This is a genomic window from Shewanella sp. CG12_big_fil_rev_8_21_14_0_65_47_15, from assembly GCF_002783505.1.
GTDB lineage: Bacteria > Pseudomonadota > Gammaproteobacteria > Enterobacterales > Shewanellaceae > Shewanella.
This window is the reverse complement of sequence record NZ_PFGL01000028.1, coordinates 1-56,082: the sequence shown is the minus strand read 5'-3', so window position 1 is coordinate 56,082 and position 56,082 is coordinate 1. Positions and strand designations below refer to the sequence as shown.

At 47.6% G+C, this 56,082-nt stretch carries 56 protein-coding genes and 1 pseudogene; 28 read left to right on the top strand and 29 right to left on the bottom strand.

The genetic code is table 11. From position 1 onward, the window contains the following. The 5 genes from COW15_RS08315 to COW15_RS08295 all read left to right on the top strand — a co-directional run. The coding region (locus COW15_RS08315) for a 4-hydroxythreonine-4-phosphate dehydrogenase PdxA (RefSeq protein WP_293631722.1) at positions 1–181 on the top strand (181 nt) is incomplete at its 5' end. Between the two features lie 15 nt (positions 182–196). Beyond that, entirely contained in the window at positions 197–1,003 is an 807-nt protein-coding gene (gene rsmA / locus COW15_RS08310; RefSeq protein WP_198782526.1) for a 16S rRNA (adenine(1518)-N(6)/adenine(1519)-N(6))-dimethyltransferase RsmA, read from the top strand. A 55-nt stretch (positions 1,004–1,058) separates the two neighbouring features. Continuing rightward, the gene (gene apaG / locus COW15_RS08305) at positions 1,059–1,439 is read left to right on the top strand and encodes a Co2+/Mg2+ efflux protein ApaG (RefSeq protein ID WP_293631721.1); all 381 of its coding nucleotides are present in this window, start codon (positions 1,059–1,061) and stop codon (positions 1,437–1,439) included. 21 nt (positions 1,440–1,460) lie between these two features. Further along, entirely contained in the window at positions 1,461–2,285 is an 825-nt protein-coding gene (locus tag COW15_RS08300) for a symmetrical bis(5'-nucleosyl)-tetraphosphatase (protein WP_293631720.1), read from the top strand. Between the two features lie 96 nt (positions 2,286–2,381). Beyond that, the gene (locus COW15_RS08295) at positions 2,382–4,403 is read left to right on the top strand and encodes a methyl-accepting chemotaxis protein (RefSeq protein WP_293631719.1); all 2,022 of its coding nucleotides are present in this window, start codon (positions 2,382–2,384) and stop codon (positions 4,401–4,403) included. A gap of 199 nt (positions 4,404–4,602) precedes the next feature. Here COW15_RS08295 and COW15_RS08290 read toward each other — a convergent pair whose 3' ends face one another. The 7 genes from COW15_RS08290 to rplU all read right to left on the bottom strand — a co-directional run bounded on the left by COW15_RS08290 (position 4,603) and on the right by rplU (position 8,977). Next, entirely contained in the window at positions 4,603–5,019 is a 417-nt protein-coding gene (locus COW15_RS08290) for a DUF3718 domain-containing protein (RefSeq protein WP_007650329.1), read from the bottom strand. A gap of 223 nt (positions 5,020–5,242) precedes the next feature. Beyond that, positions 5,243–5,725, bottom strand: a complete 483-nt coding sequence (gene folA / locus COW15_RS08285) for a type 3 dihydrofolate reductase (protein WP_293631718.1) — start codon at positions 5,723–5,725, stop codon at positions 5,243–5,245. 30 nt (positions 5,726–5,755) lie between these two features. Beyond that, positions 5,756–6,229, bottom strand: coding sequence for a threonine/serine exporter family protein (locus COW15_RS08280; RefSeq protein WP_293631717.1), 474 nt, complete (start codon positions 6,227–6,229; stop codon positions 5,756–5,758). Next, positions 6,226–6,987, bottom strand: a complete 762-nt coding sequence (locus COW15_RS08275; protein WP_293631716.1) for a threonine/serine exporter family protein — start codon at positions 6,985–6,987, stop codon at positions 6,226–6,228. The genes COW15_RS08280 and COW15_RS08275 overlap by 4 nt, the downstream gene beginning before the upstream one ends. A gap of 27 nt (positions 6,988–7,014) precedes the next feature. Next, the gene (gene cgtA / locus COW15_RS08270) at positions 7,015–8,181 is read right to left on the bottom strand and encodes an Obg family GTPase CgtA (protein ID WP_293631715.1); all 1,167 of its coding nucleotides are present in this window, start codon (positions 8,179–8,181) and stop codon (positions 7,015–7,017) included. 215 nt (positions 8,182–8,396) lie between these two features. Continuing rightward, positions 8,397–8,651, bottom strand: a complete 255-nt coding sequence (gene rpmA, locus COW15_RS08265; protein WP_007650346.1) for a 50S ribosomal protein L27 — start codon at positions 8,649–8,651, stop codon at positions 8,397–8,399. 14 nt (positions 8,652–8,665) lie between these two features. Beyond that, entirely contained in the window at positions 8,666–8,977 is a 312-nt protein-coding gene (gene rplU / locus COW15_RS08260; RefSeq protein ID WP_007650348.1) for a 50S ribosomal protein L21, read from the bottom strand. A 274-nt stretch (positions 8,978–9,251) separates the two neighbouring features. Between rplU and ispB the strand changes: the two genes are divergently transcribed. Then, entirely contained in the window at positions 9,252–10,223 is a 972-nt protein-coding gene (gene ispB, locus COW15_RS08255) for an octaprenyl diphosphate synthase (protein ID WP_293631738.1), read from the top strand. A gap of 75 nt (positions 10,224–10,298) precedes the next feature. On the opposite strand, the gene ung is transcribed toward ispB, so the two are convergent. Beyond that, positions 10,299–10,964, bottom strand: coding sequence for a uracil-DNA glycosylase (ung, locus tag COW15_RS08250; protein WP_293631698.1), 666 nt, complete (start codon positions 10,962–10,964; stop codon positions 10,299–10,301). Positions 10,965–11,134: 170 nt separating this feature from the next. Here ung and COW15_RS08245 point away from each other — a divergent pair, with 170 nt between their 5' ends. After that, positions 11,135–11,689, top strand: a complete 555-nt coding sequence (locus COW15_RS08245; protein ID WP_293631697.1) for a prepilin-type N-terminal cleavage/methylation domain-containing protein — start codon at positions 11,135–11,137, stop codon at positions 11,687–11,689. Positions 11,690–11,764: 75 nt separating this feature from the next. Further along, complete coding sequence (locus COW15_RS08240) at positions 11,765–12,085, top strand: DUF3144 domain-containing protein (protein ID WP_293631696.1); 321 nt, start codon at positions 11,765–11,767, stop codon at positions 12,083–12,085. Between the two features lie 84 nt (positions 12,086–12,169). Here the strand turns inward: COW15_RS08240 and COW15_RS08235 are convergent, their stop codons facing one another. From COW15_RS08235 to COW15_RS08225, 3 genes are all read right to left on the bottom strand, one after another. Next, the gene (locus COW15_RS08235; protein ID WP_293631695.1) at positions 12,170–12,784 is read right to left on the bottom strand and encodes a LysE family translocator; all 615 of its coding nucleotides are present in this window, start codon (positions 12,782–12,784) and stop codon (positions 12,170–12,172) included. A 114-nt stretch (positions 12,785–12,898) separates the two neighbouring features. Beyond that, entirely contained in the window at positions 12,899–14,440 is a 1,542-nt protein-coding gene (locus COW15_RS08230) for a peptidase S10 (RefSeq protein WP_293631693.1), read from the bottom strand. Between the two features lie 309 nt (positions 14,441–14,749). Continuing rightward, complete coding sequence (locus COW15_RS08225; protein WP_293631691.1) at positions 14,750–17,335, bottom strand: TonB-dependent receptor; 2,586 nt, start codon at positions 17,333–17,335, stop codon at positions 14,750–14,752. 367 nt (positions 17,336–17,702) lie between these two features. Here COW15_RS08225 and COW15_RS08220 point away from each other — a divergent pair, with 367 nt between their 5' ends. From COW15_RS08220 to COW15_RS08210, 3 genes are all read left to right on the top strand, one after another. Next, the gene (locus COW15_RS08220) at positions 17,703–19,166 is read left to right on the top strand and encodes a sigma 54-interacting transcriptional regulator (protein ID WP_293631689.1); all 1,464 of its coding nucleotides are present in this window, start codon (positions 17,703–17,705) and stop codon (positions 19,164–19,166) included. A 173-nt stretch (positions 19,167–19,339) separates the two neighbouring features. Then, entirely contained in the window at positions 19,340–20,788 is a 1,449-nt protein-coding gene (gene ccoG, locus COW15_RS08215; protein ID WP_293631687.1) for a cytochrome c oxidase accessory protein CcoG, read from the top strand. 320 nt (positions 20,789–21,108) lie between these two features. Next, positions 21,109–22,710 carry an AMP-binding protein gene (locus tag COW15_RS08210; protein ID WP_293631685.1) on the top strand — a complete coding sequence of 534 codons (1,602 nt, stop codon included), beginning with the start codon at positions 21,109–21,111 and terminating at the stop codon, positions 22,708–22,710. Positions 22,711–22,769: 59 nt separating this feature from the next. On the opposite strand, the gene COW15_RS08205 is transcribed toward COW15_RS08210, so the two are convergent. The 4 genes from COW15_RS08205 to COW15_RS08190 all read right to left on the bottom strand — a co-directional run bounded on the left by COW15_RS08205 (position 22,770) and on the right by COW15_RS08190 (position 28,148). Next, complete coding sequence (locus COW15_RS08205) at positions 22,770–24,626, bottom strand: ABC transporter transmembrane domain-containing protein (RefSeq protein WP_293631737.1); 1,857 nt, start codon at positions 24,624–24,626, stop codon at positions 22,770–22,772. 211 nt (positions 24,627–24,837) lie between these two features. Beyond that, complete coding sequence (gene hutZ, locus COW15_RS08200) at positions 24,838–25,395, bottom strand: heme utilization protein HutZ (protein WP_293631683.1); 558 nt, start codon at positions 25,393–25,395, stop codon at positions 24,838–24,840. A gap of 39 nt (positions 25,396–25,434) precedes the next feature. Continuing rightward, the gene (gene hutX / locus COW15_RS08195) at positions 25,435–26,025 is read right to left on the bottom strand and encodes a heme utilization cystosolic carrier protein HutX (protein WP_293631681.1); all 591 of its coding nucleotides are present in this window, start codon (positions 26,023–26,025) and stop codon (positions 25,435–25,437) included. A gap of 23 nt (positions 26,026–26,048) precedes the next feature. Then, a complete protein-coding gene (locus COW15_RS08190; RefSeq protein ID WP_293631680.1) occupies positions 26,049–28,148 on the bottom strand; it encodes a TonB-dependent hemoglobin/transferrin/lactoferrin family receptor in 2,100 nt (699 codons plus the stop codon). Positions 28,149–28,417: 269 nt separating this feature from the next. Here COW15_RS08190 and COW15_RS08185 point away from each other — a divergent pair, with 269 nt between their 5' ends. The 7 genes from COW15_RS08185 (at position 28,418) to COW15_RS08155 (ending at position 33,812) form a co-directional block, all read left to right on the top strand. Then, entirely contained in the window at positions 28,418–29,248 is an 831-nt protein-coding gene (locus COW15_RS08185; protein WP_293631679.1) for an energy transducer TonB, read from the top strand. A 73-nt stretch (positions 29,249–29,321) separates the two neighbouring features. Continuing rightward, the gene (locus tag COW15_RS08180) at positions 29,322–30,071 is read left to right on the top strand and encodes a MotA/TolQ/ExbB proton channel family protein (protein WP_293631677.1); all 750 of its coding nucleotides are present in this window, start codon (positions 29,322–29,324) and stop codon (positions 30,069–30,071) included. Continuing rightward, positions 30,068–30,505 carry a biopolymer transporter ExbD gene (locus tag COW15_RS08175; protein WP_293631675.1) on the top strand — a complete coding sequence of 146 codons (438 nt, stop codon included), beginning with the start codon at positions 30,068–30,070 and terminating at the stop codon, positions 30,503–30,505. The genes COW15_RS08180 and COW15_RS08175 overlap by 4 nt, the downstream gene beginning before the upstream one ends. A 10-nt stretch (positions 30,506–30,515) precedes the next feature. Further along, positions 30,516–31,475 (top strand): ABC transporter substrate-binding protein, encoded by a 960-nt coding sequence (locus COW15_RS08170; RefSeq protein ID WP_293631674.1) that lies wholly within the window; start codon positions 30,516–30,518, stop codon positions 31,473–31,475. 55 nt (positions 31,476–31,530) lie between these two features. Then, positions 31,531–32,547 (top strand): iron ABC transporter permease, encoded by a 1,017-nt coding sequence (locus COW15_RS08165; RefSeq protein ID WP_293631673.1) that lies wholly within the window; start codon positions 31,531–31,533, stop codon positions 32,545–32,547. A 10-nt stretch (positions 32,548–32,557) separates the two neighbouring features. Continuing rightward, positions 32,558–33,379: a heme ABC transporter ATP-binding protein gene (locus tag COW15_RS08160; RefSeq protein ID WP_293631672.1), complete on the top strand. Its 822-nt coding sequence runs from the start codon at positions 32,558–32,560 to the stop codon at positions 33,377–33,379. Positions 33,380–33,473: 94 nt separating this feature from the next. Further along, positions 33,474–33,812, top strand: a complete 339-nt coding sequence (locus COW15_RS08155; protein WP_293631671.1) for a DUF2956 domain-containing protein — start codon at positions 33,474–33,476, stop codon at positions 33,810–33,812. Positions 33,813–33,853: 41 nt separating this feature from the next. Here the strand turns inward: COW15_RS08155 and COW15_RS08150 are convergent, their stop codons facing one another. Next, on the bottom strand, positions 33,854–34,177 hold the full coding sequence (locus COW15_RS08150) for a winged helix-turn-helix domain-containing protein (RefSeq protein WP_293631670.1): 324 nt from the start codon (positions 34,175–34,177) through the stop codon (positions 33,854–33,856). Between the two features lie 311 nt (positions 34,178–34,488). On the opposite strand from COW15_RS08150, the gene COW15_RS08145 reads away from it, so the two are divergent. Beyond that, positions 34,489–35,040 carry a DUF924 family protein gene (locus COW15_RS08145; protein ID WP_293631669.1) on the top strand — a complete coding sequence of 184 codons (552 nt, stop codon included), beginning with the start codon at positions 34,489–34,491 and terminating at the stop codon, positions 35,038–35,040. A 129-nt stretch (positions 35,041–35,169) separates the two neighbouring features. After that, entirely contained in the window at positions 35,170–36,021 is an 852-nt protein-coding gene (locus COW15_RS08140) for a transporter substrate-binding domain-containing protein (RefSeq protein WP_293631668.1), read from the top strand. 16 nt (positions 36,022–36,037) lie between these two features. On the opposite strand, the gene COW15_RS08135 is transcribed toward COW15_RS08140, so the two are convergent. The 3 genes from COW15_RS08135 to COW15_RS08125 all read right to left on the bottom strand — a co-directional run bounded on the left by COW15_RS08135 (position 36,038) and on the right by COW15_RS08125 (position 37,558). Next, positions 36,038–36,475, bottom strand: coding sequence for a universal stress protein (locus COW15_RS08135; RefSeq protein ID WP_293631667.1), 438 nt, complete (start codon positions 36,473–36,475; stop codon positions 36,038–36,040). Positions 36,476–36,667: 192 nt separating this feature from the next. Then, complete coding sequence (locus tag COW15_RS08130; RefSeq protein ID WP_007645251.1) at positions 36,668–37,099, bottom strand: universal stress protein; 432 nt, start codon at positions 37,097–37,099, stop codon at positions 36,668–36,670. A gap of 75 nt (positions 37,100–37,174) precedes the next feature. Then, complete coding sequence (locus COW15_RS08125; protein WP_007645249.1) at positions 37,175–37,558, bottom strand: STAS/SEC14 domain-containing protein; 384 nt, start codon at positions 37,556–37,558, stop codon at positions 37,175–37,177. A gap of 216 nt (positions 37,559–37,774) precedes the next feature. Here COW15_RS08125 and COW15_RS08120 point away from each other — a divergent pair, with 216 nt between their 5' ends. Continuing rightward, positions 37,775–39,199, top strand: a complete 1,425-nt coding sequence (locus COW15_RS08120) for a coniferyl aldehyde dehydrogenase (protein WP_293631660.1) — start codon at positions 37,775–37,777, stop codon at positions 39,197–39,199. A 200-nt stretch (positions 39,200–39,399) separates the two neighbouring features. Beyond that, entirely contained in the window at positions 39,400–40,008 is a 609-nt protein-coding gene (locus tag COW15_RS08115; RefSeq protein ID WP_293631658.1) for a TetR/AcrR family transcriptional regulator, read from the top strand. Between the two features lie 158 nt (positions 40,009–40,166). Here COW15_RS08115 and COW15_RS08110 read toward each other — a convergent pair whose 3' ends face one another. The 10 genes from COW15_RS08110 to COW15_RS08065 form a co-directional block, all read right to left on the bottom strand. Next, positions 40,167–40,973: a CsgG/HfaB family protein gene (locus COW15_RS08110; RefSeq protein ID WP_293631656.1), complete on the bottom strand. Its 807-nt coding sequence runs from the start codon at positions 40,971–40,973 to the stop codon at positions 40,167–40,169. Beyond that, the gene (locus tag COW15_RS08105; protein WP_293631654.1) at positions 40,973–41,368 is read right to left on the bottom strand and encodes a curli assembly protein CsgF; all 396 of its coding nucleotides are present in this window, start codon (positions 41,366–41,368) and stop codon (positions 40,973–40,975) included. Before COW15_RS08105 ends, COW15_RS08110 begins: the two co-directional genes overlap by 1 nt. A gap of 10 nt (positions 41,369–41,378) precedes the next feature. After that, a complete protein-coding gene (locus COW15_RS08100; RefSeq protein ID WP_293631652.1) occupies positions 41,379–41,789 on the bottom strand; it encodes a curli production assembly/transport protein CsgE in 411 nt (136 codons plus the stop codon). Between the two features lie 258 nt (positions 41,790–42,047). Continuing rightward, the gene (locus COW15_RS08095; RefSeq protein WP_293631650.1) at positions 42,048–43,736 is read right to left on the bottom strand and encodes an ATP-binding protein; all 1,689 of its coding nucleotides are present in this window, start codon (positions 43,734–43,736) and stop codon (positions 42,048–42,050) included. 51 nt (positions 43,737–43,787) lie between these two features. Further along, a complete protein-coding gene (locus COW15_RS08090; RefSeq protein WP_293631649.1) occupies positions 43,788–45,269 on the bottom strand; it encodes a sigma-54 dependent transcriptional regulator in 1,482 nt (493 codons plus the stop codon). A 124-nt stretch (positions 45,270–45,393) separates the two neighbouring features. Beyond that, positions 45,394–46,593: an FtsX-like permease family protein gene (locus COW15_RS08085; RefSeq protein ID WP_293631648.1), complete on the bottom strand. Its 1,200-nt coding sequence runs from the start codon at positions 46,591–46,593 to the stop codon at positions 45,394–45,396. Between the two features lie 10 nt (positions 46,594–46,603). Further along, positions 46,604–47,914, bottom strand: coding sequence for an ABC transporter permease (locus tag COW15_RS08080; RefSeq protein ID WP_293631647.1), 1,311 nt, complete (start codon positions 47,912–47,914; stop codon positions 46,604–46,606). 11 nt (positions 47,915–47,925) lie between these two features. Then, on the bottom strand, positions 47,926–48,666 hold the full coding sequence (locus COW15_RS08075; protein WP_293631646.1) for an ABC transporter ATP-binding protein: 741 nt from the start codon (positions 48,664–48,666) through the stop codon (positions 47,926–47,928). Positions 48,667–48,743: 77 nt separating this feature from the next. Continuing rightward, positions 48,744–49,007 carry a hypothetical protein gene (locus COW15_RS08070; RefSeq protein WP_293631645.1) on the bottom strand — a complete coding sequence of 88 codons (264 nt, stop codon included), beginning with the start codon at positions 49,005–49,007 and terminating at the stop codon, positions 48,744–48,746. Between the two features lie 82 nt (positions 49,008–49,089). Further along, the gene (locus tag COW15_RS08065; RefSeq protein ID WP_293631643.1) at positions 49,090–50,352 is read right to left on the bottom strand and encodes an HlyD family efflux transporter periplasmic adaptor subunit; all 1,263 of its coding nucleotides are present in this window, start codon (positions 50,350–50,352) and stop codon (positions 49,090–49,092) included. A 334-nt stretch (positions 50,353–50,686) separates the two neighbouring features. On the opposite strand from COW15_RS08065, the gene pyrC reads away from it, so the two are divergent. The 6 genes and pseudogenes from pyrC to COW15_RS08035 all read left to right on the top strand — a co-directional run. Further along, positions 50,687–51,718: a dihydroorotase gene (pyrC, locus tag COW15_RS08060; protein WP_293631641.1), complete on the top strand. Its 1,032-nt coding sequence runs from the start codon at positions 50,687–50,689 to the stop codon at positions 51,716–51,718. Between the two features lie 139 nt (positions 51,719–51,857). Then, positions 51,858–52,904 carry a hypothetical protein gene (locus tag COW15_RS08055; protein ID WP_293631639.1) on the top strand — a complete coding sequence of 349 codons (1,047 nt, stop codon included), beginning with the start codon at positions 51,858–51,860 and terminating at the stop codon, positions 52,902–52,904. A 136-nt stretch (positions 52,905–53,040) separates the two neighbouring features. After that, a complete protein-coding gene (locus tag COW15_RS08050; protein WP_293631637.1) occupies positions 53,041–53,409 on the top strand; it encodes a nuclear transport factor 2 family protein in 369 nt (122 codons plus the stop codon). 360 nt (positions 53,410–53,769) lie between these two features. Further along, the gene (locus COW15_RS08045) at positions 53,770–54,945 is read left to right on the top strand and encodes a hypothetical protein (protein WP_293631635.1); all 1,176 of its coding nucleotides are present in this window, start codon (positions 53,770–53,772) and stop codon (positions 54,943–54,945) included. Positions 54,946–55,010: 65 nt separating this feature from the next. Continuing rightward, on the top strand, positions 55,011–55,829 hold the full coding sequence (locus COW15_RS08040) for a hypothetical protein (RefSeq protein ID WP_293631633.1): 819 nt from the start codon (positions 55,011–55,013) through the stop codon (positions 55,827–55,829). Between the two features lie 5 nt (positions 55,830–55,834). Next, positions 55,835–56,082 (top strand): annotated as a pseudogene (locus tag COW15_RS08035) (hypothetical protein); the annotation flags it as partial.

Genomic DNA, 56,082 nt, shown 5'->3' with positions numbered 1-56,082 from the left:
GCTTCCCGTTCTCAAGTCACAGGGATTTGGCAAATCGGTAAACATCACCTTAGGTTTACCCTATATCCGTACCTCGGTTGACCATGGTACGGCGCTCGATCTCGCGGGTACAGGCAAGGCCGATATCGGTAGTTTTGTCTGTGCTCTGAATAAAGCCATTGAGTTATCCTCAACAAACTAAACGATTACATTATTAATGAGCAACAAAGTACATTTAGGCCACACGGCCAGAAAGCGTTTTGGACAAAACTTCTTAACCGACGGCAATGTGATTAACCGTATTGTGGGCGCTATTGCCCCCGATAATGACCATGTGATGGTGGAAATCGGCCCAGGCCTTGGCGCCTTAACTGAGCCCGTCGCACTCGCAGTCGATAATTTAACCGTAGTGGAATTAGACCGCGATCTGGTTGAACGCTTGCACCAACATCCGGTTCTTAAGGATAAGCTGACCATTCACCAAGGCGATGCCCTGCAGTTTGATTTTAGTCAGCTCAGCGTTCCAGGTAAAAAACTCAAAGTTTTTGGTAACTTACCCTATAATATCTCAACACCACTGATGTTCCATCTGTTCGAATTTGCCGAGCAAATCGAAACCATGCACTTTATGTTGCAAAAGGAAGTCGTCCTACGCTTATCGGCAAGCCCTGGTTGTAAAGCCTATGGCCGTTTAACTGTTATGGCACAGTACTTCTGCCAAGTCGTGCCCGTACTGGAAGTCCCCCCCCACAGCTTTACACCGGCCCCTAAGGTGGACTCTGCGGTTGTACGTCTTTTACCCTATGCAGAAAAGCCTTTCCCGTGTAAAGATGTCAACGTGCTGCGCCAGCTGTGCACTACTGCATTTAACATGCGCCGCAAGACATTGCGCAATAACCTCAAACATATGCTGAGCGATGCAGAATTTGAGCAACTAGGCATAGATCAAAGCCAGCGACCAGAGCAGATCAGCGTCGAGCAATATGTGGCGATGGCGAACATGGTATGTGATAAAAGAGCGTAATTAGGCTAAGAATGTTGGGCATGACTGAGTGCCCAACCTCATTGCAGGAATGAAAATGAGCGCATTGGACACCTCGATTAGGGTCGAAGTCAAGACTGAGTATATTGAGCAGCAATCCTCCCCCGAGGATGAAAAATACCTCTTCAGTTACACCATCACCATTATCAACCTCGGCGATCAAGCGGCAAAACTTGAAACCCGCCATTGGATCATCACCGATGCCAATGGCAATACCAGTGAAGTTCAAGGCGCAGGCGTTGTGGGTGAAACCCCGACAATCCCACCGAATACTGCCTATCAATATACCAGTGGCACTGTACTCGATACGCCCCTTGGCATCATGCACGGCACTTATGGTATGGTCAGCGAGTCGGGGGAGCATTTTCAAGCGATCATTAAACCCTTCCGTTTAGCAACGCCTGGTCTGTTACATTGATTTAGCTGTAGAAAGGATATTGTGGCCCATTATTTTGTTGGTGATATTCAAGGCTGTTTTGTCGAATTACAGAGATTACTCGCAAAAGTCGACTTTAATCCATCCCGAGATGAACTCTGGGCTGTGGGAGATCTGGTTGCGCGGGGCCCTGATTCCTTAGCCACATTGCGCTATTTTCAATCCCTCAGCGACTCGGCCAAAACCGTATTGGGCAACCATGATCTGCACCTGCTCGCCCTCCATGGCAAATTAAAACGGGATAAACCCGGCGATAACCTCACACCACTGCTCAATGCACCCGATATCGATGGCCTAGTAGACTGGCTGAGGCATCAACCCCTAATGCGGGAATTACCCGAACAGCGAGTCATTATGACCCATGCAGGTGTCCCACCCCAGTGGTCGCTAGACATCCTAAGACAAGAGTCGGCACTGGTCAGCCATGCCCTCAAACAAGCTGACTATCTTGAGGCTTTAATAGGTCAAATGTATTCAGATATGAGCGTCCGCTGGGATCCCACATCATTAGGCCTCAACCGATTATGCTTTTGTATTAACGCGCTCACCCGCATGCGCTACCTCTATGTTGATGGACACTTGGATTTTGCCTGTAAACAGCCCCCTGAAGATTGCACTAATCCACAGTTACGCCCTTGGTTTGAATTTACATCGCCGCTACGCCAAAGCCACACATTAGTCTTTGGCCATTGGGCAGCCCTAATGGGGAAAGTCAACGATCCCCAATTAAAAGCGTTAGATACGGGATGTTGCTGGGGTGAACACCTTACCCTATGGCATCTTGAAAAAGACCAAAAAATTACCCAAAAAAGGTTAAAAAAGAGTTAAACTAAAGTCAGCTATGGTCGATAAACGACTGTGCGCCTAAGTCCTGAATTTTATAATCTTTTCGTTTGGAAAATATAATAATAACCGGAGTATCCTATGAAAGTTAATGTAGCCACCAGAGTCATTGGCGGGTTTAGCATTGTTACGCTTTTACTTGTGTTGTTAGGATTTACCTCCTATCTAACGAATATAAGTCTCAAAGATAGTTCGGCAATGATGCAAGAATTAAGCTTGCCAGCACTTAAGGCCACTAACCATCTCACCGAGAGTTTAAGTGAGCAACAGCGTCAGGTTCTTATCGCCTATCACGCCCCAAAAGCGGCTAATATTCCCGATATTCGTCGGGTATTCGATGAACATAGCAGCCAATTCAAGAGCGAGATCGTTAATCTCACTCAATTAGTCAAAAGCCAAACAAATTTACCTTCTCTAATCTCGCAACTGAGTGGCAGCTTCTCCACCTTCGAACGCGATAGCCTAGCGATGTTTACTGAACGCGAAGCGGCCCTGAGCAAGCAAGAACAGTTAGTTGGCTTGAAGAAAAAACTCGAGAATGCCGCAGATGATGCCTCCTCGGTTCTGCTAGATGTGATCGATCTTGAAACTAGCCAAAATCCGGATGCCCAGAGCCTTGCTGCATCGGCAAGCGCGATAGACACTAGCCTTGGCAATCTCATTACCACAATTGCCGATTTAGTCAGCAACGAAGAAATGAGTAAACATGAGCTGATCTCAAAAGAACTCGATTACATCCTAGGCGAAACTAAAAATAGACTCGAATATGTCAATCGCCATGCCCAGGGCATTGTTGATAACGACACCTTAGAATCCATTAATCAGGATATAGGTAAAGTGCTAGCCCTCTTTGAAGGGCCAAACTCGATGTTGTTACTGAAATCGAGCCAATTGAAACACACTCAAACATCGAACAATCAATTAACTGTTATTGAAAAAGATGCAAAAACCATCAATCGCAATATGGAAGATGTCAGCAATAACATCGAGTCAGTTGCGGCCAATATGAGCCAAGAAACCATAGCTAAAATTGATACGGCAAGTTTTAGAACCATCATAGTCGTACTGATTGCGATAGTGGCAGCCATTATCATCAGTATCGCCGTCGTCAATCCATTAAAACGCTCACTCAATCAAGTGAATAACGCCCTTAATGTCTTAGCCTCCGGTAATTTAACCCATAAGCTAGATGACTCTGGTCACGATGAATTTGCAGAGCTCGCTAAAAACTGTAACCGCCTGGTGGATAGCCTACGTGGATTGATTATTGGCATTCTAGATCGGTCAAACCAACTGGCCGCCGCCGCAGAGCAAACCTCAGCCATCACGGCGCAAACCACCTCTGGCATCCAGGAACAAAAGAGCCAAGTAGATCAAGTCGCTACGGCAACCACAGAACTAAGCTCGAGTGCACAACAGGTTTCACTGAGTGCCGATCAAGCGCTGGAACAGATCAAGCAAGCCGATCAAGAAACCCAGCATATGCGCGCCATTGCCGAAGAGAACAAACGCACTATCTTGGCCCTAGCCGACGAAGTAGCAAAAGCGGGCCTAGTGATCAACAAAGTACAATCCGACAGTGCCTCCATAGGCTCGATTCTCGATGTGATCCGCGGGATCGCCGAGCAGACTAACCTACTAGCACTGAATGCGGCGATTGAAGCGGCACGTGCCGGCGAGCAAGGACGCGGCTTTGCCGTGGTGGCAGATGAAGTACGCAGTCTTGCCTCTCGTACCCAAGTATCTACCCGTGAAATCCAGCAAATGATTGAAGTGCTGCAACAGGGGGCAGAGCAAGCCGTAGCCGCCATGGATATGGGACGCGCCCAAGCAAATGCCTGTGTGGAAAAAACCGAGCAGGCCAACTTAGCCCTAGAAACCATCAGCCAATCAGTGCATAAGGCCTATGATTCGGGAACCCATATTGCCCATGCCGCGCAGGAACAAAATTTAGTGAGTCAGCAAGTCTCCGAGAAACTGGAGCATATAGCAGCCATCTCCGAAGAAACCGCCATAGGTGCCGATCAAACGGCTCAGTCGAGTCATCAGGTAGCCAAATTAGCCGAAGAGCTGCAAGCCTCAGTCGGTGAGTTTAGGGTCTAGATCCAACCACTGGAGTCAAATAAGGGCCGCAATGCGGCCCTTATTTTTTATCTCACTAGATCGCAGAGCACGAGATCCGCAGAGTATTTTTCAGACATAAAAATGCCGAATAAAGATTCGGCATTTAATTGCGATAGGTTTTAACAGGCCAATAAACAGGTAAGTATATCGATGGCTTGTTTATACACTAAGATCGCGATTATTCTTCTTCGCCACCCGCAGCTGCACCTAAACGTTCTTTAATTGCTGCTGTGATTGGGCTAGCACCATGGCCATTACCCTCTGCCCAAGCTTGAATCGTCATACCGTCCGCTTCGGGAACACTCAGTTCAGTGACAGACAAACGCTTTGCCACAAACTCACCGGCATCGTTTGCATTCGCGCCATAGGCTGTACGCAACAGGCTTTGACCATCACAACTGATACCGCTATAAATCTGACGTAATTTCACGCGGCTTTCTTTTAACTTTTTACGTAAACGGTTTTTATCGTTCGCTTTTACATAGTCGCAGATACTGGCGACTAAGGGATCTGCTTCGGCGGCTTCTGCCGTTGCTGGAACAGAAACATAGCTAAAACCGATGAGTGCAGCCAAGGCTACAGGCATAAGACGCATCCGATACTCCTTAAATACTTTCTTATAATTTTGTTATCAATTCTGTATGGTCTACATAGATATCTAACGGATATTAGCCTCTTTGGTGTTAGCAATTGGCGATTAACCTCGATAACCCACAATTAGTTATTTCAGTTTTACCGACACTCAATGCCCAACAACATCTAATACCATAGACATATTGACAATCCATACGCACAGGGTACACAACAGAGTAGGTAATTTAACATTTTTTTGCCAAATTGATAAAGCGATATTCCAGCCCATCGGCATTTATACTAGACAAGGATTCCGTTTCCTGCCAATTATCTCCATCCCATTCAGGGAAATAGGTATCGCCTTCAACCTCTAAGTCAATTTGGGTTAAGTAGAGAATATCCGCCTGGGGCAAAACTTCAGCATAGAGCTGTCCACCGCCGATCACCACCAACTCTTCACATTCACCCGCGGCTTGCTTTGCCGCATCGAAGGACGCCACACAGGTGACACCCTCAATCATGAGGCTGACTTGACGCGAAATCACGATATTATGTCGTCCAGGAAGGGGTCTACCGATGGATTCAAAGGTTTTGCGTCCCATCACCACGGGTTTGCCTAAGGTCATCGCTTTAAAGTGACGCAAGTCCTCTGGAAGATGCCATGGCATTTTATTGTTTTTTCCAATGACTCGATTGTTTGCCATCGCGGCTATCATAGCAATGCGCATGCTCACTCCTGTGTTGTGGGGATATTAAAACTATTGAATAACGGGACGGGTTCTAAAATACAGCAAACTCGGTAATGCGAGCCCAACCGATAGAGCCCCCAAGATAAAGACAGTTTTTAAACCATTACTGATCACTTGCCCCGTCAGCTCTTGACTCACCTGCGACTGGGCCGTCAGCTGCACTAAGGCAATCACAGTATTAAAGGCATAGGTCCCAGGGATCATTGGAATAATGGCCGCCACAGCGTACATTAAAGGTGGCGCTAAATGGCGCTTTGCAAATCCGATAGTGATAGTACCTACGATCGCCGCAGCCGCAAACGTTGCCCACTCGATAGGAAGACCAAATTGTAGCATTAAGGTACGCGAGCTGTGGCCTATCGCTCCGGCTAAGGCGCAGTAGGGTAAAAAACGCTTGGGCACATTAAAAACCATAGCAAAACCCACGGCCGGAATGGCCGAAAAGAAAGCGTCATGGAGCAATATAGTCAACAATTCCATCATAGAAAAATACCGCCAAGTTGCATCGCAATGGTGATGCCAATCACAGATGAAACCGTCAGCAAGGTCGCGTGCCCCCAGCGGGAGATGCCTACGTTCATATGTCCTTTCACCATATCCGAAATCGCATTAATCATCGGAAAACCCGGCACTAGCATTAACACACTGGCAGCCATGGCGGACTGCGGAGTTTCGCTTAGGGAAAACAGATACCCAGTTTGGGCAATTAAGCTGATAACAAAAGCAGTGACCGCAAAATTGACCAGTAAATTAAAGTGGCGTTTAGCGATCGCGAGACGAACTGACATCCCAACTGCCGAGGCAAAAAACGTAATCACACTTGCTGCTATATCACCGCCGAATAAGTGACAAAAACTGGCACAGGATAAACCTATCATAGGTATGACTAGCGATGGAGGATAGGTTTTAGGCTCAATACGTGCGAGACGCTTACGGACTTCATTCGGTCCATATAGGCCCTTTTCGGCCAATAAGCAGATACGTTGTAATTCACAGACTATGGTCATATTAATGCCATGCTCACGAATACGACGGGTTGTCGTGATGCAACGACCGTGAACCAAACTGGTCAACACAAGGGAATTTGAAGAAATAGAAAGCTCAACGCTGGCAAGGCCCAAAGCCTGACCTAGGCGCTGACTGATTTCTTCAACTAAATCAGATTCTGCACCGTAGGCCAGTAACAGTTGTGCTACGCGCACAACCTGCCGAGTAATATCATTTTGAGTATCAGCGTACACAGCGTTCTCAAAACTAAGACATGAGTATTATCTTTGGTAGATCACTTCTACATCGTAGTCGTCATCATCAAAGTCGTCATCGAAATCATCATCATAATCTTCATTAATGGAATCCAGATTGGCTTGATGATAATTATCCCACTTGAACTCGACTTCATCGTCAGGATTAACTTCATTGTCTTCTGGTGGAAGACTCATAATATAATCCAGCAACTTCAAGGCTAGCTCTTTGGTGCCTTCGCGGTTATAGGCGGAGATAGTATAGACATCCCCCTCCCACTCTAGTTCTTTAACGATGCGCTCAACCTTCTCTTGCAGCTCTTCTTCGAGCAGCAGATCGGTTTTGTTAAAGACTAACCAACGCGGTTTACCCGCCAATTTAGGGGAGTACTTTTCAAGTTCACCCACAATGGCACGCGCCGATTCAACCGGATCGGTTCCATCGATAGGTTCGATATCGATGATATGCAGTAAAATACGGCAACGCTCAAGGTGCTTTAAGAAGCGAATACCTAAACCCGCACCTTCGGCTGCTCCTTCGATGAGACCTGGAATATCGGCAATCACAAAACTTTGGCCAGGACGCGGATTGACCACTCCTAAGTTGGGGACCAAAGTCGTGAAGGGATAGTCGGCAACTTTAGGCGTAGCACGGGACACGGCGCGAATAAAAGTCGATTTTCCCGCATTGGGCATACCGAGCAAGCCCACGTCGGCAAGCAGTAATAGCTCAAGCTTTAGGCTACGGACTTCACCGGGTGTTCCTAAGGTCTTTTGCCGCGGAGCACGGTTAGTACTGCTCTTAAAACGAGTGTTACCTAAACCATGGAAGCCCCCCTTAGCGACTAAGAGTTTTTGACCATGGGTGGTCAAATCACCGAGCACTTCCTCAGTCTCATGGTCAATGGCACGGGTTCCCACGGGGACTTTTAAGATCAGATCTTTACCGCTATGGCCGGTACAGTCTCGACCACGACCATTTTCACCGCGCTCAGCCATGTGAAAACGCTCGAAACGGAATTCGATTAAGGTGTTGAAGTTTTCATCGGCCTGCAGATAGACACTGCCGCCGTCACCACCATCACCACCATCAGGACCACCATCAGGTACATATTTTTCGCGTCGAAAACTTACGCAACCGCTACCGCCGTCGCCCGCTTCGACCCTAATTACTGCCTCATCGACAAACTTCATACTTACTCCTGGCATCGCTGAATGAAGGAATTATACCGTCTAACTTCATCGGCCGCCAAAAAACTCGAGATACTTTGCTCCCAATCTTACCTGCCAACACCCTCAATCCGGTAATGATTTACCAAATTCACCATTGATGCAGTGTAAATAGAAGCATAAAAAACAGAAAGCCCCACCAATGGCGGGGCTTTAACAGTATAAGCTAGGTTCGAAAATTAAGCTTCGATGCTAATAAACTTACGGTTATTAGGACCTTTAACTTCGAATTTCACTTTACCGTCGGTCAGAGCAAACAGAGTGTGGTCACGACCAATACCCACGTTTACACCAGCGTGGAATTTAGTACCACGTTGACGAACGATAATGTTACCAGCTAGAACTGATTCACCGCCAAAGCGCTTAACACCTAGACGTTTACTTTCTGAATCGCGGCCGTTACGAGTAGAACCGCCAGCTTTTTTATGTGCCATGAGTTAGACTCCTATTATGCGTTGATAGCAGTAATTTTAACTTCAGTGAACCACTGACGGTGGCCCATCTTCTTGTCGTGGTGCTTACGACGACGGAACTTAACGATAGTTACTTTCTCGCCACGACCATGACTGACTACTTCAGCAACGACTTTACCGCCGGCTACTAAAGGAGCACCAACGTGCACAGTTTCACCGTCAGCGATCAATAAAACTTGATCAAATTCAACAGTTGAACCAGTTGCAACTTCTAATTTTTCTAAACGAACTGTGTGGCCAGGGGCTACACGGTGTTGTTTACCACCACTTTGAAAAACAGCGTACATAGCTATTTTACTCCGATATTCCTAACACGCTGGCTCGCACTTTTGGGAGGCAGGGCGCTACAAAAACTTTATTGACAATGGGCGCGGAGTTTACGCGAAGAATCTATTTCTGGCAAGCCCTAATTAGGAAAGAATAAAAAAAGGCCGGAATAACTCGCACATTAGTAGTGCTAGTGCTGTCATATGTCAGAATTTTAGGTAAAATTCATTCTATATAACACGTGAGCCTAAAATAGAGGCCGGGTACGTAATGGCCCCACAACCAGAGTCTATTATGGATTTAAACGCTATTCGTCAACTGGCTGACACTGATATGCAAGCAGTCAATCAGCTGATATATAAACAGCTTGAGTCAGATGTTGCCCTGATTAACCAGCTAGGTTTTTACATTATCAATGGTGGTGGTAAGCGTCTTCGTCCTTTACTGTCGGTACTCGCAGCTCGCACAGTAAATTATGAAGGCGAAGCACATTTAAAACTCGCAGCCATTATTGAGTTTATTCACACGGCATCTTTATTACATGATGATGTGGTGGATGAATCAACCCTAAGGCGTGGCCGTGAAACCGCCAACGCTCTATTTGGCAATAGCGCCAGTGTACTGGTTGGCGACTTCCTATATACCCGTTCATTCCAGATGATGACCGAACTCGATAGTATGCGAGTACTGCGGGTATTGGCCGATACGACTAACGTACTGGCGGAAGGTGAGGTGTTGCAATTAATGAACTGCAATGATCCTGACACCACTGAAGCAAGCTATATGCGGGTGATTTACTGCAAAACGGCTAAATTATTCGAAGCGGCCACTCTACTTGCGGGTGTGCTAGCGGGTGCGACGCCAGAGCAAGAAATCGCCTTAGGCGACTACGGTAAATATTTAGGGACCGCATTTCAGTTGACCGATGATTTACTCGACTACACAGCCAATAGTGAAGAGTTAGGTAAGAATATTGGTGATGACCTTGCCGAAGGTAAGCCCACGTTGCCGCTTATTTATGCCATTACCCATGGTACTGAGGAAGAGAAGCAACTGATCCGTCACGCTATTGAACAGGGTGATGGAACCCAAGCGATAGATAAAATTGTGGCCGCATTACATCACTGTGGTGCATTAACTTATACTCAGCAAAAAGCCATTGAAGAATCTGAAAAGGCCATTGCAGCACTCGCCGTATTACCGGACAGTGATTTTAAAACCGCATTAATCTCACTGGCGAAAATATCCGTTGATCGCAACCACTAAGGTACTGTGATATAAAATAAAAATGCCTTACAGTGTAAGGCATTTTTTATTGTTAAGTATTAAGCTAACCGACGCTTAAACTTGCCACTGAATGGGGGTTTCTCCCCTGACAGCCAACAACTGATTCACCTTAGAAAAATGACCACAACCAAAAAAGCCACGGTAGGCGGATAGCGGTGATGGGTGCGGCCCCGATAACAGTTGGTGCTGAGGTGCGGTGATCACTTTGCCTTTCTTTATCGCATGGCTTCCCCAGAGCACAAAAATAATCGGCCTTGCTTGCTCATTTAACAATGCTAACGCTTGGGTGGTGAATTCTTCCCAACCGGCATTGGCATGGGAATGAGCTTGACCTTGCTCAACGGTTAATACCGTATTGAGCATTAATATCCCCTGCTCCGCCCATTGGGTTAAATCGCCATGGCTCGGGATCTGAAACCCGGGAATATCATTGGCCAACTCTTTGTACATGTTAGCGAGTGACGGTGGCGGCTTAATGCCACGTCTCACAGAGAAACACAGACCATGGGCTTGATTGGGGCCGTGGTATGGGTCCTGACCAATCAACACCACTCGTACATTTTCTAGGGGCGTCGTTTTAAATGCATTGAAAACATCTTCCTTGGGAGGGTAGATCACTTTGCCTAATTGCCGTTCTTGATTCACAAATGCAATAAGTTGCTGGTAATAGGGTTGTGCGCGTTGATTTTCAATAAAATCCTGCCAAGTCGAAAAAGTCACCGTTATTATCCTCAAATTACAATGTGCTTAGCTTAAAAGTCAGCGGCGACAATAACAAGCCAAGCGTTATTTTATTGTGCGTTCTCAATCAATAAGAGATGATTTTGATTTAAAAACAACAAGATTAAGTGCTATAGTGCCGCCAACTATATATTGTCAGTTTGTATCCTATGTCCACTTCAAACTTGAGCCAGCAACATCAATCGGGCTTCACCTTAATTGAACTCGTGGTGGTGATCATAGTACTCGGCATTTTAGCCGTTGTTGCTTTGCCTAAATTTATCAATGTGCAGCAGGATGCTCAAATTTCGACAGTAAAAGCCACAGGTGGTGGCTTTAAATCGGGAATAAATCTGGCACACTCAGTCTGGGCAGTAAAAGTAGGCTCTGGACCTAAAGAAGATTTACCCGTATTTGGTACGGCGCAATCCGAACAAGTCGACTTCAACAGCTTCGGCTGGCCTGCGCAGCACTATATTTACGGGAATGAAGCCTCACCCGTTTTAGACAATGTAGAAGATTGTGTCTCCGTATGGGAAGTACTATTTCAAAACAGCCAGCCCAGTGTCTCTCGCCTTAATGTGGATGCCGTAGAAACCGACTACAAAGCCAGCTATATCAACCCAAATCAATGCACTTACTTTTATCGGGCCAATAATACACTGTCGATCTATTACGACTCTAGAACCGGAACTGTAACAACCGACCTAGATCCCAATAGTTGATGCTTAACGATCCCTTCTTAGGCTAATTAAGATAGAATCGTCCATCAGAATGTATTAATTTTCAGAGTGAGCACTATGACGGACGCGAGCAACACCACCATTTTTGAACTTGCCGATCAATTTATTGCCTTAGCCAATCAACTAAGCCAGCAGGAAGGCGATGTAGGTAAAGTCGGCACTGCACTGCGTTTTGCTGCGGCGCGTTTTAATGCCTTCGAGGCGGCAATCAAATCTGCGGATTTAGGCGCAGAAAAAGACAGTGCCCTAGAATGGTTTAGCAGTGAATTCAGAGAGATGCTGAGTGACAATTTAGACGATCATATAGCGAATCCACCTATTATCCAAGAAACGGTGGCAGAAGAAACCGATCATTCAGTGCAAATGTTTAAAGGCTAATCACGCCCTTAATACATAGTGATAGCATAAATACGCCATCGATTGATGGCGTATGAGTTAAAACAGACGATTTACAATAAATAACTAGAGTGTGTACACCACACGGATAGCTAACAGTATCAATACCGCACCAGACAATTTATCAATCAACCCCGCTTTTTCCCTCAGCCTAGGCAATACACTCGAATGGGACAAGACTAACGCAATTAAGGTATACCAGAGTCCATCGACCACTAGGGGAGTTAACACTATCAGTGCTTGTCCCGTCAGGTTATCTGCCACCATCACAAACTGGCTAAACAAGGCTAAGAAAAACAACATAATCTTCGGATTAAAAAGCGAAATAGCGATGCCATCACGGGCGGCTGTCAGTGTATCCGTCGCTTCCCCTGCGGCAAGTTTTGCCTGCATTCCACCGTTTGAACGTAGGGCTTGGATCCCCATCCACGCCAGATATAAAGCGCCGATAATCGCAATGCCATTAAAGACTAAGGGCGCCTTTTTAAGGACTACGGCCAAGCCTAGTAATGTCACCAGCGCATAAATCCCAATGCCTATCGAATGGGCCCAAGCGCAGACTATGCCCTTGCCCCGCCCACCCCCTAAGGTATGGCGCACCACCATGGCTAAACTCGGCCCAGGGGACATCGCCCCCAAGCAACAAATAGCCAATAACCCTAACCAAGTACTAAAACTCATCTATGTGCCTTAAGGAATAAAAAGGCCCTCCACAGGGCCTTAAACTAAGCTGCTATTCTAACATTTGCCTATCGAAGCGTTAACTCTAATCGGCTCTGCCTGTAGTCAATAGCGCTATTGAGGATGATAGAAAGCCCGAATATCTTTCACTAACTTGGCTAAAGACTCGGACTCTATATACATCATGTGCCCAGCCTTATAGTAATGCATGCTCACTCGACTATTATCTATACCATTATCGGCAAAGGTATTTTCGGTAGCAAAAAAGGGCGTTGCAAAATCGAAGTAACCGTTACCGACAAAAATCCGTAGATCTTTATTTTCACGCTGTGCCTGCCCGAGATAGGGTGCGACGTTGACATAATGCATCTGCTTACCACTGATATTCCAGTTCCAGCCACGGTTGACATCGACGGAGAGCACGTTAAAAGGACGGGATAAGGTCACGCCCAGATCGTCATACAGATATTGGTGCATGGCCGCGGTATAAGCACCGTCGATGCCATACCCCGATGGGTCGTTATCGGTCGAGTCGCCACCGCTGTCATAATCTTTCCCCGTATAACGGCTGTCTAACCGGCCTATGGTCAAATCTTGATCCTTAAGTAGTTCCTTAGTGTAGCGACTGGCACTCACTCGCAGATTAACTCTGTCTAAATAGTGTTCACTGAGGCCTGTAAAGCGTGCCAAATCTTTACGCACCGCTTGATATTCGGCGGGTGCTAAACGACTCCCCTGTAGTAACGCGAGGGCATAATCCTTAATCGCAAATTGACGCGCCTGTTCAATAAATGCCTCGAGCCCCAATGCCTTATCAGCATCACTGACCTTGTTATGATAAAACGCTGTGGCCGCCATCGTCGGTAAAAACCCAATATAGGGCTGGTTATTACCCGGCTGATAGCGCGCATGGCTAAAGTCGAGAATAGATGAAATCAGCATAATCCCATTAACCGAAATATCGGTCCAACCGCCCTGCAGTTCATCCACTAAAGCGGCGGCGCGGGTAGTGCCATAGCTTTCACCCGCGAGGTATTTGGGGGAGTTCCAGCGTTTATGTTCAATCAACCAGCGACGAATAAACTCGGCAATCGACTGAGCATCTTCTTTAACCCCCCAAAAATCGGTCCCCTTCTTATCGCCTAAGGCACGACTAAAGCCCGTGCCGACGGGATCGATAAACACTAAGTCTGACTCATCGAGCATGGAATAATCATTAGGCTCAATGCGATAAGGCGCGGCGCCATCATCCTTGGCATCACTAGGGACGACGACACGTTTAGGGCCAAATAGTCCCATATGCAGCCAGAGTGATGCCGAGCCTGGGCCACCATTAAAAATAAAAGTCACGGGGCGTTTACTGTTGTCTTTAACGTCATCCCGTAAATAAGTGATCGAAAAAATACTCGCTAGCGGTTCGCCCTTATCGTCCTCTAAAATGGTCTCACCACTTATCGCCTGATAGCTAATTTTCTCGCCTTGGATCGTCATCTTATGCTCGGTTTTGACAATCTCAGGGACAATCTTGTCAGCCTTATCCTCTACCTTTTTACTGGGTTCAGCATGGCCTAAGGCTGAAAAAAGCAGAAATAATGGCACCAGCAGATACAAAAATTGCATGTTAAACAATCTGTTACCGCATCTTAGGCTTGTCATCATCTTTCCTTTATTGGTGTTATTTATAATCTGCCCAAGCTTACAAAGAGTGCGCGATAGGCGCAAAAACACAATTGCAACTGAATGCGTCAAAGGACCTATGGGCTTTCATATGCTGGTAGTCCGAAAATTCACCATTGCTGGCGAACTCAATGCCATAGCAGCGGCACAGGCCCGTGAATTACTGCAATAAAAAAGGCTGCAGAGCAGCCTTTTTTGCTTACTTCACTTCAAATTTATAAAAGCGCTATTTCTTGAAAGGTGGGTTAGAAATCGCTTCTATAAACGGTTCACTTAAAAACGGTTCACTTAAAAACGATAGTTCACCCGGCCATAGTAGTAGCCGCCGTTATAATCGAATGGTCCACTCTCATAATACACACCACCCAATTGACCATAGGCGTAATCATCACCCATTTTCAGCTTTTGCGCTTCTTGGTCGAATAGGTTGTTAGCCCCCACGGCCAGCGTGAGCCCATCGAGTACTTCATAACTGACTTCAAGATCGACAGTCACAGCTGAATCCGCGACCTCAGAGCCCCAATCAGAGGTATCATCGGCATGGGTTGCATAGTATTCGCCATAGTAATTACCCCGCAGTGACATACTTAACTTATCCCAAGACTGAGCCCAGGTTAAAGTTGCACGGTGGGCAGGAATACCATCCTCTAATCGACGCACTTTACCCTCATCTGTAGTCTCAGGATCGTATTTATCAACACTAGTATCGGTCCAACCATAGGCAAGACTGAATTTAGCATTTCCTGATAAAATTTCCGCATCATAGGAGGCGACGATATCGATACCTTGAGTCGTGGTATCGAAGTCGTTGGTGTAATAACTTACCCCTTGAATTAACTCAGGGAACTCAACCCCCGCCGCCCGCAACGCATCATAGTCTTCAGCTTTAACATCAATCTTACTCGACTGAGCAATACGCCCCTCAACGGCAATATTGTAGTAATCGACTGTTAAGAAAAAGTCTTCATACTCGTATACTGCACCTAATGCATAACTTACAGACTCTTCAGGCTCTAACACTTCCCCGCCATAGAATGCCGCAAGCGGATCGGTGGGTGGTGCTATAAAGGTCTGGATCAACTGGCCATCAATAATCGATGTCTGCGTGTTGACAACGTTTTCTTGGCCCACAGTTGGCGCTCTAAAGCCCGTGCTGTGTGAAGCGCGGAATGACAACTCATCTGTCGCAGCATACTGCGCCGTCAGCTTGTAATTTAACGTATCACCGAAGGTAGAGAAGTCTTCGTAACGCAGCGCTAAACCGAGTAACCAGTCATCATTTAAATAGGCTTCTAAATCCGTATAAATACCAATATTGTGACGGGAATTTTTACCCGCAGACTCAGGGCCAAAGCCTTTAAATCCATGCGAGCCTATGCTGAATCCTTGCTCGGCATAGGGACCGGCAATCCAAGAAGCTTCATCACCTTGAAAAATCTCAAATGACTCATTACGCCATTCAAAACCAGAAGCAAAACTAATGTCTTCGATGCCGCCTAAGGTAATAAAACGCGAGAAGTCGAGGTTAACTGTGGTTTCAACTTGCTCATAGGCACCGGTATCAAAATCAGTTGGGGTATCTAATCCCAATGATGGGTTTAACGAGTTTTTAAGGCCGAAGCTGGCTTTGTTACTCCCCGTACCGGCGCTGAAATCGTAATTCCACTCGCCGATATCGCCCTTTACACCGGCGAAGAAGGACATATCTTCAATGGTCCCAGTGAACTGCGGTGTATAACCACCGGGGAAAATTTGGTTCATAGCAAAACAATTGGGATCGGCAACCATCGCCTTGTATGCGTCTGTATCTAACACGTTGCCATCAGAACCGTCCGCATTTTTAGGAATTGGCACTAGCACGCAAGACGATTGATCACCATTTATAGCTCCGACTAATAAGTTACCGCCTTCTGGAGGGGTATACACATTACTGCGATCCTGCGGATTACGATAATAAAATCCCCCCACAGCATCGCGGGATGACAGGTTACCAAAGGCATAAGCATGCATATTGGCATTAATGTCTAGGCCCGAATTGATAAAGACCGAATAGTCATCATTGATTTCAGGATTGCCCCATACTTGAGCGGGGTCATTAATGAAAGTATTACCTTGTTCAGTTAAGTTAGCCGCATCGGGCCGCTGCACACTTCGACTGGTCGCATCGGCATTTTTATACTGGAAGCTTAAGTTAACAAAGCCATTATCCGTCAGCGGTAAACCGACATCGCCTTCGACCGTGGTCGTGGCACCGTCACCCTCGTAATATTCTCCCTGGGTCACTGTGATGGAGCCACCCTCGGAATTATCTTTTAAAACAAAGTTCATTACCCCAGCAATCGCATCCGAACCGTACTGCGCAGCAGCGCCATCACGCAATACTTCAACTTGTTTCAATGCGGACCCAGGAATAACAGAAATATCAGGACCTTGAGCACCATCGTTAATACCACCGCCCTGGAAGGCAATCACAGCTGCGCGGTGACGACGCTTGCCATTGACTAGCACTAAGGTACTGTCGGATGGCAGACCACGTAGGTTAACGGGACGGACTAAAGTTGCGGCATCGCTGATAGGTTGAGCACGAGAGTTAAAAGAAGGGATAGAAGTGACCAACATATCTATCATATCAGTCGAACCATTCTTCTTAAGGTCGTCACTACTGATGATATCAATAGGCACGGGGGAATCGCCGATCGAGCGTGGAGCAGCACGGGAACCTACAACCGCAATTTTCTCGACATTGTCATTTTTAACGGCTGTGTCATCTTCTTCTGCCATTGCCTGTTGACTCATTAAACTACCAGACAGTGCCAGAGTGATTGCCAGACTAACCGCACTCAATCCAAACTTTTGCTTTTTTGAGGTCATCATTACTCATCCCACCTGCTTATTATTTTTAGAATACCTGACCTGCTCGATCCGATTTTGATCCCTAAAATCTGCAACTGTGGTCAACACAAGTTATTTCACATAACAGAAACATTCTTATAACAAAATAAATGCATTCTCCAGTAATAAATACAACTTTTTGGCAATTTAAAAACTATTTTGTTAGATATCAATGAGCTAAGAAGCAATCTTTTTTACAGTTGGCAGTGCTATAAACTTTATACCGCGACATCTCACAACGATTCACCGAGTGCAAGTGAGTTTTATAGATCCAATGGCACACGATATATCGTGAGCTGGATTATCAGGATATACTCGAGCACTAATCTGCTACTTTGGTCCCTAATCCATGACGCTACCATCCGAGCCCAAACAACCACTGGATAAACATTTTCTGCCAGAGAACCAATTGCTGCTCAATGCCGTAGGCGAAGGTATTTATGGTTTTGATTTAAATGGAAATGCGGTCTTTATCAATCCGGCAGCCGAACGCATGACAGGTTGGAAAAATGAGGAATTACTGGGTAAAAATATCCACAATTGCCACCACCATAGCCATGCCGATGGCAGCCATTATCCCCAGGAAGATTGTCCGATTTACAACACCTTGAAGGATGGCATTAGCCGTGAAATTACCCATGATGTGTTTTGGCGTAAGGATGGCAGCAGTTTTCCCGTGCATTACAGTTCCACGCCCGTTTACCGTAACAATGAACTCATTGGTGTAGTCGCGATATTTCGCGACATTAGCATTCAAAAACAAACCGAACACTCACTACGTCAGGCATTAGCCCAAGTACAGGCCCTATCGGAACGACTCGCCTCGGAGAATCATTACCTGCAGGCAGAACTAGCCGATAAGACAGGTGATGTGGATATTTCAGGCAATAGTGCCGTTATTCGCCATATGATCCAGCAATTGCATATGGTCGCGAATACCGATAGCACAGTGTTGATTTGCGGTGAAAATGGCACGGGAAAAGAGTTAGTTGCCCGCAACTTACATCAATTGAGTCGCCGCAAAGACAAGCCTATGATCAGTGTTAACTGCGCCGCATTTTCGGCATCTTTGTTAGAAAGTGAACTCTTTGGTCACGAGAAAGGCGCATTTACTGGGGCCACCAGTCGCCGCAAAGGTCGATTCGAGCTGGCCCACCAAGGTACTTTGTTCCTCGATGAAGTGGCCGAATTAAGTTTAGAAGCCCAATCGAAGTTGCTGCGAGTCATCCAAGAACAATCCTTCGAGCGCCTCGGTGGTAGCGAAACCATCCAAGTGGATATTCGCTTAGTCGCCGCTAGCCACCATGATCTGCTCAAGCGGGTCGAACAGGGATTATTCAGGATGGATCTTTACTACCGCTTGAATGTATTCCCAATTCAAGTGCCGCCGCTACGCTCTAGGCTCGATGATATCCCCGAACTCGTCGGCCATATACTGCATAACCTCAATCGAAAACTTGGTAAAAAAATTCTCGGCGTCAGTCAAAAGGGGCTGCAAAAGCTCATGGCTTACACATGGCCAGGCAATGTGCGCGAACTGCAGAATATTCTCGAACGCGAGGCCATTCTCTCCCAAGGAGAAATACTGCATATTCATACTATGCCTACGGACAATGCCCCAGCAAACCACTTATCCCTTCAGCCACACACTCTGGCAGAAGCAGAAGCGCTTCATATAGAACAAACACTTAAGCGATTGAACTGGCGAATATCTGGCCCTGCGGGCGCCGCAAATGTACTAGGCGTGCCGCCGAGCACCTTAAGATCTCGTATGAAAAAACTGGGGATCCAGCGTCTATCGCATGACAACTAATTTACATTCCACACCTATATCCACGATATATCGCCACTTAGCGATATATCGTGATAAGCGAAAATACAAAATAAAACTTTATTCATAAATATCAACAAGTTAAATTTATTTTATTCTTGGCCTAGCGCTTGCTATAGGGAGGCGAATCTTATTTAAGTCGTTAGGACCTCGATATGCCAAAGAGTGACATCATCCCAAATGCGGATGCCCCCCCAGCTCCAGCCAAACACTATATTCCGATCAGGGACATTTCCCCCCCGCCCAACACAGCAGTGAATCGCTCTAGTCGCATTCATTTCCGTGAACAAAAAGGCGACTTTCAACGTCTTAGAACTATGATGAACAGCCTATTAATAATGCTGTTTTTTGCGTTACCATTTATCTCCATCGATGGCCGCCAAGCAATACTCTTAGATGTAGACAAGCAGCAATTTTTCTTTTTTGGGATCACGCTCTGGCCACAGGATTTTACGCTATTAGCGTGGATCTTTATTGCCGCCGCCTTCGGCCTATTCTTTATTACCGTATTCTGGGGCCGAGTCTGGTGCGGATATCTTTGCCCACAAACCGCGTGGACCTTTATCTATGTGTGGATAGAAACGCGCATCGAAGGCAGCAGCAATAAACGTAAACAACTCGATAAAGCCCCTTTGACCAGCATTAAACTCGGCAAGCGCAGTGCAAAGCACCTACTCTGGGGATTCGCCGCTCTGCTCACGGGTTGTGGTTTTATCAGCTATTTTATTCCTGCCCGCGAACTCTATCTGGAAATATTCACTGGCAATGCCAGCTTCTGGGTGACGAGCTGGGTGTGGTTTTTCGCCATTTGCACTTACCTCAATGCGGGTTGGATGCGTGAACAGATGTGTTTGCATTGCTGCCCCTATGCGCGTTTTCAGGCCGTCATGTTCGATGCCAATACTAAGACAGTGACCTATGATACCCAGCGCGGTGAATCCCGCGGCCCGCGTAAACGTAAGCAAGAAAGTCATCACAGAGAGAGTAATCTAGGTGATTGTGTCGACTGCAATCTCTGTGTTGAGGTTTGCCCCACGGGGATCGATATTCGTAATGGCTTGCAATACGAGTGTATCAACTGTGGCGCCTGCGTCGATGCCTGTAATGAGACCATGTTGAAGTTCGATTATAAACAGAACCTTATCGGCTACATGAGTGAAAATGATCTTAAGGGCGTGAGCTATTCCTATTGGCGCTCGCCGCGTTTCTTAGGCTACGGCGCGGCGGTAGTTATTATGCTCATAGTGATAAGTTTGGATTTAAATAGCCGCAGCGAGATCCAGCTTAACGTTATTCGTGATCGTCAGAGTCTGTATCGCGAAACAACGGATAATAAAGTCGAAAATACCTATCAACTGAAAATCCGCAATAAGACGCAGCAAATCAAGCAATATCGAGTCGCGGTGCTGAGTGAAATGCCCTTTAGTCTCATTGCCGAACCTATTATTACCTTGGCCGCGGGTGAACAGGTGGACTATCCTGTCACAGTATTAGCCGATAAGGATGCCATCCCCTCGGGACGCAAAATGATCCAATTCTTGGTAACGGATATTCAAGAACCAAAGCAACAGGTTAGTCAAGAAACCGGGTTCTTTAGCCCTTAGTATTAGGCCTTTAGCTATTAATATCACAGCCAAAGCAAATCTATATTAACCGTAATCGGCGCTTGGGGAATAAACCCAAGCGTCGTAAATCTAAGCGCCGTAAACCCACACTGCAGCGCATCAAGAAGCTCAAACTTAAGCTATAGTTAAGCCTATACTTTAGAGTAAAAAGGCTATTTGTTACATAAAGATACCTTTCTTGGCATAGCGATGTTTTTCACGATAAGCATTGACCTTAAGTGCTAACAACCTCTAACCTAAACATCTGTTTAATTCCGAATAATAACAACTAATAAACATCATCTTTGAGGTAGTTCAGCATGGCATACGATCAAGACTCCCAACTCAAACTCAACTACTCATCACTCGTCGATCTCATCGAGAAAACCAGCCTACGCTATGGCGATAAACCCGCCTATGCCTGTCTTGGTAAAACCAGCAGTTTTAATGAGATAGAACGCGATTCACGTTACTTTGCCGCCTATATACAGCATAAAACTGACCTAAAACCCGGCGATCGCATTGCCATTCAATTGCCCAATATTACCCAATTTGTTATCGCGGCCTACGGCGCACTCAGGGCGGGGCTTATCCTAGTTAACACTAATCCACTCTATACTGAACGTGAGCTTATCCATCAGTTCAATGATTCTGGTGCTAAAGCCTTAGTCGTGTTATCCGACCTATTACCGACCTTAGCCAAGGTCATCGACAGTACCCAAATAGAACTCGTCATCTCCACCCACCCTTTAGATTTAATCGATCCACATGTGCAGCCTAAGACGGGTCTTAAGAATGTGGAGTTTTGCCAGCTCTTAAAACAAGGGGCCGAACTGCCCTTCATCCGCTTAAATCCTAAACTCGATGACCTCTCGGCCCTGCAATACACGGGGGGCACCACAGGGTTATCCAAGGGTGCCATGTTGACCCATGGCAATATGCTCGCCAATGCGGCACAGGTCAAATCCCGCATTGGCAGTGTGATCACCGAAGGCGAAGATATCTTCGTTGCACCGCTGCCGATTTACCACATTTACGCTTTTATGGTGAATTTAGTGCTGTATTTCGAGAGCGGCGGTTGCTCGGTATTAATTCCAAATCCACGGGATATTGCTGGCTTAATTAAAACACTCGCCAAATATCCCTTCACTGGATTTGCCGGACTCAATACTCTGTTTGTCGCCCTATGCCATCAACCCGAGTTTAAGGCGCTGGACTTTAGCCACTTAAAAATCACTATCTCGGGCGGTACCGCACTCACGGCCGCGGCGGCGAATATTTGGCAGCAGACCACGGGCAATATGATCAGTGAAGGTTATGGATTATCTGAAACTTCGCCAGTGATCTCACTCAATGCGCCCGGTTATCAAAAACTGGGCACTATTGGTAAACCTGTGATTGGCACCGAAGTTAAACTTTTAGATGAAAACAACCTTGAAGTGCCCTTAGGTACGGCGGGGGAACTCGCCGTCCGCGGCCCTCAGGTGATGCTCGGATACTGGAATAACCCACAGGAAACCGTCAATGTAATGACCGCAGATAGTTTCTTCAAAACCGGCGACATTGCTATTGCAACCGCTGAAGGTTTCCATCAAATTGTTGATCGCAAAAAGGATATGATCATAGTCTCGGGCTTTAACGTTTATCCCAATGAGGTAGAAAATGTATTAGCCAGTCATCCAAATATCATTGAGTGTGCCGTGGTGGGCGTAAAAGATGAACATTCGGGCGAAGCGGTCAAAGCCTTTATCGTGCTCAAGGATGACAGCCAAGATCAGCAACAGGCTAAAGAGGCTATTTTAACCTATTGCCGCGGGCAATTAGCAGGCTATAAATTGCCCAAAATAATTGAATTTATGACGCAATTACCTAAGAGCACTGTCGGTAAAATTCTGCGCCGCGAGTTAAAAGACAAAGCATAAAAACAACATACCCAGTAGCTAGTCTGAGGATTTCAGCTAGCGACTGGGTCGATTGTTGCTTAGACAATATCATTCAAAGCGCTGGTATTGGCCTCTTCGGTTAACAATTGCAGACTGGCAAATTCACGATATAAGGCATTGGTTTGCATCAACTCTTGGTGGCGACCGCAGGCAACAATCTCGCCCTTATCGAAGACAAAAATCCTATCTGCATTGATTACCGTCGATAAGCGATGGGCAATAATTAAGGTGGTTTTGCCCGCCATCAATACGTCCAGCGCTTGCTTCACTTTCTGCTCGCTCACCGCATCTAAGGCGCTGGTCGCCTCATCGAGTAACAATATCGGTCTGTCGGCTAGAATCGCCCGCGCTATGGCGATCCGCTGCTTCTGCCCACCAGAAAGTCGCACGCCACGCTCGCCTAAGTAGGTTTGATAACCGTCAGTAAACTCGCTAATAAACTCGTGGGCACGGGCCGCGATACAGGCATCTATGACTTCTTGCTCGGTCGCATCGACTCGGCCATAGCGCACGTTTTCAAGTACATTGGTCGCAAAAATCACCGAGTCCTGCGGCACCAGAGCAAACTGCGCCCGCAGTTCCTGTGGCAGAAGCTTAGCAATATCAATCCCTTCCAGCCGAATACTGCCAACGCCAGGCACATAAAAGCGCTGCAATAACTGGAACAAGGTGCTCTTACCCGCGCCACTTGGTCCCACTAAGGCAACCCGTTCACCCGCGGTAATAGCCATATTGAGCTGTTTTAGCACTAAGGTTTCTTGCTCTGGATAGGTAAAGTTGAGCCCTTCTATCACTAACTCGCCACTGACCTTGGCGGGTAAAGTCACAGGATTCGCCGCAAGGGGAATATCCACTTGTGTTTCAGCCAGTTCGATTAACCGCTCGGCGGCGCCGGAGGCCCGTTGGATCTCGCCTATCACTTCGCTAATGGTCGCTACGGCGCCCGCGACCATCACAGCGTAAAACATAAAGGCCGATAGCTCACCGCCCGTCATCTTACCCGCCATCACATCGTGGGCACCGACCCAAGTCACCATGGCAATCGCGGCGATACTTAAAAACATCACGGATGAAATCAGCAAGGCACGGTAACGAATGCGACCACTGGCCGCGGACATCACATCTTCGACGCGGGTATTGAATAAGCTACGGTCTTTATCTTCGTGGCCATAGGCTTGTACCGTATGGATTTCATGGAGTGTTTCATCGACATAGGCACCGAGATCGGCAACCCTGTCTTGGCTTTCCCGTGCTAACACGCGTACCTTGCGACCGAAAAAAATCACTGGCCCTAGCACTAAGGGGACAGCCAATAACACTAATAAGGTCATCTTAACGCTGGTGATCCCCATCATGACTAAACCGCCAAGCACAGTCACTCCCGAACGCAGCGCCATGGACAAACTCGAACCCACCACGGTTTGTAGTAAGGTAGAGTCGGCGGTAAAGCGAGAGATCACTTCACCAGTGCGCACCTTAGCGTAAAAGGCGGGTGATAGTTTAAGCAGTTGATTGTAAACAGTAAGACGAATATCGGCGCTGACCCGCTCACCCAACCAAGTCATCAAATAGAAGCGGCAAAACACAGCTGTGCCACTGACCGCGGTAATCCCGAGCACTAACAATATGATTTCATTCAGTCGCTGCGCATTATCCCTTACAAAGCCTTCATCGACCATCAAGCGCACACCTTGGCCCAATGACAACCAAGCGAGTGAGCCAATCAATAGGCATAGCACTGCCGCGGCGACTTTCCATTTATAGGGTTTAAGAAAGCCTGCAATCCAAGGTAGCACGGCTCTTTGCCGCGCAGAGATAGCCAGTGTTGGCTTAAGGGAGTCCTCAGGCAAAGGGCGAGACGATGGTTTATCCGTCTGTGATGACTGTATCTTGATGGGTTCGGGTGATTTTGCTCTTGGCTCGGCCACGGTGACATCCTTTAGGGGTAATCGTAAAGCCGCTAACCATGCCGCTTTATGGTTAACATGCGACCTGCTGCGGGTAAATTCAAGGGCTCAGGCGGGTGTTACTGAAGAAGGATAAAACAAACCCGCAGCCTGTGCGGGTTTATTTAGCTCGCTAAAGTAAGAAACTTAAGTGAAAAACTTAAGCGACTTGCACATTCTCTGGGGTTTTGGGTGTGCCATGGTGACCGTCACGCTGCCAATTTACATCGAGCAATTCGGCACCCGTTAAACTAAAGGCTTGACCAAAACCTTTCACGTAAAGCCCCTGATGTGGCGCCAGTTTATAGAGATTAAAATCGGTCAATGCTGCAAGGTTGTCCGACATTTCCCCAAAGCGTGCCGATAGCACACTGACGCCCTTACTAAAGGCTGGCGTGCCGCGGGGAATCACCACGGCAACGGCATCGAAGGTCAAACGCTTGCGCGCAAATACCGATTTAGCCGCTGTTTCATCTTCGACTAACATCACTGAAACCTTAGATGAGTGCTTTAAGTTATGTCCATGGCGGGCAAGATCGCTCACCAAAATGTAAAAACCATCATCGGCCAAGGCAAATGGCGCATAACTCGCATTGGGTTGACCTTCGGCGCCTATGGTGGCCAGTTGCAGGGTCTCGCGCTGCTGTTTAAAGGCTTCGATTTCGGGTAGTAACTTGTCCCTTAGGCGCTGTTCCTGTTCGGTGATTTCAGGCTTCATTGGTTATATTCCTTAAATACAATACGTTAATCTTGCAATTTAGAGAGTGGCTTGTACCGCGGCAAAGGTGGTTGCAAGGGCCTTAAATTGGCGAACCTGTTCAGGGAACAACGCTCTTTGCTTATCACGACCCAAATACACTTTGAACACCACCTCACCTTCGCTGCCGAAGAAGTTGATCGAATGGCTTTCGCTGCCTCTAAAAGGGCGGCTGATCAAGGCGATACCACGCATCCCCTCTAGTTTGAGGTGGCCATGCAGCCCATCTCCCTTGCTGTAGAGGTTGTAATAACCGTGGGCATATTTCCCCTGGGGAAAATCCCCTTTAAATTCAAATACACTGCCCGAAAGCATCACTATCGTGGTAAGCGTCCCCCACTCGGGTAAGGCTTGCAGTAATGTATCTAGCTGAGTTAAAGGCACAAACACTACTTGCCCCGGTGGCAATGTGGCAACCACTTCCATCTCAGGGAGCCCTAGCTCGCTGGCAAGCTGCGCTGGCATTAAATCGGCTTGTAACTCAAACCTTTGCCTCAGCTCTGCCTGTTTTTCAAGCTGGGCTAGAGGCACATTGGGATTTTTCGGCACACTGAGTTCGGGATCTGCCCCAGTATCTTGTATCGTCTGCATTCGCTTTCTCCTGATGGCTTGGCCTAGAACATATAACGCGCCGATAATTTCATATTACGGCCCGGTTGATACAAGGTTTGCCAGGCCTGCTGATATTGCTCATCACCAATATTTTCAATGGCAAAATCGACTCTCACGCCGGACATCACACCCATTGTGGGTTCCCAGGCAAGGTAGACATCCCAAAGGGTGTAATCATCGTACTCTGCCACGCTATGGCCATCGGGGGTGTTCGACTGCGTTGCCACATAGGTCACCCGTGTGCCCAGTTTCATATCGCCATCCATAATGCCTTGGGATAAATCGACATTAAACTTATTGGCAGGGATACCTTCGATAGCATCGCCCGTTTGGCGGTCTTCGCCATGGGTTTGGCCATAATTCATCGCTAGGCGAGTCTGGCCTATACGGTAACGTCCGCTCACTTCAAAGCCCGTTAGCTGCGCATCTTCGACGTTATTCCACGAGGTCGTTTGCTCAAACCCTGGAATACCATGCCAAGGATTAGACACTTGCTGCACGATAAAATCGTCCACATCGTTGCGGAAGATATTGAACGTTAACGCCAACTCATCATCGCCGGCGAGATCACTGAAACGCAGATCCGCTTTGATTTCTTTATTCCGTGCGGTTTCAGACTTTAGATCTGGATTGGTCGCAAAGGTGTTACACAGACCCTGGGGTAAAAATCCGGGAATGGGCGGAATGCAGTAATGGGTTCCACTGGAGAACATTTCTTCCACCGTTGGTGCTCTAAAGGCTTGATCGTAACGTGCGCTTAGGGTCAACCAAGCTTGGGTCTGCCAAATCAGTCCGAGTGACGGGGATAACTCATTGTCATCGGAGGATAAGTTTAAATTATTACTGTCAGTCTTAAAGCTGTCGTAGCGCAATGCCGCATCGAGGTTCAAGGTTTGAGTCAGTTCGATATCGGCCCGGGTAAACGCGCCCCAAACCTGAGTCTCACCATCGATATTCCCCGGACGCTGACCCGCCTGCCCCTTGTCGTCACGAACGGTTTCGATAGTATCGCGGTAGCCATCGACACCATAGGTCAGCTTAATTATTCCTAACTGCGAGCTGTTATTTAAATTAACGCCAACGGTGCGATATTCAGTACTATCTAGTTGATTTTTAGTGACTCTGTCCTCATCGTAGTCGGTGCTGTTCCAATACACTTGCACCTTAGTATCTAGGTACGGATTGTTGGCAGGATGCAAACTGTAGTTGAGGGTCACGTTTTGATCGTCAGTCTTACGACGCACTAAGGGCACTGAGCTACTCACGGCAGCCGAGGGATTACTGGGCACTAATTCATTAGACTTGTTGACCCTTGCCGACAATTCCAAGCGTGAAGCCTCATCGGCCTGCCAACCAAACTTGGCTAAACCACTGCTGCCTTGGGACGCGCTGTTATTGAGGGTTTCGTCATTGCCGGTGTTGATGTCGTTGGAGTCGTAGTAAGAACCATTAAGCAGCCAGTCAATAGTGGCTTGTTGACCGTAAATGGCACCGCTGGTTTTAGTACGGGAGCCATTAGTTTCATAACCTTGCTTAAGATAACCGCCGAAGCTTTCCTCTGGGGCTAAAAAATCCTGCGCCGACTTAGTATTCTGGGCGACGACGCCCCCAAGGGCACCGCTGCCCCACAAACTGCTGGCGGGACCACGCAGCACTTCGATGGACTTGAGTAATTCAGGATCCATAAAATAGGAACCTCTGTGGCCCGAACTGGTATTTTGTCTCGCACCATCAATCGTTTGAAGGACTCTATCACCGCTTAAACCACGGATCTCAACCCCCTGGGATGATGCCCTAGGTCCATTGGTGACATTGATATTGGCCTCATTTTTAAGGGCATCGGCCACGGATGCGGCCTGAGCAACGGTGAGCTGTTCTTCGCCGACGACGGTGACGCTGCGACTGGTTTCCGAGGCTTTTTCGCTGATCCTAGTTGCGCTGACTAACACTTCGTCAAACTCGGTTGCCACGGTTTTGTTATCCGTATCCTGTTGAATAACAGGTTGAACACTCTCCGCTGCCGCTAACGTAAAACTTAACGCCGTAAAACTTAGCGCCGTACCACTCAGTGCCATCGCGATCACTAACGGCTTTTTTCTCATCTCTTCATCCTCAAGTGATAATTTGTAAGCTCAAGCCAATTCAATTGCGCACCACTTTGCCTAGGTATCAAGCTCTCAAAGTAATGCCATTGAATGACTTTGCTGTTTTTTTAAGCGCCCAATCGAGCAATTGAAGGCACTCTACCTGAGACAATTAAATAGATCAAATAGAAATCATTATCATTTGCGATCTTATTTATATTGAAGTATCTTAATTAGCAAAATGGCTTTAAGCGTCGAGAGGCCGATTTTCAGGAGAAGAGATTGCCGTGACACCGAAACGATATCTGGCCTTTGGCGCATTAACGATTGCCATCCAAACTGGGGTTATCGCCTCTCAGCCTGCGACAACGCTGTTAATGTCTGACTCGGCAATGATGTTACAGAAAGTGACGTTACAGAAAGTGACGTCACAGAAGGCGGCGTCACAGGACACTGGCGTCAACCGCGTTAGCGTTAATTTTGCCGCCGCAGCCAAACAGGCCACACCTCAAGCCAGCGTGGCTCCCATAGCGCAGACTAAGCCGCGAGTGAAAAATATCTCCGACACCGAGGCTAAACCTGAACCTAAACTTGCACATAAGCCCGAACCTAAGCCTGTCGATAACGCAGCGAACCGCGGGATAAAACCGCTTAAAGAATTAAGCGCAACTGCAACGACTCAAACAGCTGATATCGCTGAGGCTAACAGCCGTTCTGCAGATAAAGAGTTAACGCCAAGCACTGTGGTAGCAGAGACTGTAACAACAGAGAAAACAGAGACGCCCCCCATTAGCCAGGTCGCAGGCAGCAGTGTCCAAGCTCAGGGTCTAAAAAACCAAATAGTGGAGTTGGCTAAGCCAGTGTTTACTTCACCACCTCCCCAACCCACTTACCCACGGATAGCACGCAAGAAAGGATTAGAGGGCACGGCGACAATTGAGGTGATGTTCAATGAACTCGGTGAGCAACTGGCACTCAGGTTAGTCAAAAGCTCGGGTTTTAGCCTGCTCGATCAAGCGGCGCTCGATGCGGTAGAAACCTGGCAATTTGAAGCGCCGGCCCCAAGGCTAGCAAGCCACTACAAAGTCAGAGTTCCCATTCGTTTTGCACTCAACTAGCCTGACTTAACAGTACTTTTTTGCCCTTAAAACGAGTTATCAAACTGAAATAACCCATGATTGGAGAGGCTTAATGCCCATGACAGATTTTTCTTCTTTACACTCACAACTTGGCGTACTGACTTGGCCGCTATTGTTATGTGCATTTCTAGCACTCATGATCTGCCTCGAGCGAAGTGCCCTTTTCTTGCACCAAAGCGCGCTTGTTATCCTGCCGAAAAAACAGGCTTGGGTACAAAATCTACGCAGTTCAACCTCACAGCCTAACACCGACAGCGTCAACGCTTTGATAGCGCAAACCAGTGCCCAGCAGGATCTACTCGCCCGCGGCGCCACCCTGTTACTGAAACAAGTCCACCAGCCCAAAATATTGCGGGAAGAATTACTCAGCCTATGGCTCAACAAACAGCAGCGGGACTTACAAGCTGGTTTAAAACTGTTGCAGGTGATCGGCATTATTAGCCCATTACTCGGCCTGCTCGGCACAGTATTAGGACTGATAGATATGTTTGCCGAGCTTGGACAATCCCAAGGCCCTGTGACCCCAGCGCAACTGAGCGCCGGGCTAGGACTTGCCATGAACACCACGGCGGCGGGACTGATTATTGCCGTTCCCGCAATTACCGCCGCCCATCTATTTGGGATCTGGGCCCAAGGTCAATGCCAACGCGCCGCCCATGTACTCAATCAACTCAATCTTTGGTTAGCGGGTGTGGAAGAGGTTGCAATCGATACAAATCATTATCAAGCCTTCGCTCGCATTGACAAGACAAAGGCTGATGGCCCCACAGCGCTTAAGACCAACATAGGGTCTCAGGCATGATAAGCACCGATAAATCCTCCTTTTCTCAGGCGGGCATAACTCCGGCAGAGTCATTACCGAGTATCGATTTAACCGCATTAATCGACATTATTTTTATCGTATTAGTGTTTCTACTCCTAACGGCAAACAGCCAATTACTGAGTCTGCCCGTTGATGTGCCCCAGAGTTCGAGTGCCGCTATCACGGCCCTTGAGAATAAGCCTTCTATTGCTATCAATATCATGGCGACCTCACCCCATTGGGCGATTAATGGTGAACCTTTTAGTGACTTAGCCAGCTTTAGCGCCGCATTTGAGCAGCGTTTCAAATCCATGCCAGAGGCCAGCGTCATCATTGCCGCCGATAAAGCCGCGCCCGTGGAGCCCTTGATGCAATTGCTTGCGCTATTACAGACACAGGCCATAGGCCAGACTCAAATTTTAATGGAGCATTAGGAGTTTAACTATGTTGTTTCAAGCGATCCGCTTCCCCTTAAACAGAACCTTAAGAGCCCTTAGGGATGTGTCTACAAATAATATTAATCCATTGAAAAAATGGAAATTAACCATTGCCATTATCGCAGCGTGTGTTTCGGCTAGTGCCTTTAGTGCAGAACCCAATACCAGACTCGTTAGCGCAGGCGCTGGGGTGACAGAGCTAGTGCTGGCCCTCGATGCCGGTAGTCAACTGGTCGCCATAGACTCCACCAGCCTAGTACCCGAAACCTTAGGCCATATTGCCAAACTTGGTTACCATAGAATGCTCTCCGCCGAAGGTATCATCGCCCTCTCACCAACGCTGGTGATCGGTTCGGATGTGATGGGGCCAGAAACCACCCTCAGGGTGCTACAACAGGCGCAAATCCCAGTAGTGCAATTACCCGCGACTAAGGATGAAGCTCAACTGTTGAGCAATATCGATACTTTAGGCGACCTACTCCAGCGCCAGCAAAACGCCATTAGACTAAAGCAAGATCTTCAGGGGAAGTTGCAGAATTTAGCGCTGAAAAAACAACAAATCAGTGGTTCCAACCATCAACCTAAAATCCTCTTTATGCTCCTGCAAGAGGGCCGAGGTGCGCGGGTCGGGGGCAAAGGCACAGCCGCTGACGCCATTATTGCGCTTTCAGGGGCAAGCAATATCGCCGACTTTGATGGCTATAAAACCCTATCCCAGGAAGGCATTTTGTCTTTGCAACCCGACCTGATTTTGCTGTCAAAACGCAGCGATAAACCGGACGAGCAAAGCAGTCAACAAATCGCCCAAGAACTGCTGAAGGAAATGCCGCTGCTCGCCCATACCCCTGCGGGTAAAAATGGCCATATCCAACCCCTGACACCGCAAGCCTTACTCGGTGGTTTAGGCCTCAGCGCCATTAATGCCGCCGACACCCTTGCCAACAGCCTACTCAGTCAAGGCCAGTAATTTATGCTGGCTATCACTTTTGCAAAACCATTCGCCATGGGAAAGGATAACTAAGATGTTGCTCAACCGCTGGCTCTGGCCCAGTCTCCTTGCACTGCTCGGCTTAAGTTGCCTGCTCTCGGTCAGTACTGGCCCTGTGAGCATTAGCCTAATCGACGCCTTAAGTGCGGTGTTTAACTGGGCCACCCAACAAAATGTGGGCAATATTGCTCCCCATGAACAGCTAGTGATCAACAATGTTCGTTTACCTCGAACACTCTTGGCTATGGCGGTCGGAGCCACGCTCGCCCAGTGTGGCGCTGTGATGCAGGGACTTTTTCGCAATCCCTTGGCCGATCCCGGCATTATAGGCGTGTCATCCGGTGCGGCACTGGGCGCAGCCCTTTGTATTGTGTTGCTACCCAATGCCAGTCCATTAATGATCCCCATGAGCGCCTTTGCCTTAGGGTTAATCACGACTCTGGTCGTCTATCGCCTCGCCAACGGTCCAACGGGGACATCGGTCGTATTGCTATTACTGTCAGGGGTAGCCATAGCGGCACTGGCTGGTGCAGGGATAGGGGTGTTAACCTATCTTGCTAACGATATAGCGCTGCGTGATTTAACCCTTTGGCAGATGGGGACAATTGCGGGTGCACAATGGATCTATGTCAGCCTATCTTTAGTCTCCTTAGCCCTGCTTAGTTGGCGCTTTCGCCAAGATGCCACGGCGCTCAATGCCTTACTCCTTGGCGAGGCCGAGGCCAGACATCTAGGGATAGATGTGGACAGGCTTAAACTAAGGCTGATTTTACTCTGCGCCTTAGGCGTGGGGGTGAGTGTGGCCGCTACCGGGATTATCGGCTTTATTGGCTTAGTTGTGCCGCATTTAGTGCGCATGATGTTAGGGCCAGACCATAAACGACTCTTACCTACCAGTGCACTTTTAGGCGCCGCCCTCTTAGCGCTGGCCGATATCGGCGCCCGCGCCTTTTTGCCCCCAGCAGAGTTACCCGTCGGACTTGTAACCGCACTCCTTGGTGCACCTTTCTTTATTTATTTACTGCTACAACAACGTAGCAAGTTAGTCTGAGTCTCTGTTTATGATAACTACCCATTCGAGTCGAGCGCATTCAGCCATCAATCCAGCGCCCGACCTTAAGCTCAGTGTCTGCGGTCTTAATGTTTCTATTGGGCAAAAAAGCGTACTTAGCGATATTAATGTTCAATTTCAGTCTGGCGCTATCACCGCCTTGCTTGGCCCCAATGGTGCGGGAAAATCCACTCTACTTAAGGCATTGTGCCAAGAGATAAAAACGCCCTCTTCGAGTATAAAACTGGGCAATATTCCCTTGGGTGATTGGCCAAGGGCGGCACTGGCAAAATCCTTGGCAGTACTGCCGCAGCACGCCAGCCTTACCTTCCCTTTTGCGGTGTCAGAAGTGGTGTCCATGGGTTTGTATCCCTTAACCCTCAATTACAAAGATGGGGAAACTCTCGTTGCCGAGCAACTCGCAAAAGTGGGCTTAACTCATCTTGCTAAGCGCAGTTACCCGACCCTATCCGGCGGTGAGAAACAGCGAGTCCAGCTCGCCCGCGTCTTGACTCAGCTCAGTCAATCGCCGTTCCCGCCCATACTATTACTGGATGAGCCCACCTCGGCATTGGATCTTGCCCAGCAGCACAGAGTGCTGGAACTGGCCCAGCGGTTAGCCCATGAACAGGCTTATACTGTGGTCTTAGTACTGCACGACCTTAATCAAGCAGCCCGTTATAGCGATCAAATTCTGGTGTTAAAACAAGGGCAAATAGTGAGTGAAGGCAAGCCTAGTGAGGCCTTATCGGTTAAGACCATACGCCAAGTTTGGGATTACGAACCTGTGTATGTTCCCGCTCCCAAGGGGGGACATCCGCTAATTTTTTAGTGAAATGAAGATATTGGCCCTGAGTTTTATCTCAGAATATGGCTATAATCGGCGCGAGTAGACTTTTAGCCCGTACAGCCCAAGTAGGAACTAGATGAAACCCAGTATCTCAAGCGAAACTCAACAAGAGGCCTTAGCCGCAGCCAAGGCCACCCAAAGACCGGGACAAACTAAAGAGCAAACTAAACTCATCGCCCAAGGGATTGAAAAAGGCATAGCCGAATACAAGAAACTTCAAAAAGCCAAAGCCCGCGAACGGGATAAGTTCCGTAAACAACAGTTGAAAGCAAAATCACGCCCAGCAACTGAAGACGAAGATGCGGATACTTTTACCGAACATCTTGCTCCCCAAGGCCAGTTTACCAGCGCCACTTGGGTTGCCATCGCACTCTTACTCTTAAGTTGGATTGGATTTGCAGCATATTGCTCTTGATTAGTGGTGGTATCGGCTTAATAACGGGTTATTCAAAATGATTAGTTAGCGGCGGTTATCCCAATCAAATCAGCAATATCCGTCACATGAGTATCAACCCAGGCACTGCTGATCGGCCCCCAAGTCACCACTCGGTAGTAGCCCGCATTATTACGATTCCCCTCCTGCACAAATTCGACACTGATACCTATATCCTCAAACGCCGCAATGGCATCCTGTAACGTACGCCGCGGCATACCAGTTAACTTATTGAGTGATAATAGATTATGGCGTTCGTCATCCATCAAATGCGCTAAATAGAGCTTACGTAAAAACGCCTTATGTTGCTTTGAAACCTGTTGTGAAACTGGCTGAGGAAGTGGCATAGGATGACTCATTAAAAAACCAAGGGAACTAGTATTAAAACTACTTGATATTCAGCTAATAAGGCAATAGCCAGCATTAAATTGTTGCCCTTTTCCCCATAACCCTTGCATACACTCCATGCATACAGCTAATCACTGTGTGATGCTCAGCCTTGGCGCAGGGAGTTCGCTTAGCGATGCCCTGCTCGTCCGATAAAGCGGTCGATAGTTTGGAACGACTATTTAATGAGGAAATTTTAGCAAAAGCTTGTATTCGCCCCCCAATCGCTGTTATTCATAGGGTAAGTCTCCCGCGTAGAAAGAATGCCAATATGAACCAGACAATCACCGCAGATCAAGTGCTTAGCTTTTGGTTTGAAGAAACCCCTGCCAAATATTGGTGGATAAAAGACGCCGACTTTGATGCACAGATCAAAGCGCGTTTCGAAGGCGTTCTGCAACAAGCCAAACGGGGCGAACTCGCTCATTGGCGTATAACGCCACAGGGGCGATTAGCCGAGATTATCGTGCTAGATCAATTCTCACGTAATATTTACCGCGATACCCCTGCCGCCTTCGAAGCCGATGCCATCGCCTTAGTGCTCGCCCAAGAAGCCGTCGCCCAGCAGGCCGATTTAGCCCTCAAGCCGAAGCAGGTTCCCTTTCTCTTTATGCCCTATATGCACAGTGAATCGGCGGCCATTCACCAAGTGGCAGTAAAGCTTTTTAATCGTGAAGCGGCGCAGGCTAACCTCGAATTTGAACTTCGCCATAAGGCCATTATCGATAGATTTGGCCGTTACCCCCACAGGAATAGCATTTTAGGCAGAGAGTCGACTGCCGCCGAACTAGCCTTTTTAACTGAACCAGGCTCATCCTTTTAATGCTGAATATTTGAATAAATTGAGTTGAGACTTGCCTAGACGCGCTACACTTATTCAAGTGAGTCAGGAAATGGTGTAGCGAGTCTCAAATACAGCAGCTTCTGAGCCCAATGGAGGATTGAGTCATTTATGTTTCATAATAAAATCATCTCCAATTGCTCAAATACTTCCCCTAACTGTTGCAAATTGATAGGGTTACTCGCCCTATTCAATTATCAAATTAGCCAAGCGACCGAGCTTAAAATTGGAGTGAGTCTTTCAATTCCCCCCTATGTGATCCAAGAGACTAACAGCGGACTCGAACTCGAACTGCTCCATCAAGCACTTGCCGTCAAGGGACATAACGCCTCAATTCAATATCTCCCCCTTGCCCGTACTTTCCATGAGCTAAGGGAGGGGAAACTCGATGGCATTATCAATATCAAAGAGGGCATGATCGATAAGGTATTTTACTCGGATGTCGCCATCACCTACCAAAACTGCGCCATCACTCTTGAAAATAAAAACTTTAATATTAATAGCATAGATGACTTGCGCCACCTGAAAGTGGTCGCCTTCCAGCGCGCCTCGTTTATGCTAGGGGAGGAGTTTTCCAGCATGGCTAAGGCCAATAGCAGTTATCAAGAGCAGGCGCGGCAAATACAACAGGTATATATGTTGATGAAACATAGGGCCGATGTGGTTGTGATGGATAAAAATATCTTCAAATACTATTTAAAACAGGCCTACCTTGAAGGAAAGCTGACCGATAGAGAAATGAAGCAAGTTGCTGTATGCAATAAAATATTTCCACCTACTGAATACCGCTTCGCCTTTTTAGATGCCCATATTCGGGATGATTTTAATGTCGGCCTCAAACAAATAACGGGAGATGGTACGTTAGCGGCGCTGCAGGAAAAGTATCGACGCCTTCTATCCCTAGAGAGCGAGGCGTCTAGCACTATAGTGGATCATATCATCCTGAAAAACGACCCGCTCTAAGGGCGAATAAATCCCTCTATTTAATCACCAGTACTGGGCATTTGGCCAGTTTAATGATGTCTTGGCTCACATGGGGCTTGAGAAAATCGGCTAAACCACTGCAACCATGGCTAGCAATCACGACCATACCCACATCGGTGGATTCAGCCAAAATTGCCTCACTCACATCACCATGGCGAATAACGGTTTTAATGCTTAAGCCAGCCGCTAAATCCCGTTGCATTTCCTGTTGCAATGTGTGCATTTTAGTCTCGACAAAAGTCGCCAATGCCTCTTCTAAGGTAGCAGGAGTATCGACAGCGACCCCGTAAAAATGTGCGCTTCGAGACGGGCTAGTCACATGCAGCAATCGGATATTCACTTGATAAAAATTAGCCATTTCAACAGCATATTTAAGTGCATGGGCAGCAGTTAACGAAAAATCCGTAGGGCATAGCACTTCTTGAGTACGCATAATCATATCCATTGTTTGAGTTTTTCAGTTGACCAATCTCAGGAATAAAACCTATCTATTCAGCATCAAAATAGCACTTTTTTATCGCAGTAAGCTAGGTTTCCCTCTCGGGCATGTCGATTAGTTATTCTTTAGTAATCAAAAACAAAGGACGCCTTAGCGCCCTTATACATATATGCTATAAACTCGCTTTTATTTAACAACGAGCACTGGGCAGGCCGCACTGTTCGCTACCGCTTCGGCAACATTAGTGTGCAAAAAGTGGGAGATCCCGGTACGACCATGGCTCGCGATCACCACCATGCCAACATCTTTTCCCTTCGCCTCCTCCAAAATTTGCTCGACGGGATCACCCCGACGGATCAAAGTTGTAATTGGTAGTTCAGTTTTTAACCCCGCGAGTAAAGCCTGCATCTTAGTCGCGGCAGCCTCTTCCATACTCTTAGCAAGTTCCTCTGGGGTGATAGATAGAATCATAAAATTTTCATCACCCATAGGCTGTTCTACCACGTGTAAAATTTTTAGCCCTACGTGATATAGGTTTGCCATTTCAATGGCATATCGCAGAGCATGGGCCGCAGTTTCAGAGAAATCTGTGGGCCAGAGTATTTGACCTGTACGCATAATCTTGACTCCTTCTATGACGCTAATCGAATGCCGAGTTGTTTGCTATTAAGGGACTCAGTTAAAGGGCTCTCGCTAGTCTTTTAACCAAGCAACCGCATCACCTTTATCCACAAAAAACTTCACCTCGGCGGGCGTAAACCAATTTGCCAATTTCGCCATGACTTCCTGCAGGGTCGTCTTACCGACTATGGCAATTCTTTCAAAATGACGAGCGTGCTTCACTCCTAATTTTAGATCATCCCAAGCGGCCTGTAATTCCCAACCATCGAGTTCAGTCACATCCACTAGGGCATAAATATCAGGGTCTTTCACACCTTCCAGCGCGGACTCGAGCACTGGCACCATCATCTCGTAATCTTGATGGGTTAACTTTCCGACGGCCTTAAAGGCGACAAAAAAATCATCATCACCATATCGTTCGATACCAATAGAAATTCCGTGTTTTAACAATGTCATAGATACTCCTTGTCTAACAAATTATCCTATAAGTGTAGAAGCTAAGCCCCTGCTAAGTTGTGATCTTGTTCATAAATGCATCAGATAGCTTGCACTGACTCACTAAGCCAGCTAGGATAAACCGACTAATCAGTCGGTTTATCTATTGAACTGATACACAGTTAAATTGCGCATGTTATTTGCCTATCACACCCATTTATATCTGGAGCAACCACAATGAATATGGCCAGCAACCCTGCTAACGTTTCACCGCTCACAGCGTTACTCCAGCACCAACGCCTAAGTTACCTCGCCAACCCCAATCCCGATTATGGCACCCGCCATGGGCAATTAACTCGACTTAAAGCGGCGGTATTAAAGTATCAAGTCCCTTTAGTGACCGCATTGAGCCAAGACTACGGCCATAGATCCCAAGATGACAGCCTGATCTCTGATATTATGCCTGTGATCAACAACATCAATTACAGTTTGAAAAACCTCAAAAAATGGCTCAAACCTAGTGCGCGTCATGCGGGGATCTTGCTCGCCCCAGCGCGGGTAACAGTGCATTATCAGCCACTGGGGGTTGTCGGCATTATTGTGCCGTGGAACTTTCCCGTTATGCTGTCAATTGGCCCGCTCGTCACCGCCATCGCCGCGGGCAACCGTGCCATGCTTAAATTGTCAGAATTTACCCCGGCAACCAATAAGGTAATAACGCAATTACTGGCCGAGGTGTTTGAAACATCCCATGTGGCTGTGGTCGAAGGTGAAGCCGATGTGGCCGCACAATTTTCAGCCCTGCCCTTCGATCATTTGCTCTTTACCGGCTCCACCACAGTCGGTCGCCATGTGATGCGCGCCGCAGCCAATAATCTCACCCCAGTGACACTCGAACTCGGAGGAAAATCCCCAGTCATTATCGCCCCCGATATGCAGCTGGAAGTAGCAGTAGAGCGAATGATTTATGGCAAGTGTTTGAATGCAGGCCAAATCTGTGTAGCCCCAGATTATGTTCTGTGCCCTAAAGCCAAGGTGGCTGACTTTATCGCCGCCTACCAAGCTAAGTTTAAGGCCATGTACGGTGCAATTAACCACAACAAGGACTATGGCAGCATCATTAATGCACGTCAGTTTGACCGCCTTATGGCAGTGCTAGAGGACGCTAAGGCCAAGGGAGCCAGTGTTATCTCGGCGACGGATGAAACTATCGACAGTGCTAATCGCAAGCTCGCTACTCAGCTAATAACCCACACCAGCGAAGATATGCTATTGATGCAAGAGGAAATATTTGGCCCATTATTGCCCATTATCGGTTATGACTCGCTAGACGAGGCGATTGAATATATCAACCAGAGAGCAAGACCCTTAGCACTCTATGTGATGAGTTTCGATGAACCAAGCCAGCAAAAAATCCTTATGCAGACCCACTCGGGTGGCGTTTGTATTAACGAAACCGTGTTCCATGTGGCGGCGGATGACGCGCCCTTTGGCGGTATCGGCCCATCGGGCATGGGGCATTACCATGGTAAGGAAGGTTTCTTGACCTTTAGCCATGCTAAAACTGTGCTCAGCCGTGGCCGCTTCAACACGGGTAAATTTGTGCATCCGCCCTATGGCACTTTTATCCAACGTATGCTGATGAAAATATTCCTGCGTTAATCCACCTAAATAACTGATCCTAAGTATGCTACATCGCAGGGTATCGCACGCAGGCACGCCATGAACTCTTCCCTGAGGGTTCCACCGAGCCATCCATGGCGCAGAGGGCCAGCTTAGCGATACCCTGCTCGACCTATAAAGTTACCCACAATTCGAAACGGCTATTTAAGAATAAATACCAGCCGATATAGAGAAAGCCAATGCCGGATAACCCATTAAAAGTAAAAATAAATAAACCCATAACGGACAAGCGACAGGCGATACTCGATACCGCCTTGACGCTCTTTGTCAGCCAAGGGTTTCATGGTACATCGACCGCATCCATCGCTAAACTTGCGGGGGTGGCAACGGGAACCCTGTTCCATCACTTCCCCACCAAAGAAGCCCTAATGGAATGCCTATTCCTCACGATAAAACAAGAGTTTGCCGATGCTTTGCTGTTAAACACACCCACAAGCAAAGATCTGAAACACAATGCCCATCAGCTATGGCAAAGCGCCATTGATTGGTCGCTGGAGAACCCTGTAAAACAGCTGTTTTTTCAACAATATTCTATGTCGCCCATGATTGCCGCTAAGGTGCGCGATCAGGCGATGAATAGCATCCTTGGCTTTATTAGCGAACTGATAAAACAGGGGCAATTGATGGGGTTAATCGCCTATTATCCCATTGAACTAATGCTAGAAAATTGCCATGGTCAATACCTAGCGGCGACGCGCTTTTTTATCGATAACCCGCACCTAGGTGCCAACCCTGTGTACCGCGATGCCAGTTTTGAACTCTTCTGGAAAGCGATGGGAGCGGATTAAAACCGCCATATCCCTGCAATCCATAGCACTGCAATCGATAGCCCCGCAACCGAAATTGTCCCATAAAAAAACCGAGCCAATTAACTGGCTCAGTTTTATTTTATGCTATTGATATTTATCATTAATATTAACGCTAAAACCGACTGAACTCTTGCTCGCTAACTCTGACTCAATTCCTGCGCTTTTTCTGCTGGCTGCGCCATTTGAGTTGGGCTCCAGTAGCCTTGCTTTATGCCCTTATCAATTAGCTCAGCGACAGCCAGTTCAATGGCTTGCAATACACAAAACTGCACGGGTTCATTTGTCGTGAACCCCACTTCGGCCTCGGCGAGCCGGTTTAAACTGGTAAAACGGAACAATCCTGCGCGCATTTCCTGGGACAAAACCCGCTTACTGGTTGAAACTGACATCATCACTTTCCCCGTGTGTACATCCACGGCCCGCAGGTAGATAGTCACTAGATCCTCACGGTACATTTCCGATGCGCCAATGCCGTAGTATTCAACACCGGCGCCGCCCGTACTGGTGTTAGTCTCATAACTGATAATCCCACCTTCAAGCAATAATCTCGCGGTAGATAAGACAGGCACTTCATCGGCCTTAGCACCGCTCTGCTTGTTGCTGATTTTGCGCTCTGTGAGTAAATTTTGCAGCCCTTCACGCTCGACTGGGGTAAACCATTTCGAATCGAGCAGTGTCTGGATCAACATCGATGTCGCGCCCTGAGTCACTGCGGTGGAAAATGAACTCACATTCGCCTGTGGCTTATATTGGCCGGTTTGATCGCGAAAGGAATACACGGCCACAGGAATTGGATATTTGGGGCCTGGCTGGGTTTGCAGTCCACTCATAACTTCGCTCACCGGATTGACCTCGGCGGTGGTGATATTGAGATCGGGTTTGGGGACCAAGCTACAGGCCGACATGCTTAACAGCAGCGAGGCAATCAACACTAAGCGCAACATTAGTTTCCCCCTCCAAATGTCGGCATTTCTATCACTGTAACTTCCCCAGTTTCGAGATTGGTGATCGTCAGCATCACACCACTACCCGTTGAGGCGACTTCGATACGAAAATCACCGGTATCATAAACCCCATCGGTGATTTCACCATCGGCAACGCCGCGGGTGATCGAGTTGATAATATTACGTTCTAGGGATTCTTTAAAACGGGTGACAAAGTCCTTCTCGGTCGAGCTGGCTTGATTATCATTCTGTGCTTGGGCCTTATTCAGTAGGAAGGCGCCATTCAATGGATTACCGCCAAAACTGGGATTCACTGGGGTGTAAATCAACTCAGTGGCTTGACCACTGCCTACCACACAGAGTGTGACAAGGGTAAGTAACGTCCTGTAAGTCATTATTATTATCCTAGAAATCGTCCGATGTTCCTGAAAAATCACCTGTTATTGCATTGGCTCGCACTTGCGCTAAATAATCAATCGTCAGCAGAATCGCCTGCTCTGCACTCTCTTTTATCGGGTTTGCACGGCGGCCAAAATGAGTGCTGTAGATCCGAGTCCCGTTCACTTCTAAGGTTAAAACCGTCCCCGCCTGTGGAAACACAGTCTCATACAAAGTCACGTTAAAGCCCTGAGTAAAAGGTAAATCACGCCAATAACTCGAGTAATAAAAACCAAAGTCTTTACCGAATCGAGTCAAGGTTCGGTCTATCACTAAACCACTAATTTCAATGTCGTTATCGGCAAAAGAGCTAGGAGAGGCCAACTGCAGGAATGGGCATAAAATGCAGATCAGTAAACACTGTTTTAAGGATTTCACTTGCCCCTCCCTTTAACCCTGGGTCATCCTAATTTGAAAATGAAGGCTAGGAGAAACGGCTCAATCCCTGCACACATTTTCGATAGCGCAGGTTAACAGGGTTAAAGATCCTTAGTCATTATGCCTAGGGGCAAATTAGCCCAAAGAGCTAAGATAAAAAGGCCAAAATAGCCCATTTGGGTAATACGCTAAGAGGTGTTCGCTAGGCTGTTATGCCTTAACGAATGGATAGATAGGCACTCGGATATTGCGGCCGGATTATTGTGGCAGCCATAACTGCACTGACAGCCCACCACCGCTGCGGTTATGCATGCTAATACTGCCATCGTGGGCCTCGATAATCTCTCGGCACAGGGGTAAGCCTAATCCAGTACCCGATTGTTTTGTCGAGTAAAATGGCAATAGCGCCTGCTCTAACACTTCACCTGACATGCCAGTACCACGATCCTCAATCTTAATACTAAAACCTACACCATCCACTAAGGTTTGCTGCCGGATCGACAGGCTGACGTCTTCGGGGTTTGAACCCGATTCATGGGCATTTTTCAGCAAATTTAATAGCACTTGCTCCAACTGTCCCCGATCGAAATAGCCATCTTCTTCGGGTAAAGCATGGGTGAGTTTAAAGGGATAATGCTGGGTTAATTGGCTAGTAAATTGCACCCAATTCACACGACCGCGTTGGGGTAATGGCAGCTTAGCGAAGCGCGCATAATTGAAAATAAACTGACTTAAATGATTGGTGCGATTCTCAATCGTATCGAAAATCAGCTTGAGCTTAGGGTTGTCCATCTCTTTGGTAAGCAGCCGCCCCGAATTCACCATAGAAGCGATGGGCGCCACCGAATTATTGAGTTCATGGCTAATAATGCGGATCACTTTCTTCCACACGGCCACCTCTTGGCGATTGAGTTCTCGGGTCATCTGTTTGAGCAGGATTAAGTTATGCTGTTGGTTATTCAGTAAAAATTGACCACGACTCAGATACCAGGTTTCCACATCATCTTCACCCATGGCAAAGAGGCCGTTCTTTTCATGCTTCAGCGCTAAGGCGAGTTCCTCGGGTAAATCCACCAGCAACTCGTCTAAACTTAACCCCTCCATTTTCCCTTTGATATGAAATAGGTGGCGCGCCGCATCGTTAGCGTAAATCAACTTTTGATGATCGTTGAGTAATAACATCACATTGGGGGAGCTTTGGATCACTTTATCGAGCAATAACTCCCGCTGGTAAATGTATTGCCTTTCCTGGCGCAATTTTGCCGCAGAATGATTAAATAACCGGGCTAAGGTGTTGAGCTGGCCTTCACCATGCTCTGGAATACTCACGCTAAAATCATTATCACTAAAGTTCAGTAGACCTATTTCGAGTGAGTCCAAACTGCGACCAATATGCCGCGTTAACCAAGCGATACTGAGGCCACAAATACCGCAGGCGAGCAGTAACACAATCACACCTTCCCCTAAGGTCAAACTCGAGACACGCTTGTCCTGTGGGATCTCGGCGGGCGCTACCGTAGATACGGGGGCCTTAGGCGGTAAAATGGATAGCGGCTCTACACGTAAGGGCTCGACAATATGGGGGATAGAATTAAACTGCCCTTCTTTAAGCTGTTCTAACTTGAAGAGTTTTATCTGCAATTGTTCTTGTTTAAGTTGTTCAAGCTTTTGCAGTTCAGCCTTAATCTGCTCGGCCCTCTGGCGCGCTTGCATCGCTGCCGCCAGCTGCAGTTGTTCGGTATTTTTAAGGGCAAGCTCGATGGAAGCGGCGGTTTTTTCCAGCTCTGCAAAGTCGAGTTGCACATTCACATCGGGGATTTCAATCGCGCTAGGCGTAGAGGCAACCGATGCCTTGGGTGAGATATATTTCACCAAGGCAAAGCTGAGCAAGATGCCAAAGGCGCAGCAAGCCATTGAATAAATGATAAGTTTAGTTCGAATTAACACTTAAATTCCTTAATCGATCGCCCTTACTTATACCTAGCATCAGCGCTTAGCCTATGACTTATCTAACCCAAACTTATCCATGCGTCGATACAGCGCCTGGCGACTGAGCCCGAGCGCTTTTGCAACTCTGGCAATCACGCCATGGTGCTGTTTTAGCGCCGCTTCGATATCTTCGCGGCTCACCTCTATCGCCTCATTGATAGATAGTGCTTGGCCGCGGGCAGCGTCATCAGAAAATGTGGCATTAGCGGGAATCGAAGCCGATGCATAAACGGGCTGAGGAACAAACTGTCCTTGTTCTAAATGTCGCGGCTCAGATCTAGCCATAATATGGGACGTCGCCGATCTTGCGGCGCTCACAACGGTTGCCAAGCCAAAGTCAGTTTCAGTCAACACATGGCTTTGCGCCAACAAGACGGCTCGCTTACAGGCATTTTCAAGCTCACGCACATTGCCCGGCCAGCGATGCTGCAACAGCGCCTGCTGTGCGGGTTTACTCAGGCTAAACTTAGTCCCAACAAAATGTTGTACTAAGGGCAAGATATCATCGGTGCGTTGATTGAGCGGCGGCAATGCCAGCTCAATCACATTTAAGCGGTAGAATAAATCCTCACGAAAACGCCCTTCGGCGATATCTTGGGCTAAGTCGGCATTGGTCGCGCTGATGACTCTCACCTTCACCTTTTGGGTTTTATGGCTACCTAAGCGCTCAAACTCGCCGGTTTGTAGCACCCGCAATAATTTCACTTGGCCAGATAAGGGTAAGTTGCCTATTTCATCTAAAAACAGTGTGCCGCCGTCTGCCGCTTCAAACCGGCCAATACGCGCCTTAGTTGCGCCGGTAAAAGCCCCCGCCTCGGCCCCAAACAACTCTGCCTCTAACAAATCCATCGGCAAGGCGCCGACATTGACCTTGATAAAGGGTTTGTTTTTTAAGGGCGAATTGGCGTGGAGAATATCGGCGAGTTTATCTTTGCCCGCACCATTGGGGCCAGTGATCAATACCGACACATCGGAGCGCGCCAGTTGCAGGGCTAAATCAATACAACGCTGCATAGCACCGCTACCAAAGACAATCCCGCAGAGATCCGCATCGGCAATCGCCACTTGGCGTTGATGATTAACCCGTTCCAAACGATGGTTAGCACGGGAGAGTTTATACAGCGCAATCAGGTTTGTTATGCTATTGAGTAACTTAGCATCATCCCAAGGCTTGCCCATATAATCGGCGGCACCCGCTTTGACTAATTCAACTGCGGTTTCAAGCTGGGTCCAGGCCGTCATCAAAATGATCGGCAGATCCCCTTGGCGTTCGCGCAGGGCATAAAACAGCTGCCGCCCCTCCTCACCCGAAGTGGTATCCCGAGTAAAGTTCATATCTTGGATCACTAGATCCACATCTTGCGTCGTCAATAACCTAAGGGCGTCTTCTGGACTATGGCAAATCAGCACCCGATAATCATTAAGCTCTAACATCAAAGCTAGGGCTTGGCAGATGGCATGATTGTCATCGACGATAAGGATGGTATCCATAAGTATGCGTTCTGTCCTAAGTAAAATCCGTTAACCGTAAAGTAACAAAAAGTGCAATAACATCCTATTGTTATCGCACTTTTATCCTACTTTCATCCTCGCTTGAGTGACATCCAAAATGCCGCTATACGCTGCGGGTTGCCGTCGCTGGCGAAATATTTGCCGCCTTGCGCGCCGGTAAGTAAACCGCCAGCGTGGTCACCACAAATAAACCTGCCACAGTAAATAATGGATAGCTTAACGCCAACATAGGTAAGCTATAGATTTTCATTAACTGTTGCCCTAGCTGTATCGCTAACAAGCCGCCCAGCACGCCTCCCGCTAAGCAGATCAGATAATTCTCTACGAGAAAGTAACTGACAATATCGCGCTTTTTGGCACCCAGTGCCCGGCGGGTGCCTATCTGCTTAGTACGGCGCTGGATATTGAACATCACCATGCCCGTTAAACCGAGGGAGGTAATAAGTAGCAGCAACACCACCATCATAGTCAACACTGTGATCATCAGTTGATGGTCACGGTAGGAACTCTCCTTTAAGACCTCGATTGACTTAAATCGATCCAGCACTCGATTAGGATTTTCAGCCAATAGCGCCGCCGTTATCAAGGTTTTCAGCTCGGCGTGGTGCTCAGGTTTAGCGCGCACCATATACGAACTGCCACCATAATCCACATTTTGGATAATGCTGTTTTCAAGCTCAGCACTGTCAATCCACGCGCCTTGCAGTTTATCGACGACCCCAATCACAGTGATCTGCGCATCTTTACCCTCGTACAACACTTTGCCCAGTGCCGATTCATCGGGCCAAACGGCCTTCGCTAACGCGCTGGAGATGATGGCTAATCGACTCGGGCTATCGAGATTATCTTTAAGCTCATGGGGATAAAAGTTACGCCCCTCAATCAGCTTAAGGCCTAAGGTCTCAATGGTGTGATCTGTCCCTAAATACATGGCAAATTGCGGTGTCGATTTAGCGCTATCCGGATCTGGGCCCAGATTTAAAGTGCTCGACCAGCCGCCACCGCTCAAAGGCAGCATATTGGTTGAGGTCGCAGCAATCACATTGGGTAAACCCCGTAAAATTTGCTGATCAATTTTGTTCTGCGCTGTTTTATCAATCGAAGAATCGAAATTGTACAAGCTAAGGGTTAAGACTTCTGACTCTTTAATCCCCGAATCACGCTGCATCAGGGCTAAACGCTCTTGGATAATAAAGCTCGCGTTCGCCACTATCGCCACGGATAAAACAATCTGAATAAGCAGTAGGATTGGGCCGCTTTTACTGCGCAATAAACTGCTAAAAATAGGTTTAATATGCAACATAATTCGTCCCTTACTGACTTTTCAGATAAACGCTAGGTTTAGTACGACACACTACCCACGCTGGATATAAGCCAGCCAACAAGGCTGTGCCAACCGCAATACTCGGGGTGATAATCCACATACTTGGCGATAAATGGGTTAAGCCCTTGGCAACATCAAACTGAGCCGATAAGCCGTAGAGTGAGGCGTAGGCCCAAGCCAGTCCCAGTAAGCCACCCAACAAGCCAATCATGCCCACTTCCACCATATATTGAGCGAAGATTTGGCCACGGCTAGCACCAATGGCGCGGCGAACTCCCACTTCGGGTGCGCGCTTGAGGAACTTAGTCAGCATCAAACCTAATATATTGACTAAACAAACACTTAAAAACAGCATACTCAAACCGACCAAGATTTTATTGTCTTCGGGCACCACATGATTGTATTCAAGCCAAGTCGCCACATCGGAGACTTTGACCGAGTCAGCGGCGGATTTATTATCCGTAAAACGCCCTAGGGCTTTCTGCTCACCGACATAATTGCTCAGCCAAGTACGGTAACTGGCTACTGCGTCTTTATTTGGCAAATCAACCCAATACAGCAACCACACTTTTTCAGAGTTAAGGCGATCGCTGTAACTATTCGTCGACTCAAACTTCCAACCCGACGTATTACCCCACACATCAAACTCTTCGATAGGTGTTAGCGAAAACGGCACAAAAATTTGTTCCGACTCGTTAAAGGCACCGTTAGTGGGATCGTAATATTTAGGCTCGGGATTCCAGGCTTTAATCACCCCAACGACTTGATAAGGCTTGCGATTAAGATAGATAACCTTGCCGACACTGTTTTGCCCCGCAAACAGTTTTTGATTGAGTTTATCGTTAATCACCACTTGATAAGCAGGCTCAGTGTCGACGGATTTATCCCACACGTTGCCGTATAAAAATGGCACGTCAAACATCTTAAAAAAGTCGCTATCCGTTACTCGAATGCTTTGTAAAATAGGTACAAAATTGACATCGTCTGTTTGCACTGCCATCCCAGAACGAAACATCACGGCTTGGCGTTTGGGTAAGGTATTGTTGCGTAAATTCATCGCGTCTTGGTAAGTCACTAACGAATGAAATTCATCCCAAGAATCGGGGCCTTGACTCCAAAGCTGTACCGCATTTAACTCATCGGAACGCTCAGCCGCAGGGTTAAACGACATCATCTTGTACACGTTTAACGTAGTGATAGTGATACCAATACCAATCGAAATCGCCAACACCATCAACAGCGACAGCACTGGGGTTTTCTTAATGCTGCGCCAGGCTAAATCAACATAGTAAAAAAACATAATGCGTATCCTTAGTCAGCGTTGGCGACAAGTTTGTCTAGTGGCTCTGTCGTCGCAATTTGCGCGCTGCCACGGGGCTGGTACATAGTAAAATCACACACTTGGCCGTCGACAATTTGAATATTGCGCTGTGCGCGGCGAGCCAGTTCTGGGTCATGGGTGACCATAATAATAGTCGTGCCCGCTTGGTTGATATTTTCAAGTAATTCCATCACTTGACGCGCCATTAAGCTGTCGAGGTTTCCCGTAGGTTCGTCGGCAAGCAGGAAGCGCGGCTCACCCGCCAATGCACGGGCAATCGCCACCCTTTGTTGCTGTCCACCCGATAGCTGAGTCGGAAAATGCTTAAGGCGTGAGGCTAAGCCCACTTGTTCTAATGCCTGCTCAACCCGGCGTTGACGCTCCTTAGCATTAAAACCACGGTAGCGCAGCGGCACTTCAATATTTTCCGCCAAGTTGAGGTCAGGAATTAAGTTAAAACCTTGGAAGATAAAGCCAATTTTCTCGTTACGGATAGTGGCGCTCTTGTTATCGCTCAGGTTAGAGACATTAATGCCATCGAGAAAATAATCACCGTGGGTAAAGCCTTCGAGTAAACCTGCGATATTTAAAAAAGTCGTTTTACCCGAGCCAGAAGGACCCGTTACCGCGACAAATTCACCTTCATTCACTTCGAGGTTAAAATCGCGCAGGGCGTGGGTTTCGACTAAATCCGTTTTAAAAACCTTACTCACACTCTTCATAGATAACATGCTAATTTCCTTAAAATAATCATATCAATTTTACGCCCTAACTCTATGCCTAAACGGCTCTATGCATAGCAGCAGGATCAGCCGAAAAATGGCTCAACGACAGACTCTAAAAGCCACACAAAAGCGCCCAATATCAGGTCGGCGCTCTCGAGTGAAACCTCACCCACTTGGTGAACCTCATCCAAAGGATTGGTCCATTCCAACAAATTGAGTCCAAGGAAAAACCAGCTATTGGCCTCACCGATACCGAGTTCTACCGCTATCACGAGTAACACTAAGGCCAACACGCCGCACATTTTTGATGACATCAACTCGCGAATATCAAAGTCTTTATTGCGCATATCTAGCTCCTATTTCCTATCGCAGTATTGCTCGCCAACTGCGGTGTTAAATCCTTTAATTGGGTGTTGGCTGGGTCGGTTATCAATGGATTCTGACCTGTTCGGCGTTATTGAAGGGGTTAGTGCTTGAAATGACCCACTCATCGCCGGCTTTGCCGCCATCGAGCACTTCGACTTGGCTCAGGCTAGTGCTGCCAAGTTTGATTGTGCGGCGACTGGCTAAGTCGCCCTCAATTTGGTAAACCTCATTGCCACCGCCGCTGGTCATAAAGTCGCCACGTTTTACCATCAACACATTGGGCCTGTGCTCTAACAATACCCGGGCCGAGATACGTTGGTTCTGACGCAGTTTCAAGCTGTCGCTTTGATCAAACTGCACCCTAGCGGTCACTTCACGATTACGCACTTCGGGGGAAATGGACGATAACTGACCCATTAACTTCACACTGCCGAAACTCAGCTCGACTTCCATGCCTAAACCCAAATCGTCGGCATAGGACTCAGGCACGGCAAGTTCGGCCTCATAGGCACTTAAATCGACGACGGTTAGAATTGGTTGGTTGGCGCTCAAACGCGTTTTTTGTTCGGTGAGCCAATTGCCGATAATGCCAGCAACGGGTGCCTTGATATTCAGGGCGTCGACCTGACGTTCGAGTTCTTGCACCGCAAGACTTTGACGTTCGACTTCTAACGCTTTGTTTTTGATTTCAAAGGTAAGCGTGTCTTTGGTGAGTGCCACTTCCTGCTGGGCATGGGCAAACTTCAGCTTAGCCTTGTGTAAATCATCTTTGCCCTTCTCATAGTCAATCTGACCAATCAGCTGACTCTGAATAAGCAGCTCACCGCGGCGGCTCTCCCTGTCGGCAGCCTCGAGGTCGACCGTTGCCATATCTAAGGTTTGATACGCCTGCAACTGGTCACGTCTGGCATCCAACTTAGCGCGCTCTAAGGCACTCTCCATGCTGGCTAATACTGACTTGGCCTGCTCTAACTGATTCGAAAGTCTTGGGCTATCGAGTTTAGCCACCACATCGCCCTTATTGACTGTGTCGCCAGGATTACTCAGCAGCGTCACTGTGCCTTCCTCTGTGCTATACAAAATCGGCGCATTGGCCGCCACAATTTTACCTGTGGTCGCCACATCACGGGTGAGGGTTCCCACATAGAGAGTGGCGGTAGTGATATCGCTACGATTTAAGGATTTACTCACGTTATCGGTACCAAAACTTGCCCACACTAAGGCACTCACCAATAAAGTGCAGCCGGTAATGATCATGGGGGCTTTGAGACGTTTAGTGGTCGATGGCACAAGGATAGTATCTTGGCCGCTGGTATCTTTAATCATACTGTTACTCGCTTCCCTGTCTGGATCATCTGTGCCTGCAAGATTAAGCGGACACTATTGGAAATCTATGCAATGAAAATAGCAAAGCCTATGCCAAATCCATTAACCATATGTTTTTACTTGAATTAATATATTTTAAGCGGCAAAGTGTCCGCGGACACAGGGACTTAACCCCAAAAGTGTCCGTGGCTGTTTACTAAAAAGTGTCCGATTGAGGAAAGCGGTTCCTAGAACTAGATTTATTCGCCAAAGCGTCGAGTTTCCCTTTACAGTAAAATCCCTGCCACATAAGATCCCGCCACCCTCGCAGCAAAAACGATCAGAAGAAAAGCCTATGACTACAATCACAATCACTCGCCCAGACGACTGGCATATTCATTTAAGGGATGGCGCCCAGCTTAAAGATACAGTGCGCGACATCAGCCGCTATATGGGCCGCGCTATCGTGATGCCAAACTTAGTGCCACCCGCTATCGATACCGAAACCGCGCTAGCCTATTACGACCGCATTAAAGCGCAGGTGCCCGCGGGCTCACAGTTTGAGCCTTTGATGGTGTTGTATTTAACCGACAAAACGAGCCCTGATGAAATCCGCAAGGCCAAAGCCTCGGGTAAAATTGTCGCCGCTAAACTCTACCCTGCGGGCGCGACGACCAACTCGGATTCCGGCGTAACCGATTTGAAGAACATCTACCCCGCCCTCGAAGCTATGCAAGAAGTCGGCATGCTGTTTTTAGTGCACGGTGAAGTCACAGATTCAGCGATTGATATTTTCGACCGCGAGCGCGTCTTTATCGAAAATATCTTAAGCAAAATCGTCGCCGATTTCCCAAAGCTTAAAATCGTGCTTGAGCATATCACCACTAAAGATGCGGTCGATTTTGTCACGCAAGCCTCTGATAATGTGGCAGCAACCATCACGGCCCATCATCTGCTGTATAACCGCAACCATATGCTGGCGGGCGGTATTCGCCCACATTTTTACTGCCTGCCGATTTTAAAACGCAACACCCACCAGCAGGCGTTATTGGCGGCTGCGGCAAGTGGCAATAAAAAGTTCTTCCTCGGCACAGATTCGGCGCCCCACGCCAAAGATAAGAAAGAAGCCGCCTGTGGCTGCGCGGGTTCCTACACGGCCCACGCCGCCATTGAGCTCTATGCCGAAGCGTTTGAGTCGGTGAATGCGCTGGATAAACTCGAAGCATTCGCAAGCTTTAACGGCCCAGATTTTTACAATCTGCCACGCAATACCAATACCATCACGCTAGTGAAAACCCCATGGAATGTCCCCGCGACTTACCCGCTGGGCGATACTAACGTAGTGCCGATTCGTGCTGGCGAAGTTATTGATTGGCAAGTTAAATAAGCCTTAAGTCTTTAAAGCCAAGTCGCCTACGGGCGACTTTTTTATGCCCCAGATTCATTTTGATTTTTAAATCACAATCGGCTAGTGTCTCTCGCTTAAAATACTGCCCTAACCCATGACCTTTTAAGAGAAAATCAGTATGCCCACAAGGAAGTTATTCTCGGTGTTATCTTCAAGCCTATTACTTGCTTCTACGCTCCCCTTACCGACCTTTGCGGCCAATGAACTGACTGGGATCTGGCAGGGACAATTAGGCAAAAGCAAAGTCAGAGTCTGCTTTAATCAATATGGAACAGGCAGTTATTATTATCAACGCTACTTAACGCCGATAAAACTCGAGTTTCAAGATGGACTGTGGAAAGAAGAAGGCAATACGGGAAACTGGCAGTTTGATACCGTCACGCCACAAAAGCTGAGCGGCCATTGGTTTAAAGATACCGCGAGTAAGGCATTACCCGTGCAACTTGAGCGAGAAACCAGTCCAGATGATGTAGAGGATTGTGGCGCCGATGCCTATAACCTGCCACTAGAAACAAGGCCAAAACTCAGCCGAGGGAAATGGCAAAGCTACGAAAATATCGAGTATCGCCCGCTGACATTTGGCACAGATGCGGGAATTGAATTTAAGGGCCCGCAAACGGGTATTTTGGCTATTAATCAATGGCTTGAACATAATCTCACCGATAAGACCCAACTAGCACAAACCTTTGACACTCGCCGCAGAATGCTGGCACAAATGGGCAGTTTTGTGACGGACGAAACCTTTGCCGAGCCAATTTTTATAAATCAGCATTGGCTCAGTGTGCGCTTATATCGCTGGGCGGCAGGCTATGGCGCTAATGGCATTAATCAAGAGTTTGTCAGTTTCTCCCTTACCGATGGCAAACCTTTCCACCCGTGGCAATGGTTTCTCGCCGATACTCAGCCACAAAGCATACTCGATAGTATGAGTCATCCTTTACCCCCAGCATTAAGGGAAAAATTTTTTGCAGGTAAAGAGTTAGATCCTGAATGTACCTCATCAGACGGCTCGGGATATTATCAGCTCACCCTTGAGGCAAAGACCATCAAATTCTGGGAAACGCCCCGCGGCGATGGATGCGAACAAGAGTTTGTCCTGAGTCCGCAGGAGGCAATGCCCTTTGCCACCCAATGGGGACAAACACAGCTTAAGTTATTGGAATAGTTTACTAACCCGAGAAAAAATCTAGGGGGAAAGAACGCTGCCATAGTGATGGTCGTGATAGCAACGGCAAGCGCCCTTTCCCTCACAAGAACAGTGACTCATTATCGAACTAATCTTATTTAAGCAAGGAATCATCTTGAGCGACTTAACTCCAAAAATATCGACACCCGTAGCGTTGGTTCAAGCCCAGCTTGAAGCCTATAACCGACATGATTTGGCAAGCTTTGTGTCGCTATTTAGCGAAGATGTCTGCATCTATCGCCCACCCGCCACAGAACCCGTTATCCAAGGCAAGGCCGCCTTTCGCGATTTTTATCAAAATGAACGCTTTAACCTACCCCATCTGCATGCCGAGATCCTTAGCCGTATGGTGGTGGGCAATAAAGTTGTCGACCACGAACGCATCAGCGGGATTAAGGATGACCCCTTTGAGGTGATGGCAGTGTTTGAGGTGTCTGATGGGTTAATTCACACCATGTGGAGTTTTGTTGTAAGTCCCAGATAAAGCGCAGCATGATACCGTGGCCTTGTAGGCGCCATTGTTGGTCATCAAGGAAGCCGCTAAATCAACCGAGGCTATGCCAGCCGCACTTTTCAATCGCCACACTCTATGGTTTTGATCGCGCTCGCGGATCCCGATGCATTTATGCTCGACTAAATTCGGCGAGATTGTTGAGCAGACCATATATGTCGATATAGGTCGGCGACGGCGACAATATGAGAATAAAAACTTGTACTTACCCTGTCTTTTATCTTAGTTTTTCTCTGGATTTTTCATTGACGATAAAAAGTTAAATTAAGTTGGATTTATAGAAAATGTTTGATTAACATATTGCGCTTCATGGATTATATGGAATAAATCACTATGGCTTGGAAGCATTCAGGGAAAACAACCGCATTCGATTACATTGGCTTAGATGCCGAAACCGCGCAGGCATATGGCATAGTTTGTGACACCATCAGTTTAAAAACCGCCCGCATTTTTATTACCCAACAAGCTTTGGCCATGCTGGCGAATCTCAATCACTTCGATCAGCGTAAAGTCGTGAAAGAGATAGCCCATGTCTGTAACAATCCCAACAGTTGCAGTTCAATCAAACACAGCAAGCTCCCCTTTAAACGCCTGTGGCGCAGTAAAGATCAATTCCAGTCCTATCATTATTTGATTGACTATAAAATTGCCGCCAACGGCCGAGTCGTCATCCACGATATTTATTTCGATGAAGATGTTACGGGTGCCAAGACGCGACATAGCCGAGAAAGAAATATGCTTTACAAGATAAATAGAATTCCTGGGGCGAAGAATTTCAATGGTGCTTGGGATAGTGATGACTTAGATGAGTCGAAAGCGGCTTGGGGAAGGCCAGATCCCACTCCGCAGGTAAAAACGCTGCATGCGGCGGTCAATGGCATGCAAAATAGTCTCAGGAAGGCGGCTTGGTTGATGGGGACTCACTTAGATGTCGCCTACCCAGAGGATGATTTTAAGACCTATACCTTGTTTCACAATCCCACTGATCGCATGTTCTACGATGTGGTCGAATGTGTGTTCGATAAGCGTCAAGGCACCAAGTCACAGAATGCCCAGCACCTAGCGGCTATTTTGCAGCAGACGCAGCAGAAGGGCCAAAAAACCAAGTGGGTGGTGCATAGTCAGGGGGCGATCATTTTCAGTGCCGCCCTGGAGGAATACCGCAAGAGCTATACCGGTGCCTTAACTTGCCATCGAGTTGCAGTGCATTCGCCTGGGGCCTGGTTACCCAGATTAAAGCAAGCTGCGACTGCATTGGGAGTGACTGTCGTCAATGAACGCAGCAACCCCTTCGACATAGTGCCAAATCTGGCGGGGACCAATGATCTTTCGCCCAGCAGCCTGGCCCGCAGTCTGAAGTTTATGGGCTTAACCTTCCTAGGCTCGGAGACGACCAGCCCTCATACCCTGCCTTTCTTGGGCCTGGAGTCCTATCATGCTCAGTTGCGCTTTGCTGGAAATCACAGGCGTGCTAATGATGTCTTGAAATACATAGAAAAACACACTTAGATGGTCAATGAGCCGAGGATCGATACGGCAGCAACATGGCAACTATCATAAGGTACTAATACTGTATGGCACTATTACGTAAATTATTGCGCCGCTATCGCGGTGGCCCGGATTTTAGTCGGACCTATACTGAAAATTTCTACTTGGGTGAACAGTTTAAACTGTCATTTCAGCTGCCAGTGTGTAATCCACCCAAGCCCCCCAGAGCCAAGATAGTCAACTATCCCTTGGAACAGGCCAATTGGTTTGAGGAGAATAGCTCCCAGTTATGGCACCAAAAGTATATATCTATTCATGAGGTGTACTGGTATTTCTGGCCCTTGGTACAAACCCCTTTTCGCGGTGAACAGGGGGATTTACGCTTAAATCTGATACTGGGAAAAGTAGCGCCAAACCAGCCTTCTCCTAAGCATGCTGCGGAACTGGGGCAGGCCCTATTGGATCAATATAATGGTTACTATAATGCCGAGCCCAATGAGGAAACTGGCGCGGGTTTGAATACCAAAATTATCAATGAGGTCGAAGCGCATTCGGCCAGACGGGCGACTCCCTTCACAGAAGAGGAAAAACAAGAGCTAATCTCCAAAAAGATGCGAAATCGCGGCTATCCCAAAATCACCGAATATGAGGTATTTAACTTTAATCAGGTTGACTGGGTACTCTACCTAGAAAATGAAGTTGGTGTACACAAATATCGATATGCAACTTTACTTAAAGATGGTTGGTATCTGATGGCAAAATTTACCCTCACCACCAACATGTCTGACAATACCAAACCTTGGTATAAGGATGCCGAAGCCGCTATCGAGCCTATGATGCAGCAGATTAAACTGCAAAAGCTTGAACAGCTGCCGGCGAGCGATAACCTGTTGGCGGCGCCCTAACTTTTATGCACGCGATCCTGAAATTACTGCGCCGCTATCGCGGCGGCCCGGATTTTAATCGGACCTATGCTGAAAGTTACTACTTGGGTGAGCAGTTTAAACTGTCATTTCAGCTGCCAGTGTGTAATCCGCCTAAGCCTCCAAGAGCCAAGATAGTCAACTATCCATTGGAGCAGGAGAATTGGTTTGAAGATAATTATCGGTTTATTGCCCACCAAAAATACATACCTCTGCATGAGGCCTATTGGTATTT

Coding starts and splice junctions, on each gene's coding strand:
- COW15_RS08280 (WP_293631717.1), bottom strand. CDS start 6,229: ATGATGGAATTGTTGACTATATTGCTCCATGACGCTTTCTTTTCGGCC.
- rplU (WP_007650348.1), bottom strand. CDS start 8,977: ATGTACGCTGTTTTTCAAAGTGGTGGTAAACAACACCGTGTAGCCCCT.
- COW15_RS08235 (WP_293631695.1), bottom strand. CDS start 12,784: ATGAGTTTTAGTACTTGGTTAGGGTTATTGGCTATTTGTTGCTTGGGG.
- COW15_RS08045 (WP_293631635.1), top strand. CDS start 53,770: ATGGCTTGGAAGCATTCAGGGAAAACAACCGCATTCGATTACATTGGC.
- COW15_RS08230 (WP_293631693.1), bottom strand. CDS start 14,440: ATGACAAGCCTAAGATGCGGTAACAGATTGTTTAACATGCAATTTTTG.
- ispB (WP_293631738.1), top strand. CDS start 9,252: ATGGATTTAAACGCTATTCGTCAACTGGCTGACACTGATATGCAAGCA.
- COW15_RS08115 (WP_293631658.1), top strand. CDS start 39,400: ATGCCGGATAACCCATTAAAAGTAAAAATAAATAAACCCATAACGGAC.
- hutX (WP_293631681.1), bottom strand. CDS start 26,025: ATGCAGACGATACAAGATACTGGGGCAGATCCCGAACTCAGTGTGCCG.
- hutZ (WP_293631683.1), bottom strand. CDS start 25,395: ATGAAGCCTGAAATCACCGAACAGGAACAGCGCCTAAGGGACAAGTTA.
- COW15_RS08085 (WP_293631648.1), bottom strand. CDS start 46,593: ATGTTGCATATTAAACCTATTTTTAGCAGTTTATTGCGCAGTAAAAGC.
- COW15_RS08080 (WP_293631647.1), bottom strand. CDS start 47,914: ATGTTTTTTTACTATGTTGATTTAGCCTGGCGCAGCATTAAGAAAACC.
- COW15_RS08290 (WP_007650329.1), bottom strand. CDS start 5,019: ATGCGTCTTATGCCTGTAGCCTTGGCTGCACTCATCGGTTTTAGCTAT.
- COW15_RS08170 (WP_293631674.1), top strand. CDS start 30,516: ATGTTGTTTCAAGCGATCCGCTTCCCCTTAAACAGAACCTTAAGAGCC.
- COW15_RS08105 (WP_293631654.1), bottom strand. CDS start 41,368: ATGACTTACAGGACGTTACTTACCCTTGTCACACTCTGTGTGGTAGGC.
- COW15_RS08225 (WP_293631691.1), bottom strand. CDS start 17,335: ATGATGACCTCAAAAAAGCAAAAGTTTGGATTGAGTGCGGTTAGTCTG.
- COW15_RS08130 (WP_007645251.1), bottom strand. CDS start 37,099: ATGCGTACAGGTCAAATACTCTGGCCCACAGATTTCTCTGAAACTGCG.
- COW15_RS08295 (WP_293631719.1), top strand. CDS start 2,382: ATGAAAGTTAATGTAGCCACCAGAGTCATTGGCGGGTTTAGCATTGTT.
- COW15_RS08075 (WP_293631646.1), bottom strand. CDS start 48,666: ATGTTATCTATGAAGAGTGTGAGTAAGGTTTTTAAAACGGATTTAGTC.
- COW15_RS08210 (WP_293631685.1), top strand. CDS start 21,109: ATGGCATACGATCAAGACTCCCAACTCAAACTCAACTACTCATCACTC.
- COW15_RS08040 (WP_293631633.1), top strand. CDS start 55,011: ATGGCACTATTACGTAAATTATTGCGCCGCTATCGCGGTGGCCCGGAT.
- cgtA (WP_293631715.1), bottom strand. CDS start 8,181: ATGAAGTTTGTCGATGAGGCAGTAATTAGGGTCGAAGCGGGCGACGGC.
- COW15_RS08135 (WP_293631667.1), bottom strand. CDS start 36,475: ATGCGTACTCAAGAAGTGCTATGCCCTACGGATTTTTCGTTAACTGCT.
- COW15_RS08190 (WP_293631680.1), bottom strand. CDS start 28,148: ATGAGAAAAAAGCCGTTAGTGATCGCGATGGCACTGAGTGGTACGGCG.
- COW15_RS08140 (WP_293631668.1), top strand. CDS start 35,170: ATGTTTCATAATAAAATCATCTCCAATTGCTCAAATACTTCCCCTAAC.
- rsmA (WP_198782526.1), top strand. CDS start 197: ATGAGCAACAAAGTACATTTAGGCCACACGGCCAGAAAGCGTTTTGGA.
- COW15_RS08090 (WP_293631649.1), bottom strand. CDS start 45,269: ATGGATACCATCCTTATCGTCGATGACAATCATGCCATCTGCCAAGCC.
- rpmA (WP_007650346.1), bottom strand. CDS start 8,651: ATGGCACATAAAAAAGCTGGCGGTTCTACTCGTAACGGCCGCGATTCA.
- COW15_RS08145 (WP_293631669.1), top strand. CDS start 34,489: ATGAACCAGACAATCACCGCAGATCAAGTGCTTAGCTTTTGGTTTGAA.
- COW15_RS08065 (WP_293631643.1), bottom strand. CDS start 50,352: ATGATTAAAGATACCAGCGGCCAAGATACTATCCTTGTGCCATCGACC.
- COW15_RS08125 (WP_007645249.1), bottom strand. CDS start 37,558: ATGACATTGTTAAAACACGGAATTTCTATTGGTATCGAACGATATGGT.
- COW15_RS08220 (WP_293631689.1), top strand. CDS start 17,703: ATGACGCTACCATCCGAGCCCAAACAACCACTGGATAAACATTTTCTG.
- pyrC (WP_293631641.1), top strand. CDS start 50,687: ATGACTACAATCACAATCACTCGCCCAGACGACTGGCATATTCATTTA.
- COW15_RS08240 (WP_293631696.1), top strand. CDS start 11,765: ATGACGGACGCGAGCAACACCACCATTTTTGAACTTGCCGATCAATTT.
- ccoG (WP_293631687.1), top strand. CDS start 19,340: ATGCCAAAGAGTGACATCATCCCAAATGCGGATGCCCCCCCAGCTCCA.
- COW15_RS08120 (WP_293631660.1), top strand. CDS start 37,775: ATGAATATGGCCAGCAACCCTGCTAACGTTTCACCGCTCACAGCGTTA.
- COW15_RS08070 (WP_293631645.1), bottom strand. CDS start 49,007: ATGCGCAATAAAGACTTTGATATTCGCGAGTTGATGTCATCAAAAATG.
- COW15_RS08245 (WP_293631697.1), top strand. CDS start 11,135: ATGTCCACTTCAAACTTGAGCCAGCAACATCAATCGGGCTTCACCTTA.
- folA (WP_293631718.1), bottom strand. CDS start 5,725: ATGCGCATTGCTATGATAGCCGCGATGGCAAACAATCGAGTCATTGGA.
- COW15_RS08055 (WP_293631639.1), top strand. CDS start 51,858: ATGCCCACAAGGAAGTTATTCTCGGTGTTATCTTCAAGCCTATTACTT.
- COW15_RS08180 (WP_293631677.1), top strand. CDS start 29,322: ATGCCCATGACAGATTTTTCTTCTTTACACTCACAACTTGGCGTACTG.
- COW15_RS08110 (WP_293631656.1), bottom strand. CDS start 40,973: ATGTTGCGCTTAGTGTTGATTGCCTCGCTGCTGTTAAGCATGTCGGCC.
- COW15_RS08175 (WP_293631675.1), top strand. CDS start 30,068: ATGATAAGCACCGATAAATCCTCCTTTTCTCAGGCGGGCATAACTCCG.
- COW15_RS08155 (WP_293631671.1), top strand. CDS start 33,474: ATGAAACCCAGTATCTCAAGCGAAACTCAACAAGAGGCCTTAGCCGCA.
- COW15_RS08150 (WP_293631670.1), bottom strand. CDS start 34,177: ATGCCACTTCCTCAGCCAGTTTCACAACAGGTTTCAAAGCAACATAAG.
- apaG (WP_293631721.1), top strand. CDS start 1,059: ATGAGCGCATTGGACACCTCGATTAGGGTCGAAGTCAAGACTGAGTAT.
- COW15_RS08160 (WP_293631672.1), top strand. CDS start 32,558: ATGATAACTACCCATTCGAGTCGAGCGCATTCAGCCATCAATCCAGCG.
- COW15_RS08165 (WP_293631673.1), top strand. CDS start 31,531: ATGTTGCTCAACCGCTGGCTCTGGCCCAGTCTCCTTGCACTGCTCGGC.